The 57,671-nt window shown below is 61.2% G+C and carries 49 protein-coding genes and 3 pseudogenes (1 of these 52 running past the window's edge); 22 read left to right on the top strand and 30 right to left on the bottom strand.

All coding sequences use genetic code 11. The annotated features are described in order from the left end of the window. The 13 genes from GBO37_RS19765 to GBO37_RS19710 all read right to left on the bottom strand — a co-directional run. Positions 1-431 carry the 5' end (the start) of a type IV secretion system protein gene (locus tag GBO37_RS19765; RefSeq protein WP_252930557.1) on the bottom strand. Its footprint begins 667 nt before the window's first position, so only the first 431 of its 1,098 coding nucleotides appear in the window; it begins with the start codon at positions 429-431; its stop codon lies off the left edge, out of view. 470 nt (positions 432-901) lie between these two features. After that, on the bottom strand, positions 902-1,894 hold the full coding sequence (locus tag GBO37_RS19760) for an ATPase, T2SS/T4P/T4SS family (protein ID WP_045984243.1): 993 nt from the start codon (positions 1,892-1,894) through the stop codon (positions 902-904). Beyond that, positions 1,894-3,474 (bottom strand): TrbI/VirB10 family protein, encoded by a 1,581-nt coding sequence (locus GBO37_RS19755; RefSeq protein ID WP_162198089.1) that lies wholly within the window; start codon positions 3,472-3,474, stop codon positions 1,894-1,896. The genes GBO37_RS19760 and GBO37_RS19755 overlap by 1 nt, the downstream gene beginning before the upstream one ends. Then, positions 3,471-4,151 carry a TrbG/VirB9 family P-type conjugative transfer protein gene (locus tag GBO37_RS19750; RefSeq protein WP_045984242.1) on the bottom strand — a complete coding sequence of 227 codons (681 nt, stop codon included), beginning with the start codon at positions 4,149-4,151 and terminating at the stop codon, positions 3,471-3,473. The genes GBO37_RS19755 and GBO37_RS19750 overlap by 4 nt, the downstream gene beginning before the upstream one ends. Continuing rightward, positions 4,151-4,804, bottom strand: a complete 654-nt coding sequence (locus GBO37_RS19745) for a type IV secretion system protein (protein ID WP_045984241.1) — start codon at positions 4,802-4,804, stop codon at positions 4,151-4,153. Before GBO37_RS19745 ends, GBO37_RS19750 begins: the two co-directional genes overlap by 1 nt. Beyond that, on the bottom strand, positions 4,804-5,610 hold the full coding sequence (locus tag GBO37_RS19740; protein ID WP_084697710.1) for a type IV secretion system protein: 807 nt from the start codon (positions 5,608-5,610) through the stop codon (positions 4,804-4,806). Before GBO37_RS19740 ends, GBO37_RS19745 begins: the two co-directional genes overlap by 1 nt. A gap of 21 nt (positions 5,611-5,631) precedes the next feature. Then, the gene (locus tag GBO37_RS21750; protein WP_052714981.1) at positions 5,632-6,777 is read right to left on the bottom strand and encodes a lytic transglycosylase domain-containing protein; all 1,146 of its coding nucleotides are present in this window, start codon (positions 6,775-6,777) and stop codon (positions 5,632-5,634) included. Positions 6,778-7,011: 234 nt separating this feature from the next. Then, positions 7,012-9,372, bottom strand: a complete 2,361-nt coding sequence (locus GBO37_RS19730; protein ID WP_052714980.1) for a helicase HerA domain-containing protein — start codon at positions 9,370-9,372, stop codon at positions 7,012-7,014. Continuing rightward, positions 9,362-9,637, bottom strand: coding sequence for a VirB3 family type IV secretion system protein (locus GBO37_RS21745; protein WP_371927651.1), 276 nt, complete (start codon positions 9,635-9,637; stop codon positions 9,362-9,364). The genes GBO37_RS19730 and GBO37_RS21745 overlap by 11 nt, the downstream gene beginning before the upstream one ends. Positions 9,638-9,639: 2 nt before the next feature. Next, entirely contained in the window at positions 9,640-9,930 is a 291-nt protein-coding gene (locus GBO37_RS19725) for a TrbC/VirB2 family protein (protein WP_084697705.1), read from the bottom strand. Positions 9,931-9,946: 16 nt separating this feature from the next. Next, on the bottom strand, positions 9,947-10,765 hold the full coding sequence (locus GBO37_RS21740) for a lytic transglycosylase domain-containing protein (RefSeq protein WP_371927649.1): 819 nt from the start codon (positions 10,763-10,765) through the stop codon (positions 9,947-9,949). A 437-nt stretch (positions 10,766-11,202) separates the two neighbouring features. Next, positions 11,203-11,832, bottom strand: a complete 630-nt coding sequence (locus GBO37_RS19715) for an acyl-homoserine-lactone synthase (RefSeq protein ID WP_084697704.1) — start codon at positions 11,830-11,832, stop codon at positions 11,203-11,205. Then, complete coding sequence (locus GBO37_RS19710) at positions 11,798-12,052, bottom strand: hypothetical protein (protein ID WP_148923758.1); 255 nt, start codon at positions 12,050-12,052, stop codon at positions 11,798-11,800. Before GBO37_RS19710 ends, GBO37_RS19715 begins: the two co-directional genes overlap by 35 nt. A gap of 130 nt (positions 12,053-12,182) precedes the next feature. On the opposite strand from GBO37_RS19710, the gene GBO37_RS19705 reads away from it, so the two are divergent. Further along, entirely contained in the window at positions 12,183-12,809 is a 627-nt protein-coding gene (locus GBO37_RS19705) for an autoinducer binding domain-containing protein (protein ID WP_052714978.1), read from the top strand. Positions 12,810-12,868: 59 nt separating this feature from the next. Here GBO37_RS19705 and GBO37_RS19700 read toward each other — a convergent pair whose 3' ends face one another. Then, complete coding sequence (locus GBO37_RS19700) at positions 12,869-14,527, bottom strand: DUF4123 domain-containing protein (RefSeq protein WP_252930556.1); 1,659 nt, start codon at positions 14,525-14,527, stop codon at positions 12,869-12,871. 200 nt (positions 14,528-14,727) lie between these two features. Between GBO37_RS19700 and GBO37_RS19695 the strand changes: the two genes are divergently transcribed. Continuing rightward, positions 14,728-16,782 (top strand): 4Fe-4S binding protein, encoded by a 2,055-nt coding sequence (locus GBO37_RS19695; RefSeq protein ID WP_252930555.1) that lies wholly within the window; start codon positions 14,728-14,730, stop codon positions 16,780-16,782. Further along, positions 16,779-17,663, top strand: a complete 885-nt coding sequence (locus GBO37_RS19690) for an FAD:protein FMN transferase (RefSeq protein WP_252930554.1) — start codon at positions 16,779-16,781, stop codon at positions 17,661-17,663. The genes GBO37_RS19695 and GBO37_RS19690 overlap by 4 nt, the downstream gene beginning before the upstream one ends. 28 nt (positions 17,664-17,691) lie before the next feature. Here the strand turns inward: GBO37_RS19690 and GBO37_RS19685 are convergent, their stop codons facing one another. From GBO37_RS19685 to GBO37_RS19670, 4 genes are all read right to left on the bottom strand, one after another. Further along, positions 17,692-18,588, bottom strand: a complete 897-nt coding sequence (locus GBO37_RS19685; protein ID WP_209057847.1) for an ABC transporter substrate-binding protein — start codon at positions 18,586-18,588, stop codon at positions 17,692-17,694. Positions 18,589-18,596: 8 nt separating this feature from the next. Further along, positions 18,597-19,286, bottom strand: coding sequence for a cytochrome c-550 PedF (gene pedF / locus GBO37_RS19680; RefSeq protein ID WP_209057848.1), 690 nt, complete (start codon positions 19,284-19,286; stop codon positions 18,597-18,599). Positions 19,287-19,374: 88 nt separating this feature from the next. Continuing rightward, entirely contained in the window at positions 19,375-20,355 is a 981-nt protein-coding gene (locus tag GBO37_RS19675) for a YVTN family beta-propeller repeat protein (protein WP_252930553.1), read from the bottom strand. Next, positions 20,352-21,527 carry an ABC transporter substrate-binding protein gene (locus GBO37_RS19670; RefSeq protein ID WP_252930552.1) on the bottom strand — a complete coding sequence of 392 codons (1,176 nt, stop codon included), beginning with the start codon at positions 21,525-21,527 and terminating at the stop codon, positions 20,352-20,354. The genes GBO37_RS19675 and GBO37_RS19670 overlap by 4 nt, the downstream gene beginning before the upstream one ends. 126 nt (positions 21,528-21,653) lie before the next feature. Between GBO37_RS19670 and GBO37_RS19665 the strand changes: the two genes are divergently transcribed. The 5 genes from GBO37_RS19665 (at position 21,654) to GBO37_RS19645 (ending at position 28,387) form a co-directional block, all read left to right on the top strand. Next, complete coding sequence (locus tag GBO37_RS19665) at positions 21,654-22,199, top strand: tetratricopeptide repeat protein (RefSeq protein WP_252930551.1); 546 nt, start codon at positions 21,654-21,656, stop codon at positions 22,197-22,199. A 138-nt stretch (positions 22,200-22,337) separates the two neighbouring features. After that, positions 22,338-24,104: a PQQ-dependent methanol/ethanol family dehydrogenase gene (locus GBO37_RS19660; RefSeq protein WP_252930550.1), complete on the top strand. Its 1,767-nt coding sequence runs from the start codon at positions 22,338-22,340 to the stop codon at positions 24,102-24,104. Positions 24,105-24,271: 167 nt separating this feature from the next. Then, entirely contained in the window at positions 24,272-24,985 is a 714-nt protein-coding gene (locus GBO37_RS19655; RefSeq protein WP_252930549.1) for a response regulator transcription factor, read from the top strand. Beyond that, complete coding sequence (locus tag GBO37_RS19650; protein WP_252930548.1) at positions 24,963-26,150, top strand: FIST N-terminal domain-containing protein; 1,188 nt, start codon at positions 24,963-24,965, stop codon at positions 26,148-26,150. The genes GBO37_RS19655 and GBO37_RS19650 overlap by 23 nt, the downstream gene beginning before the upstream one ends. Further along, the gene (locus GBO37_RS19645; protein ID WP_252930547.1) at positions 26,147-28,387 is read left to right on the top strand and encodes a PAS-domain containing protein; all 2,241 of its coding nucleotides are present in this window, start codon (positions 26,147-26,149) and stop codon (positions 28,385-28,387) included. The genes GBO37_RS19650 and GBO37_RS19645 overlap by 4 nt, the downstream gene beginning before the upstream one ends. Positions 28,388-28,563: 176 nt before the next feature. Here GBO37_RS19645 and GBO37_RS21735 read toward each other — a convergent pair whose 3' ends face one another. Next, on the bottom strand, positions 28,564-29,007 hold the full coding sequence (locus GBO37_RS21735) for a transposase (protein WP_371927646.1): 444 nt from the start codon (positions 29,005-29,007) through the stop codon (positions 28,564-28,566). On the opposite strand from GBO37_RS21735, the pseudogene GBO37_RS19635 reads away from it, so the two are divergent. Further along, positions 28,890-29,396 (top strand): annotated as a pseudogene (locus GBO37_RS19635) (IS5 family transposase); the annotation flags it as partial. The gene GBO37_RS21735 and the pseudogene GBO37_RS19635 overlap by 118 nt on opposite strands. A 167-nt stretch (positions 29,397-29,563) precedes the next feature. Here the strand turns inward: GBO37_RS19635 and GBO37_RS19630 are convergent. The 5 genes from GBO37_RS19630 to GBO37_RS19610 all read right to left on the bottom strand — a co-directional run bounded on the left by GBO37_RS19630 (position 29,564) and on the right by GBO37_RS19610 (position 32,276). Then, positions 29,564-29,905 (bottom strand): hypothetical protein, encoded by a 342-nt coding sequence (locus tag GBO37_RS19630; RefSeq protein ID WP_252930546.1) that lies wholly within the window; start codon positions 29,903-29,905, stop codon positions 29,564-29,566. A gap of 135 nt (positions 29,906-30,040) precedes the next feature. Next, entirely contained in the window at positions 30,041-30,316 is a 276-nt protein-coding gene (locus GBO37_RS19625) for a type II toxin-antitoxin system mRNA interferase toxin, RelE/StbE family (protein ID WP_252930545.1), read from the bottom strand. After that, the gene (locus GBO37_RS19620) at positions 30,309-30,602 is read right to left on the bottom strand and encodes a type II toxin-antitoxin system RelB/DinJ family antitoxin (RefSeq protein ID WP_252930544.1); all 294 of its coding nucleotides are present in this window, start codon (positions 30,600-30,602) and stop codon (positions 30,309-30,311) included. Before GBO37_RS19620 ends, GBO37_RS19625 begins: the two co-directional genes overlap by 8 nt. 487 nt (positions 30,603-31,089) lie before the next feature. Next, complete coding sequence (gene qatD / locus GBO37_RS19615; protein WP_252930543.1) at positions 31,090-31,845, bottom strand: Qat anti-phage system TatD family nuclease QatD; 756 nt, start codon at positions 31,843-31,845, stop codon at positions 31,090-31,092. Beyond that, positions 31,842-32,276 carry a hypothetical protein gene (locus tag GBO37_RS19610; RefSeq protein WP_252930542.1) on the bottom strand — a complete coding sequence of 145 codons (435 nt, stop codon included), beginning with the start codon at positions 32,274-32,276 and terminating at the stop codon, positions 31,842-31,844. Before GBO37_RS19610 ends, qatD begins: the two co-directional genes overlap by 4 nt. 75 nt (positions 32,277-32,351) lie before the next feature. Here GBO37_RS19610 and GBO37_RS19605 point away from each other — a divergent pair. Continuing rightward, positions 32,352-33,588, top strand: a pseudogene (locus GBO37_RS19605) (IS3 family transposase). Positions 33,589-34,248: 660 nt separating this feature from the next. Here GBO37_RS19605 and GBO37_RS19600 read toward each other — a convergent pair. Further along, positions 34,249-35,685, bottom strand: coding sequence for an IS1182 family transposase (locus GBO37_RS19600; RefSeq protein ID WP_252930541.1), 1,437 nt, complete (start codon positions 35,683-35,685; stop codon positions 34,249-34,251). Here GBO37_RS19600 and GBO37_RS19595 point away from each other — a divergent pair. The 11 genes and pseudogenes from GBO37_RS19595 (at position 35,684) to GBO37_RS19545 (ending at position 44,277) form a co-directional block, all read left to right on the top strand. Then, positions 35,684-36,424, top strand: coding sequence for a recombinase family protein (locus tag GBO37_RS19595; RefSeq protein WP_252930540.1), 741 nt, complete (start codon positions 35,684-35,686; stop codon positions 36,422-36,424). The genes GBO37_RS19600 and GBO37_RS19595 overlap by 2 nt on opposite strands. After that, on the top strand, positions 36,421-36,708 hold the full coding sequence (locus GBO37_RS19590; protein ID WP_157001293.1) for a hypothetical protein: 288 nt from the start codon (positions 36,421-36,423) through the stop codon (positions 36,706-36,708). Before GBO37_RS19595 ends, GBO37_RS19590 begins: the two co-directional genes overlap by 4 nt. 64 nt (positions 36,709-36,772) lie before the next feature. Further along, entirely contained in the window at positions 36,773-37,327 is a 555-nt protein-coding gene (locus tag GBO37_RS19585) for a hypothetical protein (protein WP_084697171.1), read from the top strand. Positions 37,328-37,645: 318 nt separating this feature from the next. After that, complete coding sequence (locus tag GBO37_RS19580; protein WP_204245703.1) at positions 37,646-38,398, top strand: helix-turn-helix domain-containing protein; 753 nt, start codon at positions 37,646-37,648, stop codon at positions 38,396-38,398. A 120-nt stretch (positions 38,399-38,518) separates the two neighbouring features. Beyond that, positions 38,519-39,058: a thermonuclease family protein gene (locus GBO37_RS19575; RefSeq protein ID WP_084697173.1), complete on the top strand. Its 540-nt coding sequence runs from the start codon at positions 38,519-38,521 to the stop codon at positions 39,056-39,058. 68 nt (positions 39,059-39,126) lie between these two features. After that, the gene (locus GBO37_RS19570) at positions 39,127-39,453 is read left to right on the top strand and encodes a hypothetical protein (protein WP_045980914.1); all 327 of its coding nucleotides are present in this window, start codon (positions 39,127-39,129) and stop codon (positions 39,451-39,453) included. 161 nt (positions 39,454-39,614) lie between these two features. Beyond that, a complete protein-coding gene (locus tag GBO37_RS19565; protein WP_239441259.1) occupies positions 39,615-39,986 on the top strand; it encodes a LexA family transcriptional regulator in 372 nt (123 codons plus the stop codon). 11 nt (positions 39,987-39,997) lie between these two features. Then, positions 39,998-40,240: pseudogene (locus GBO37_RS19560) on the top strand (Y-family DNA polymerase); the annotation flags it as partial. A gap of 57 nt (positions 40,241-40,297) precedes the next feature. After that, positions 40,298-41,311, top strand: coding sequence for a site-specific integrase (locus GBO37_RS19555; RefSeq protein WP_252930539.1), 1,014 nt, complete (start codon positions 40,298-40,300; stop codon positions 41,309-41,311). Next, on the top strand, positions 41,304-43,487 hold the full coding sequence (locus tag GBO37_RS19550) for a hypothetical protein (RefSeq protein WP_252930538.1): 2,184 nt from the start codon (positions 41,304-41,306) through the stop codon (positions 43,485-43,487). The genes GBO37_RS19555 and GBO37_RS19550 overlap by 8 nt, the downstream gene beginning before the upstream one ends. A 211-nt stretch (positions 43,488-43,698) precedes the next feature. Then, on the top strand, positions 43,699-44,277 hold the full coding sequence (locus GBO37_RS19545) for a recombinase family protein (protein ID WP_371927650.1): 579 nt from the start codon (positions 43,699-43,701) through the stop codon (positions 44,275-44,277). Positions 44,278-44,598: 321 nt separating this feature from the next. Here the strand turns inward: GBO37_RS19545 and GBO37_RS19540 are convergent, their stop codons facing one another. The 5 genes from GBO37_RS19540 to GBO37_RS19520 are packed head-to-tail and all read right to left on the bottom strand — an operon-like array spanning position 44,599 to position 55,732. After that, positions 44,599-48,444, bottom strand: a complete 3,846-nt coding sequence (locus tag GBO37_RS19540; RefSeq protein ID WP_252930536.1) for a helicase-related protein — start codon at positions 48,442-48,444, stop codon at positions 44,599-44,601. 14 nt (positions 48,445-48,458) lie between these two features. Then, positions 48,459-51,677 carry a DUF1156 domain-containing protein gene (locus tag GBO37_RS19535; protein WP_252930535.1) on the bottom strand — a complete coding sequence of 1,073 codons (3,219 nt, stop codon included), beginning with the start codon at positions 51,675-51,677 and terminating at the stop codon, positions 48,459-48,461. 19 nt (positions 51,678-51,696) lie between these two features. Next, positions 51,697-52,305, bottom strand: a complete 609-nt coding sequence (locus tag GBO37_RS19530; RefSeq protein WP_252930534.1) for a hypothetical protein — start codon at positions 52,303-52,305, stop codon at positions 51,697-51,699. Next, positions 52,302-55,559, bottom strand: a complete 3,258-nt coding sequence (locus tag GBO37_RS19525; RefSeq protein WP_252930533.1) for an ATP-binding protein — start codon at positions 55,557-55,559, stop codon at positions 52,302-52,304. The genes GBO37_RS19530 and GBO37_RS19525 overlap by 4 nt, the downstream gene beginning before the upstream one ends. After that, on the bottom strand, positions 55,559-55,732 hold the full coding sequence (locus GBO37_RS19520) for a hypothetical protein (protein WP_252930532.1): 174 nt from the start codon (positions 55,730-55,732) through the stop codon (positions 55,559-55,561). The genes GBO37_RS19525 and GBO37_RS19520 overlap by 1 nt, the downstream gene beginning before the upstream one ends. A 432-nt stretch (positions 55,733-56,164) precedes the next feature. Here GBO37_RS19520 and GBO37_RS19515 point away from each other — a divergent pair, with 432 nt between their 5' ends. Beyond that, positions 56,165-57,508: an IS1380 family transposase gene (locus GBO37_RS19515; RefSeq protein ID WP_252930561.1), complete on the top strand. Its 1,344-nt coding sequence runs from the start codon at positions 56,165-56,167 to the stop codon at positions 57,506-57,508. The last annotated feature ends 163 nt before the right edge of the window (positions 57,509-57,671 follow it).

Below are 57,671 nucleotides of genomic sequence, written 5' to 3'. Positions count from 1 at the left end.
GCGTTAATCATCCCGCCCAGAATGTTCAAACGACCAGCAGTGACATTGGCGTAGTTCCCCATGTTTTCTGCAAGGTTGTCCAATTCCCTAGGAAAACTTGTCTCTGTTTCCCCAACGCCAAGGCCCCCGGCCAACATGGCGTTTCCAATTGCTCCAAAGCCGCCCTCAATGGCTGAAAAGACGCCATTAAAGTCCGCCCAGCTCTGCATGAACAGTGCGACCAGAACGAGCTTGAAAATCAGCCATACCGAAGTTCCAACTTCAATATGTCTGACTTGCAGAGCCATGTTCAGAAGAACCAGAACCGCGATAAGAGCCGAAACCAACTGAGCTGTCCCGGCAATTTCTGATGCGACCGCTTCGAATTGCGATTGGCCCAGTGACGCCAACAATTCCATGGTGTTCAAGTAGGTTCGCTCGATGAATCCCATGATCTTACTCCACGCTTGCGCATAGCCTTGTGACCATAGGCAGTAACGGTCTGCTATAATCGGCCAGTTTGTCTCGCGCAGCCTCAAACCTGCCGCGTTCAGCCTCACCCCACACAAATTTAGAGTCGGGGCTGACCTCTGCCCAGATCGCCTCAACTAGTGGCCGGGACTCGTTCCAGTCAGGATAGAGCTGATCGCAAGAGCATGTCTCATTCGATGAGACTGCCCTTGCTCTTTCAGCACTGCGAAATTCCCGGCCGAGTTCAAGCCGCCACTCAAATCCGAGTGGCTGGTCAATCATCCATTGCGGACGGCCAGGGTGGTTCAGGCATCGCTTACGATCACGCAATTCTGGGTCAACGTGCGCGCTTTCCACGCTCGCGTCAGTCCCCGCGCCTTCATTGGTCTGGGCGACCGCGGGATGGCCCGCGAGGGCGATAGTAAGAGCTAGGGAAAGCCCAACAACGTTGTCATGATTCATCGACCGTCTCCGTTTGCGCGTCGTATCGGCTTGGCAGGAATACCTCTAGCACACCGCGCTTTCCGTCGCGCTTTCCGACATGAATAACCACGTCGATAGAGCGTACCACATAGGAAATCATGTCCTGATAGGTCATCTTTCCATCGGCCTCCAACGCTGTCTGCGCCATGCGCTCCACAGCTAGCTCCGCCGTTTCAGCATGTATGGTCGTGATCGAGCCGCCATGCCCCGTGTTGATCGCTTTCAGGAATGTATAGGCATCAGCCCCTGTGACTTCGGATAGGATGATCCGGTCAGGTCGCATTCTCAATGACGACTGAAGTAGCACGTCAGGACTACGGAAGGGATCGTTGCGGTTTGATACCATCATCACCTTGTTGGGCTGGCGTGGCATCAGGTCAGGCACGTCCTCGATAGTGAGGATGCGTTCGCTGTTATCGACTTGGCCCACGAGCCAGCGTGCTATCGACGTTTTCCCCGAGCTGGTCCCGCCGCTGACAACAACATTCAGCTTTTCCCTGACGCACATTGTCAGCGCGTCGATCAAGTTGCCTTCGGCCAGGCCCCAGACACGGTTTGTCAGCTCTCGCCTTGCCGCACTTGCGCTTTCCGGCCCGTCGCCAAGATAGGCAGGCTCAAACATTTCAGTATCCGATTTGAAGAAACGCATCGCCAGTGCGTCCCCGCCGCGAACAACGGGGTGCTGGATCATCTGCGCCCGGATAAGCCAATCGCGGTAGTTGATCGAAACACTGCCCACGGGATGCTTTTCAGAGATGCGAATATCGCCTTCGGCTGCAATCTGCATCCCAGCATCCCTGACTTCTTCATTTGACAGTTTGATGGGGGACAGCTTCATCGAGGCATCCCCACGGTTCTCATACCAAACCTGACCGTCAGGATTTACGCAAACTTCAACAAGATCGTCGTTCAGAAGATCACGCAGCCGACCGAATGCCTTATCGACATAGCTTTCATCCATCAGAAGATCTCCAAATCGCGATCAACGATGATCGTTACCGATGTCCCTTGGCGAACATGGATGGTCGGCGGCAGATTGATGTACGATCCGATTGCCGTGTCCGTTGCAGACGAGAAATCGTCGCCCACGCCTTGAACCACCGTGGAAACGTCATCGTCCTCTAGTTTGTTAGCGGCAATCGCTGGACCTGCCCCGATAATCGAGATCGCAGCGGCGCCGCCAAAGCGTTTTCCGAAACGTGTATCAACTGCACCGCCCGTACCGCTCCGGCCCAACTGGTCGGCGCCGTAGGAGGCAATGTTGACCGAACGGTTGCTAGGCGTAAGAATCCGCGTCCACACGATCAGAATGCGTTCCTGCCCTAGCTCGATGCCGCTGCTGTACTCGCCAAAGACCTTTGATCCGCCCGGTATAAGGACCGCCGATCCATCCATGCTGTGAACGTCCTCGGACACCACACCCCGGATTGGTCCGGGCAGGGTGCTGTCCACTGCCGTTTCAAGAGACGCCTGAATAATCGTACCTTGCGGGACTGTGGCTTGTGGCGCTGTAATCTGTGTTGCCCGCGCTACCGGGACCGGTTCGACAATCCGCTGAACGAAGGACTCGTTTGCGCTAAGTTGACGGCCCTCAGCCGCGCCGGCTTCCGACGCGCCGCTGTTGTTCACGGCCACAAGGGCCGATTGCGCGCGCTCGCGCTCCAACGCTGCCCGTTCAGCCCGAAGTTCCTCAAGCCGTGCCCGGTTGTCTAGCTCTAGCTGCGCCTGTCTGTCGCGCTCACGCGCCTCCTCCTCAAGCCGCAGGGTTTCAGCTCGAAGGCGCTCTTGCTCCAAGGGGTCAACTGCCCGCGCCTCGTTTAGCTGCTGCTGAAAGTTCTCCGACTGCTCCAGAAGATCTTGCTGTGCCTTGGTCTGCGCAGCAGCCAGGTCGCGTTGGTTCGCGGCAATTTGCTCGCGCATCCCGGCCAATGAGGCTTGAAGCTGTTCCTCAATGGCACGGGCGCGTTCCTGGTCATTCTCAGCCGTGCTGCGGAGGGTCGCAATGTCGGACGCGAACCGGTCCCGCTCACGTTCGAGTTCTTCACGAAGAACCCTTTCTTGCTCCGTTTCATTTTCTCGCTCAGCAACCAAAGCCCGAGCCGCCGCCAGCTCTGTCTCCAGGTCGGCCAGACGGGCCAGCGTCGCGCTGTCCGTCTGTGTCGTAACGACAGGTCGATCAATGAAAATCGGGTCGGGTGCATCTGGCAGTCCAAGACTGTCAGATGCCGATCTGTCCTCAGGAAATTCCTGAACATTGCTCGTAGGGATCGCGAAGGCTGGCTGTGACGGTGGGGAGACGGAATTATAGACAGCATATCCACCAATGCCCAAAACCAACGCCGCCGCAGCCAGTCCGGCAGACTTTGCGGCCGATCCTCGCCTTCCGGATGATGTTGCCTTACCTTCGATGTCAGCCATCCTGCTGCGTAGATTGCCTTCATCCTTAGCTTCAGGTTCGGCAGGCTTATCGGAGGGCGCGGTCGCGCCTTTACCTTCGATTTCGGCCATTCTGCTGCGCAGATCGTTGCTTTCATCGGTCATTGGAAAAGCTCCACGATGCAGATTTCCTGATTGCCGAGGCGCAGTGCCCATTGCTGCGATGTGCCGCTGACGCGAACAATCCGGCCATCCATGCTTTGAGAGTTGACGCTGCGCTCACGCCCGCCCGTCACCTTGAAGACAGCGGGAACAGGCGAATTTTCTCGGAATCTGAAATACGTGAATGCACCATCATCCCAGATTGCGGTTGGGGTGATTTCGCTGCTGGCGCTGACGCCATAGTTGGTATTCGCGGCTGTCCGAACCGGCGTCGTCCCGGCCTGCTGACGTGCCCGTGCAGGATAGGAGAAGCGGACAACATAGAACGGGGTGGCAGTCTCTTTGACGCTGAAATAGTAACTCCGCCGATCCGTGTAGACCGTCACGTTGGTTTCAACATCACTTGCCGTTGGCTTAATCGCGAAAACCCGGTCCCCCGGTATCGACTGAAACTGGAACGCAGACGTATCACCTGCCACAATCGACACGATCCGTTCCCCTTCCTCAAACTCGACCGTGGTGGCACGGGTCAGGGTCACGTTGATGGAATAGACCTGACCATCGACGTGCGGTGTGACGCGGACACGTCCATCATGAGACCCACGCGGCGGCGTGGCTTCACCGAAAGCTGCCGTACCAAGGCAGGCAATCAGCGCGCAGCAAAGTATCCCGGTACGCATCAATCTCTCCTGTCCTGATAAAGCTGGTAGTCGGTCACCGTGAAGCCCAATGGATTTTGCCATACGGCTTCGAGTGTCTTTTCCTGCTCAGTTGCGAAGTCGAAGCCGATGACTGCTGTGAAATTGCCTGTGTTGGACCCATCAGGGTTCGTCAGCCGCTTTCGCATACGAACCTGGACACGATCATCGCCAAGAAGGTTGATGCCGGTTACGACCACATCGACCTGCGTTCTGTCGCCGTACCGGGTCGGCAGATAGCGGTCACTGCCAGAATCCCAGAGTTCGACCAGACCAGTCCGCGCCGCGCCCAATGTCCTCGAAAGCGCACGATTGATCCGAACATCGTTGTCGATCTGGTTATAGGACTCGCGGTCGATCACGTACTGATAGACGAGCGACTGTACGACCGCAGAACGTTCATTGAGGCTGACGGACCCGATCGCTGCATTGGGCACCGCCATTCCAGTTTCAGGATCAAACGGTACGACGATTGGCGCGGGGGGCTGATGCCAGATCATGACCGCAGCCGAAGAACAGACGGAAACAATGGCGGCGGCGGTCATTCCTGCGAAAGCGATCTTCCACAGTCTTTCGCGCTGCATTGCGCCGTAGATGACTTCTGCCTCAAGGATGCTTTTATCGTTATCGGCCATTAGTCGAAATCCGGTTGTGTGAAGTCGGTGAATTTTTCAATGTCGGCAAGCGTTGCTGCATCCAGCACCCCGGTCATTCCGACATTCATGGTCTGGACTGATTCAAGCTGCCACATCGCTGCCATGGCGATTGCCAGTTCAGCGGTGACGCGGGTGTTGTGATCGACCGAAGCCTTGAGGCTGTCCAGGTTCTGAATTTCTGCGACGAGAACACCGACGCGCTGGACGGACTGTCCGGCCTCGGCGTAGGCGACTTCTGCTGCCGCCGATGTAGCGGCCCCTGTCGTCGTTGCAGCCGCGTTGCGTTCAGCCTCAGGGACACCCGAGGTTGCCATTGCCGTAATTTGCTCTTGCGAGGTGCCGCCGCCAGATAGTGCCGCCGCTACGCGCTCCTGAAACGCCTCTGCGCCCGCACCTTGTAGACCAGACCAGTCGCCTCTTGCACCCTGCATGAGTGTGCCGAGCATATCCGCGTCAAATTCGCCTTCGAGAATGCCGTCCAGGTCAGTGCCCAAGGCAAGTTCAAGAATATCCGTTGGGTTGCTGAGAAGGTTTTCAATGTCACCCAGTTTCGACAAATGCTGATCCATCAGCTCGATCTGCTCAACGAGCATGGCGATTTGTTCTTCCTGCAAACCCATATCCACAAGCATTTGTTGGAACGTTTCCAACTGCTGCAACAGATTGCGCGAGTCGATAACAGGAACACCCTGCGCATTGGCGACCGTGGGTGTGAAAGCGCCGATGCCGGGAATAAAGACCAAAGACAGCGATGCCGAGGTAAATGCCGCTTTCAGGAGTTTCATCGTATTCATCACGCTATCCAATCAGAGGTCAGGTTGGGTGAAATCAAAGAAGGACATGGCTTCTCTTTGCTGAGCGAGGCGCGATGCCTGTTGGGCATATTCGGATTGCGTTCGAGCAGCTTTGTTTTCGATCCGTGCATTGAGAATTAGGGTAAGTTCAGCCCGCATCATCGTATTCAAATCGTAGGCGTCTTTTGGGTCGGTCGTGTTTCTGATTTGCGCAACGAGATTGCGAATGCGGATTAGCGCCATCTGCGCGTTGTTCATCGAATACTCTGCATGATGCAAAGACCCGGCAGACATGAGACTTGCGCCAGAAACCGCATATAGAGCGGGATCAATTGTGCCTTGAGCCTCGACACCGCCAATAGTGCGCAAGTAGCTATTATATTTTTCAGGGATCACTTGAACATAGTGCTGTGTCTCTGCGAAAGGCGGGACGCCTCCGTATTCTTCGATCCGTCCTGGGCCAGCGTTGTAGGCACCCAATGCGAAGATGATATTGCCATCGAAGCGTTGGAGCTGCGCCGCAAGATACCGACCCCCACCAACGACCTGAATGTACGGATCGTCGTAATAGGCAGGATAGATACCCAAATCGCGGGCAGTGCCGGGGATGATTTGGGTCAGTCCGAAAGCAGCGGCAGGCGATCTTGCACCTACCTGAAAACGGCTTTCCTGCCATATCAGGGCTTGCATCAGACACCGCCATTGCAGGGGGGTTAGACCCGCAGCGGCAACACCGGGGAGGTTGTAGGTATCCTGCGATCCGCGAATGATGATTTCTTCAATGTTCTCTCGCGCATCACCAAAAACAAAGCGGCCCGCAGGGTTCGCAAGAGGTCCATAGACTTCTTCAACACCTGCCATGTCCGAGTTCCCGCCCATGAACGTGGTCTGGAAAGTGGACACCGAGCTAAACGCCTCAATCATGCGGTCGAGGCTTTCGAGCTGCTGATTTTCGAAGTCCCGAATTTCAGCGCGGTTAGTCGCTTTTTCGACTTGGGTATCTTCATCATGTTCAAGATGAAGATACCCGCGCAGGCGCTCTGCAAAGCTCTGCCCATCGACAACAGGGACACCCTGAGCCATGGCGGACGATCCAAGCAGGACAGCTACGATTGCCGCACCGATCCCGCATGCAGGGGATTTAATGCGCCTGGTCACCGCACAGCTCCTCTTTGATACCTTCAGCCATCGCCCGCGTTTGGGCGTTGGTTGCTGCATCCGGCGACGTGGCAGCAAAAGAGAACACCGCCGTTTGCCCAGGCAGCGGTTGAAAGTCGCACCTTCCGCTAGGGGCACCGCTGCTTGTGAAGCACTTGCACCGCGCTTCACGCTCCTGCGTCGAAGTGCAGCCAGCGATAGTCAGAATACCGACGACCAAAAACACGGATTTCATCATTTCGCTTTTCTCCAAAAATCAGGGGTTTCACGGAAGTCTGGGCCTGCTACCGAAAGTCCGGCCGAGCCACCGCCGAGGATGTGAAGGTAGTCGCCAAGGGACGACAGGTCGGCATCGAGGACGACCGAGTTTTCATCATCGCGGAGCAGGAAATTACGCCCGGCGGAACGCGATGTGACAATATCCAGCTCAGCAGCATTGAGCCGCAAAGCCTGATAATCCTCGTAAGAAGACTTCCCATCAGGAAACAGAATTTGCGTTGGGAAGAATGAGAAGACGCGATCACCGACCTTAGAACGCGCCAACTGCGATGCGTTCTGAGTCAGCATGACGACAACCGCATTCTGCTTGCGAAGCGTGGCAAGCCACCCCTCGATCACCGTTGCAAAATAGGGGTTGTCGATTGCCTTCCACGCTTCATCAATGAGAACGATTGTGCGAGTACGGTCGCGCATCTGGCGTTCGATCCTGCGGAAGATATAGCTCAGGACAGCGGTACGCTCACGGTCAGACTGCGCATCCAAGATCTGCGTGAGATCGAAGCCGACGACATTCCCATCCAGCGAAAATGTATCCTCAAGGGTTTCACCGAACACCCAACCGAACCGGCCACCCTTTGCCCATTCCGCAACGCGGGCTTGCACGTGCCCGTCATCATCAGTGGAGGCAAACTGCTTTGCGAAAATGTCCCATTTCCGCAACGAAGGGGCGGCGGCAGCATTGCGGCGGACGTTTTCGAGGATTGCGCGGGTTTGAAGGGACGACAGTTCTTCATTCGGCGACAGGATATTAGCCAGCCAATCAGTCAGCCATGCCGTTCCTTCTTCGTCAGTTTCGACCCACAGCGGGTTCAGGCCAGTCGGCATACCGCTTTCGATGGTCGAATATCTGCCCCCCATCGCCCGCGTGACCATTTCAAGGCCGTGGCGATAATCGAAAACAAAAATCCGCGTGTCGGCGCGTTGCGCTTGCGACAAGAGGAAGGATGCCAGAACGGTTTTACCGGAGCCGGTTTCCCCCAGGACGAGCGTATGACCTGCAGGCGGCTCACCTTGGCCCGATCCGCGCCGATGGAAGCTGAACCTATAGGACGACCCATGCGCAGTCGGAAAGACGGCTACGGGTGTTTTCCACGGAAGCACATCGCCGGTTTTTCCGAGCGGCGTCCGATGAAGGGACGAGTAGTCGGCAAAATGAACATTTGTGATGACGTTCAGCCGGGACCGAGCCACCATGTTTCCCGGAAACTGAGCGAAATAGTGGGCGCGTTTGACAAAGCTATCCTTGACCAGCCTTGCCCCCGCATTGGTTGCAACGCCTTCCAGTTCGGACATTACTTCGCGAACGCGCGCCTCGCTGCGATCCACGATGGAAATTGATAGCTGATGATGACCTAAAGAGACGTCCTGAACCAAGACGCTTTCATGCAATGCGCCGAGGGCTTCACTGGCATTGGCCCGAACGTCTGCCGTAGACGACATGATCCGCCGCTTGCGCTCGATCAGGTCTGCCGCAGCATTGTTACCCATAGGCGAGAAGCTTTGGCTGATGACGTAATCGCACGGCAGTGCGAAATCATCGAAGATCGTGACCCATGATTGAGGCGGATAGGTTTTAAGCGCACGGATTTGTCCATACCGATCACCCAAAGAACCATCGGTCAGCTCGAAGCCGTCTTTGGTGAACGTGACACGATCAGACAGCACATCGTCGGCAACGACTGTCAGTGCGCCGCTTGGATAGATGGGGCGTTCATCCGCAGTCTGGACCGACCCCAGGAAGCCAAGCAGTTCCCCGGACGAGGCAGTCAGAATACGGGTCGCGTTGCCGCCGATAGCCGACCGCATGAACCGGCATACTTCTTCAAGAAGCTCCAAATCTTTTGCATCGCCAGCACCTTCGATAAGGCTGCTGGCACGGCTAAACAGGCCAGCCGTTTTCTTGAGACGACCTGTCCGGACAATCGAAATGGTAAGCCTGCTATCGCGCAGCTCGCTAGACGCCAGACCATCCCGCCACCGCTTGTCTACAGCAGAGGAAAAATCATTGCCCTTGAGGGGTTCAAGACCCTCGGTCAGATCAACCTTACGGCTAATTTTGTGAGTATAAACCGTGAAATTCGGGCCCATTTGCGCCAGGACACCGGCGAAGGCCCGCTTCATGCTGTCCAGATCTTTATCCGGTGTCGTAGCTGCATTCAGCCCCTCGACACGAATGCAGGTCATAAACGAGTTGTCGCGGAGACGAACCGTATGGTCATTCACCAACGTCACGTAGGGGACGTGCATGAAGCCATTTTTAATCAGGTTTCGTTGGGCAACGATATTTGCGGCAATCGCAGATAGATCAAGCGCCATAGCTGTCACCCCCGAACATCTTGCGGGTTCTGGTTCCCGGAACGACACGCGATCCGATCAAAAGAACATCGACCACTTTTTCATCCTTCTCCGCTGCCCAACGGCAAAGCCCGTAAACAAGAATGCACCAAACGATTGTGAATACGCTCACAGACCAAATTAGCGGGAGAACGGTCCCCCCCATAAAAGGTAACGCGAAGCCATAGGGTAATCCGAACAGCTTTGAAGATTGCGTCAGCGCAATATAAAAGGGGGTCCGTTCCATCATTATGCGGTGCCGCCCCAGATCGACTGAATCACAGTCGGAACAACGCCGATCACGACGATGATAAGGAGCAGGGTGAAAACACGCCCCCAATCAATGAAATTGAACGCGCCGCCGATAAGGACGAATACCGCAACGATTGTCATGACAGTTCGACCTGTCACACCGGTAAGCGCAGTGAGGATCGAGTTGAGCAGTGAATCGACTGCACTTAAATCAATCTCTTGAGCAAAGGCAGGTTGCGACCATAGCACAGCCGTAACCGCAGCCAGTGCGATTAAATTCCGGTTCATAGTTAGCTTCTCCTAATTAGGGGAGGGTTTCGTTAAACACAGCCATCACTTTGCGCACGTGACCCTGTGTTTCTCGATACGGCGGGATACCCCCATGCCGTTCGACTGCATCCGGACCCGCGTTATATGCAGCTAGTGCAAGTTCGCTGGAGCCGAATTGGCGGAGCATCGCTAATAGATAGCGTGCCGATCCGTCCAAATTCTGGTGTATATCGTGGGGATCAACGCCCAAATCTGCGGCAGTTCCCGGCATGAGCTGGCCCAGCCCAATTGCCCCGACATGAGAACGGGCATTAGGATTGAACGCACTTTCAATTTGAATGTTTGAGCGGAACAACGCAACCCATTCGGTTGCCGACAATCCCGCTTGAGCTACTGCCCGATCACTAGCGTACTTAAAACCAGTCTGGTGAATGGCATCAAGAATGTCTGCCCGTGGGAGGAGAACGCGGGGGGCGACGAAAGACATGCTTTCAGCCGGAACATCCGCAACAGGTTCCAAAGGCTTTTGACCGAAGACAACGAGGCCGTTGCCCTGGTCATAGTTTACAAAGCCGCCCTCGCCTATAACCAACACGTCGGCAGAGGCGCTGAAAGCATGAGAGAGGATTATCGACGATACAAGGACACCAATGGCGCGATTAGGGCGGTGCTGGTCCGTCCTCGCTTTGGAAAATGTCTCTTTTGCCGCAGGCTGGAACAGACAGGCATTAGGGGCTGTACTGCTAAAAGAGGGAATTGAGGCCATACGAAGAATGGCCTGTCCAAGAGACGCATTCGCCTTAAGTGTCGGACCTCCAATCTGCCGTATAGCGGCCATCTTTAAATAGTTCAAAAGCCTGCCCCTTTTGCATTGGCATTATCAATCCGGGGAAACCCCAGAGCATAAGTTTTGACGCAACGCCCGACACAGTGAGCGATGTTTCTGGTTTGTTTCTGACTTTATAGACCAATAACCGGCGGGATTTTTTGTCGGCCGATAAGACCTCGTATATCCACTTGCCAACTACCGCTGTTCCCTTCTTGGAAACGCTTTCTTGGCATATGACGATTACCGATCCGCCCTCGTCTACGACTTGCGTAACTTCCTCGCTGAGTATCACTGGCGGTATGACTAGACTCATTGGTGGCTCCTGCTCATCGACAGGTGCCTTACTGCACTATGTTGGGTTGCTCGCACTAGCTGGTTTTAACTAGATCACCATCTGAGTACCAAACCATTCAACAGACGTCAACAATAAATGAATTGTTTGTTTAACATTGTTGAATTGTTTAGGTCAGTTCGCGCACCGGGCACTCAAAGACTTGGAACGATCCTTCGGAGTTGCTGGCGACGGGGCCCAGTTGCTTGACGGGCCACGACAGCGAGTTTGCCATTCGCTGAAATGCGGGCGATCCAAGGAACAGGACCGTCTCAGCGCCTTCCTCGCCCAAGAACGTGTTGATCTTAGCAAGGATCATCCTGGACACGTCGCGCGACCCGGTGACTACCATGCGGGTAATCTCCCAGACTTTCTCATTCATCGGCGGGATCGCGTGGCACAGCTCCTGCGGCAAACCGGGCAGCACGCCCAAGCAGGCGTCGCGGATCATATAGCTATATTGGATTTGTCCGGTCCCGCTAATCTGGTCAGTACGGCGAAGCCGTGCCCCTCCGACTACAAGGCCGTTCAACGTTGCAACAACATAGATCGTATTGAAGGAGTCGTACTGTTCGAACTCAAGATCTTCAGCATGGAACAGCGGCCATTCCAAACGATCTACGAAAATCTGCTTACGCAGCTTCAGGTATTCGTTGACCAGGTGCCACCTGTCCAGGTCCTCCGGGCAACGGATAACCTCGACCTGATAGCCGTCGCGTGATGCGTCACTGAACATGCGGCTTGGCTGCATCTTGACCATTGGTACCTACCTCGAAAACTTCCGTTGAGCCGATGAATAGGCGGATGCCTTCGGGTGTGACGGCCCACACGCCCTTGTTCGAAAACTTCACGGTGATCTCTTGGCCTTCCTGCATATGGTCAAACATCGACAGCAGGTTTTGGGCCATATCGACGGTGAAGTTTGCCTCGGCGGAGATAACCACGCCCCTCGGGCGCACCTTGGCGGTTAAGTCGGTCATCTGTCCCTCCCATGGCATTTCGCCGATTTGCTTGAACATCACTTACGGCGGGAAATTAACCATTGACACTAACATGTCCTTTTGGTCAGTTGATTAGTGCAAAACGCATTTTTTTCTTGACAGGCTTGAAATGATTGAACTCGTGATCCCGAATCATGAAGATGAACTTGCTGTCCTCGAACGGATCGGCAACGGAGGTTTCATCCTCGGCCTTGGCCTGAAATTTGGAAAACCTGATTTCTGCCTCAACCGCTATCCTGATGCCTGGACAAAAAAGTACGAACAGGAGAACTACTTTTTCGGCGATCCCATGACCGTTTGGACCATGGCCCGCACAGGAATGATCCGCTGGTCGGAGTCCAGCCTTCCCGATCTACGAGGCGTGATGGCTGACGCAGCCACCCATGGTCTTGTCTACGGAGCTACATTTGTCGAAGTGGTGAAAGGCAAACGGTCATTCCTATCCATCGCCCGAAATGACCGAGAGCTGACTGACGGAGAAATGGAACTGCTCATGGGCCGCGTGAAGGCGTGGGCAAACCTTTTCACAAGCTATTGGAAAACTATCGGGCTGACCCAAGGCGAGATCGACGCTTTGGCCTCGATCAAGGGTGGTGCCAACCAAGATGACGCCGCTGAGACGTTGAACATCAGCCGGTCGGCATTGAGACAGCGACTATCTACGGCGCAAGTCAAACTCCGGGCACCAAATTCCGTCAGTGCAGTCGCACGGGCCGCTCAGATGGGAATTATCTGAAATCCAGTAGAATTAGTCATGTGTGATGGGAAGGGTAGGGGGGAGGCATTGCGCTAGCCTCAGCTCAGAAAGTGATGTGGAGGCGCACTATGGGTCTCCATACACATCCAATAGTCGTCATACCCGCGAACCACGAAGTTTGGCAGATCGCAATGGTGTAGGCTCGGCACTTGGTGATCCGGCACATTGCGGCTGCGATTGGCAATTGATGCCTGTGCGATAGCGGCTGAAAGCTGACCCCATACCTTTGCCTTGTCCGGGGTCGGCACTACCTTCGTGGGACTTTTCCAGAAGCCGCGGCGGTGTGGATCGTAGATGACGTACTGCATGGCAAAGGTCGGCGCTGTGATGAACGATGCCAATCCGCAGCTGCGCCAAACGGTTCCCGATGCATAAATCTGATTATTAGTCCACATATCCCTCCTGAATCTTCCCGTTCTCAGGATAGTGCGCCACACAGATTGAGGCAGAGCCCTTTTAAGGGCTACGCGACAGTCGGCCATAATCCCCTGCGCCCCGCCGTCGCTGCGCGCCGGGTCCGGCCCGGTCTGGCCGATGGCAGCCAGTTGTTGCGCCAGATCGCCGACCAGCCCCTGCTTGTTACGCCATTCGGCGATACCCTCGATCATCCGGGTGACCGACGCGAGATCCGACAGCGGCGCGCGCACCGGCAGCCAGGGCGCGCAAAGCCGTGCCAGCCGCGGATCATACAGCATCCGATAGCCCAGAAAGGCCGATGCGGCGGCCAGCTTGCCGATCGCTGCCCGCCCAGTGACGCCAAAGCCGCGCGCATCGGCCGCGACCTGCACGACCAGCCGTTCGACCTCGGCGCGCCGGACATCCAGCATCCGCAGATGCCGCGGGATCGACCGCATCAGCCCGTCGGTGACCACCTGCACACAGGTCGTCTGCGCCGATGCCCGCACCGCGCGCAGCACCGCCGGCAGCGTCAGATCCGCGCGGCTGGCGGTGGCCGCTGCTGCCGGCGCCGCCNTGCCGGCATCCCCGCCATTCTGGCGTGCAATGATGGCGAAATTGCCCTCGCCCAGATCGCGGGCCAGCGCGTCGATGCGCAGATCGCGGCCATCGAACAGCGCCCGCAGGATATCGGCAGAATCGCCCTGCAACCGAGCCAGTTCCGCGATCAGCCGCCTGTCCCAGAAGCGCAGATAATAGGCCTTGCCCGATGCGTCCTGCACCCGCAGCCGCCGCCGCAGATGGGCCCGCAGATCGCCCAGCCCGGCATCGGTCCGCAGATACAGGCCACCAAACCGCCCCCACATGCTGGCCGGCGACCGCCCGCGCGTCAGCAGCATCCGGGCAAAGCTGCTGCCGGGCTCCAGCCGCACCAGCCAGGGCGCGACCTCGCCCAGCTCATACAGGGCGGCGCCTTGATACAGACAGACATGGTCCAGCCCGGAGCCGTCCAGCAGCTCGGTCAGCCCGTCACCCTCGGCCGCATCGAGCAACACATAGCAATGCCGCCCGCGATCCGACGCGAAAAACGGGTCGAGCGCCGCCGGCCAGCCGCGCTTCGGGTCGATGCCAAGCTGATCGTCGAGCGGGGTGACAGCGTCGATCCGCGTCACCGCGAACCGGGTCTGCGGCGCAGCCGCCACCATCGGCAGGGGGCCGGAAACCGGGCGCGCGCCCTGCCCCGGTTCGGCATCAACCCTGCCGGGCGGTAGAATCCAGAAATCTGACTGCGACTCGTTCACGACAACACCATCCCTATGCACAGCATTCACGCCTTCCCGCGCGCGCAACCCTTTCTGGCCACGGGCTTTTGGCCCTTGGTCCGGCTTTCGCGCGATGCTGATGCGGGGCTAGCGGTCGCGGCCGCCGGACCGCGCCCCGACCGGCACGCGGTCGACTTTGGTCGCATTTATGAGCGGCGCGGCGGCGCTAGTCTGCCCCCATGCGCTGGCTGATGTTGCTGATCCTGTTCTGGGCCGCCCCCCTGCACGCCGAACCGCTGACGCGCGCGGCGCTTGGCGACATGATCGCGGCGCCCTATGCGCTGGGCGAGCCGTTGAACGACAAGGGCGTCTGGGGGCTGACGAATTCGGGCGGCGGCGATGCGGGCTATGTGTTTGAAACCGGCCCGCTGGCGCCCCTGCCCGGCTTTTCCGGACAGCCGATCAACATGCTGGTGCTGCTGGATCTTGAGGGCACGTTCATCGACGTGCGGCTGCTGGCCCATAACGAGCCGATCTTCGTGTCCGGTCTGGGCGAGGCACCGCTGCGCCAGTTCCTGTCGCAATATCGCGGCCATTCGATCAATCAGGCGCTGGTCGTCGGCAGCCCCTATGGCGATCAGGCGGGGGGCGATCTGGTCTACCTCGACGGCGTCACCAAGGCCACGGCCAGCGTCCGGATCGCGCATGAATCGATCCTCGCCTCCGCCCTAGCCGTGGCGCGCGAAAAGATGAAGGGGATCAGCGCCGGCCCCCCGCCGCGCCCCGATCCCGATCACGCCGAAGCGCTGGACTGGAATGCGATGCTGGCGCAGGGGCTGGCGCGGCACCTGCTGGTCAGCAATGCCGATGCCGATGCCGCCTTTGCCGGCACGCAATGGGCCGATGACGACCCGGATGCCGCGGCCGACCCGGACGGCGCCTATCTGGACCTGTTCGCCGTCGATATCGGCCCGCCGGCGATTGCCGCCGCCGTCCTTGCCCCCGCCACCCTGGCCGAGGTCCGGCGGCTTACCACGCTGGCCCCGGATGATGAGATGATCCTGCTGATCGAGGCCGGGCGGCACGGGCTGGTCGGCCCCGATTTCATCCGCAATACCGCCCCCGACCGGATCGGCGCGGTGCAGGACGGGCTGCCGCTGGCACTGCGCGATGCCGATATCCTGGCCGAGCTGCACCCGGACCTGCCTGATGCGTTGCAGGATGCGACGATCATGGTGGTGCGGCTGGACCGGCGACTGGGCTTTGACCCGAGCCGCGACTGGTCGCTGGTGCTGCATGCGCAGCGCGAACATGGCATGTTCCAACCCGAAACCGGCATCCGCGATTTCGATCTGGCCATGGGCCTGCCGGAACGCTTCTTTCTGGCGGCCGCCGCGCCGGTGCAGACCGCGCCCTGGGTCGATGCGCTGCGCAACCGGCGGCTGGACCTGATCCTGCTGGCGGCGGGGCTGCTGGGGCTGGGCGCCGCGCTGATGCGGCAAAGCTGGCTGGCGCGGCAGCGGCGTTTCACCGCCATCCGGCTGACAATTCTGGCGGCCGTGATCGGCTTTGTCGGGTTCTGGGGTCAGGGGCAATTGTCGATCGTCACGCCGCTTGCGGTGATCCGCGGGGTGACGCAGGGCGGCGGGCTGGCGGTGCTGCTCTATGATCCGTTCTCGCTGATGGTCTGGGCGGCGGCGATCATTGGTTTCGTCCTGTGGGGGCGCGGGCTGTTCTGCGGCTGGCTGTGCCCCTTTGGGGCGATGCAGGAATTCGCCCATCACGCCGGGCGGCGGCTGGGGCTGCCGGAATGGGAACCGCCGCGCAGCCTCGGCCGCGCCTTGCTGTGGACCGGGCCGGTGGCGCTGGCCGGTCTGATCGCGGTCGCCTTTATCGCCCCCGACCACGCCGAAACCGTGGCCGAGATCGAGCCGTTCAAGACCGCCATCACCATGCATTTCGACCGCCCCTGGCCCTATGTGCTGTGGGCGGGCGGCTGGCTGGCGGTGTCGATGGTCTGGTTCAAGGGGTTCTGCCGGTCGATCTGCCCGCTTGGCGCCCTGATGCGGATCGGCGGGGTGCTGCGCCTGCGCCGCTGGATCCCGCGCCGCGCGGCCTGCGGCAGCCCCTGCCAGCTGTGCCGCGTGCGCTGCAAATATGACGCCATCGCGCCCAAGGGCGAAATCCGCTATTCCGAATGTTTCCAGTGCCTTGACTGCGTCAAGATCCATCACGACCCGGGCCAGTGCGTGCCCTTGATCCTGAAGGCGCGCGGCCGGAGGATGGCGGCATGATCGGGCGCAGGCGCTTTCTGACGATCACCGCCGGGGCGCTGGTCGCCGGCCCGGCGGCGGCGACGGTGGCGGCGAAGGCGGCGGCGGCCGAATGGCGCGGCCAGGCGCTGGGCGCGGATGCGCGCATCGTGATCCGGGGCGGCGCCGCGCCGGACAGGGTGCTGGCCGATCTGCGCGCCATGATCGGGCGCATCGAGGCGGTGTTTTCGCTGTTCCGCGATTCCGAGGTGACGCGCCTGAACCGCAACGGCCGCGTCACCGCGTCGGATGATCTGCTGGATGCCGTGACGCTGGCCCGGCGGGTGCATGGCGCGACCGGCGGCGTCTTTGACCCCGGGGTCCAGGTCCTGTGGCAGGCGCTGGCCGGTGGCGCGGCGCCCGGGCCCCTGACGCCGCTTGGCGGGCTGGTGCGCGACGGGCGCGACCTGCGGCTGGCGCAGGGTCAGGCCGTGACGCTGAACGGCATCGCCCAGGGGATCGCGACCGACCGCGCCGCCGCGCTGCTGGCGGACCGCGGCCTTGGCGATATTCTGGTCGATCTGGGCGAAACCCGCGCCATTGGCGGCGATTTCGCGCTGGAACTGGCCGATCCCGACGCCGGGGTTCTGGGGCGGCTGACGCTGCGCGCGGGGCGGGCCATCGCGACATCATCGCCCGGCGCGCTGGTCTTTCCGGGCGGGCAGAGCCATATCATCGGCCCGGCAGGCCAGCGCCCGCGCTGGTCCACGGTGTCGGTCGAGACAGGAACAGCCGCGCTGGCCGATGCGGCATCGACGGCCTTTGTGCTGATGGATCGCCCGGCCATCGCCGCCGCCGCCCGGCGGCTGGACACCGGCCCGGTGCGGCTGGTCGATTTCGATGGCAACCTGACGACGCTCTGACGCGCCCCGCCCCCGGCCTGCCCCCGTTTCAGCGCACCGCCGGCAGATAGGTCACGCCATGATCGGCAAAGATCCGTTCCATCCGCCCGTCGGCAATGGCCGCGCCGATGATGTCATCCACCGCATAGCCCAGCGGCCGGTGCTGGGTCGACAGGGCCAGCCCCAGCGTCCATTTCGACCGTTCCAGCCCCAGAAAGGGCGGCTCATGGATGCCGATGGCGTCCGTCGCGCCGGCTTCCAGCTGGGCGCGCGGGCCCATCACCGCCATCACGTCCCCCGCCACCAGGGCCGCCATCGCCTGCGCGACATTGGGATAGCGATGCACCTTGTCGCCCGCCGCCCCGACCAGCCCGGTCAGGAAGAAATCCGAGATGGAATCGTTTTCGACCCCCACCGTGTCGTAACGGAAAAAGGCCGGAACAGGCGGCTTTTCGGGGTATTCGGCGCGTGCATAGGCGATCGCCAGATGTTCCTCGGCATAGATGCCGGTGAAGACGACCTGATCGAAACGGCAGGCATAATCCACGTCATAGGGCGCATGCAGGAACAGGTTCGACACATGCCCGCCCACCGCCGCGCCCTTGTAGACATAGTTCAGCAGGTCCTGGTCCAGCGTCTCGCCCGCCTGGACCATGCGGATCCGGGTCTCGACGCCCAGATCGCCGCCGATCAGCCGCGCCAGATCGACATCGATCCCGGCCGGCTGGCCATTGGCCAGATAGGACCAGGGCGGGAAATCTTCATAGACCGCGATCTCGATCCAGCCCTCGTCGGTGATCCGGTCCAGCGTGCGGCCGATATCCTGCGGAAAGCTGTTCTGCTGGCGCTGATCGGGCGCCACGCCGGCGCAGGATGCAAAACCGGGCGCGGCCCCGGCCAGAAAGACCAGCAGGGCCGCGCCCGCAATCGGAAAACCTGATCCCATCACATCCCTCAGTTCGATGCGGAAAGCCCGATCGTCAGCAATTCGGCGGCATGTTTCCCGGATGCCGGATCATCGGTCAGCGCGGCAGCGGCGCGCGACACGGCGCTGTCGGCCTTGGGCGCACCGGATGCGGTGGCGACGGCACCAGCGATCTCGGCCAGCTCGGCCTTCAGCGCCATCGGGTCGCCCTCGCCCGCGGCCAGCTGATCGCGGATTTCGCGCAGCCGGTCGGCGCTGGCATCCAGCGCGCCATCCTCGGGGCGGGTCTCGATATAGGTGCGGATCGCCCAGGCGGCCTTCTGGCCCAGAACCTCGCCAAAGGCGGGCATCTTGGTGGTTCCGTCCTGCGTATAGCCGTCGCGGAACCGTTCCGCATACCATTCATCGCCATATTCCTCGGCCTCGAGGAAGCGCAGATCGGGGGCCAGGCCGCCCGACACGGCGCCAAGCCCATGGCAGCGCGCGCAGTTCTGGTTATAGCCCGAATCCCCGATCTTGACGGCGGCGAGCCAGACATCTTCGCCCGCCGCCTCGGCCCGATAGGGGTTTTCGGTCAGCCATTCCTCGCCCACCTCGGGCAGCGCATCGGTGTTCATCGGCTGCGGCGCGACATCGCCATGGGCCATGATCTGAACCGGCACGGCGATGCACCCGGCGGCGATGGCGGCCAGCAGGGATTTGTGAAACTTGGTCGTCATGGGCGGTTCCTCCTGTCCCGTTCGCGGCGTGGTTCAGTGTCGATCCGTGCTGCATGCGCGGCAATTCGACCTTGGTCGATGCGACTTTTCAGTCGGTCGGCCGGGCCGAGGCGCCCCAGGGAAAACGCCCCACCTTGATCGTCTTGACCGGGGTCAGCGAAGCGACGTCGATCACCGTAACATCGCCCGATACGCCATTGGTCGTGAACAGTTTCGTGTTGTCGGGCGAAAACGCCAGATGCCAGACCCGGCGCCCGACGAGGATGTAATCCGTCACCGCGCGCGTCGCGACATCGACCACCGCGATATGGTCGGCCGGCCCCAGCGCGACAAAGACCCGCGCCCCGTCGGGCGAAAAGCGCATCCCCACGGGCTGCAGCTTTTCGGGGCGGATATTGGGCAGTGCAAAGCTGATCTTGGCCAGTTCGGCCTGGGTCGCGACATCAAAGATGCTGACCGTGCCGCCGACCTCGGCGCTGACCCATAATTCCTTGCCATCGGGGCTGAATTCCGCGTGGCGCGGCCGCGAATCGACCAGCGTATTGGCGATGATCTGCTGGGTTTCGGTGTCGATCCAATGCGCCATGTTCGTCGTCTCGGACGTGGTGATCTGGATCTTGCCATCGGGGGATATCCCCATCCCTTCGGGTTCGATCCCGACATCGATCTGGGCGACGACCTTGCGGCTTTCGGTATCGACGACGGTGGTGATCGCGTCGTCTTCATTCGCGATGTAAAGCAGCCGGTCATCGGGCGAGATGACGAATTGTTCGGGATCGGCGCCCGATGGCAGATCATGCAGGATCTCGCCGGTTTCCGGATCCATCACCTGCACCGCATTCGAATCCGACGCGCAGATATAGAGCCTGCTGAAATCGCGCGAAAAGGTGACGCCGCGCGGGCGCTGGCCGGTCGGATAGGTCGCGGTGACCGCCAGCGTGTCGACATCGATGACGCTGATCGTGTCGTCCAGTTCATTGGTGACCCAGATTTCATCGGCAAGGGCCGGGCCGGCCAGGGTCAGGGCCAGCGACGTGGACAGCGCAAGCAGGCAGCGGCGGGGCGTCATCGGGCAACTCCGAATTTGGTGCAGGTGGTGGTGGGCAGGTCGGTGCCCAGCGTGTCGAGTTCGGACCGCTGGTGCAGGAAACCTTCCAGCGGCGCGACATTGACGACGGCGCGTTCCGTGACCAGCGGGATCGGCTGGCGCATCTGGCCGTCCCATCCGCGGAACGACAGGGGCGTGCCGAGGAACCCGGCCAGCCGGAACTGATCCGACAGGATATAGTCGCGCAAGGCGCCAGGATCGGCGGTCCCGGCGCGGGTCACGGCCTCGCCAATCGCGGCGACGGCGGCCCAGGCGCCGAAATCCTGCACCAGCATGTCGCGATGCGCGGCGTCCCGGAACCGGCCTTGCAACTGCGCCGCGCCCCAGTTTTCGACCACCGGCGACCAGCCGCGCGGCATGATCCCTTCGGACCCGGCAAGGGGCCGCGCCTGCCAGGTGTTATAGGCGATATAGCGGCCGAAATCGCCGCGTTCATCGGCCACGATCAGCATGTCATGTTCGGGCAGGTCCTGGGTGAACAGCGGCACCTCGGCCGAGGCGACACGGCGCATGTCGGCATCGAATTTCCAGTCCGCCTCGCCCTTCAGCCCGATCCCGAATTTCGTCAGCGAGGCGCGGATCGCATCGGCAAAGGCGGCGTCTTCGGGGTTCGGTCCATGGACCATCGCCAGATCGGTCCATTGCTTTTTCAACGCGAATTGCGACAGCGCATCGGCCCGCATCGACAGGCTGGGCGTGGTGTGCAGGACATTCGCGCGGCAATCATCCCCGCGCAGGCTGTCATCGGGGGCCGCGGTGTTGAAGATCACCGCACCGGCGGCATCGGGCAGATCGGCCAGCGCCAGCAGATCGGCCGGCGGCGCCTTGACCACCAGCAGCCGCGCCCCATCCGCCAGGGCGGCGCGTGCCGCCGCCAGAAAATCGTCATCCGGCGCGACGATGGTTTCGTTCAGCCGGTATTCATGGCCCAGAAAGCGGCCCGTCGTGGCGATATCGGACAGCGCGACACGGGCGCCGGCCACGCCCAGATCGGGCGGCGGCGCGATCAGGTTCGACAGGATCGGCGGCGGCGTCACCTGCCGCTCGATCAGGTCGATGCGCACCTGTTCGGCACTCGCCGCGTTGCCTGCGACGGCAATGCAGGCAAGCGGCGCGGACAGCCATCGAAACATGCAAAGTCCCCCTTTCGCCGAAGTCTGGGAAAATTGGCCGGCCGCGAAAATACGACCATGGTCCAAGCCCGGACCGCGGGGCGCGGTGCTATCTTCAGCCGTCTGGCAACCGGCGGAGGATGGGAAATGATTCGGATCATCTGCGGGGCTGCGCTTGCGGCCCTTTGCGCGCTGCCCGCCGCCGCGCAGGACGCCGATCAGCTTGGCGACCTGAACCCCGACGAGATGACCTGGCAGCGCGTCATGCGCGACATCGAACGCGGGCAAACCACGATGACGAATTGCGCCGCCGGCTATTACATCACCAAAAGCGGCCGCCACGGCCCGGCCCGGACCCTGTTCGAACGCTGCGCCGATGATGGCTGGACCGGGGCGATGACCTGGATGGGGCAGATGGATGAAAACGGGCTGGGCGGGCCGCAGGATTCGGCCCGCGCCGCCGAATGGGATCGCCGCGCGGCCGATGCCGGCGATCCGGTCGGGATGCTGAACCGGGGGCTGGACCTGCTGCGCGGCCACGGCGTCGCGCGCGATCCCGAGGCCGGCCGGCGCATGATCGACGGCGCGGCGCAGCAGGGCCTGACAACGGCGCGCGATCTGCAGGCCGCCGATTACGACCCCCGCGCGGTCACGCCCGACGCGGATGAATGGCGCTATCAGAACCTGTTCTGACGCCGCCCGCCCCCACCACGCCGACCCATTCGACCAATGGACAATATACCGCGCGGCGGGGCGATCCGCATACTCACCGCCAGACGCCTCGGGCCGGTTCGGCACAAAGAGAGGCCGACACCAAGCGGAGGAGAGAACATGAACAGATTCGTGCTGGCGACGGTCCTGGCAATGACCGGCATCGCCACGGCGGCCGGCGCCGCCGTCACCGAGGAAGACCTGGCCAATGACCAGGCATCGACGGGCGACGTGCTGACCAACGGCATGGGCCGCGACCTTCAGCGTTTCAGCCCGCTGACCACCCTGAACAAGGACAATGTCCAGAACCTCGTGCCCGCCTGGGCCTTTTCCTTTGGCGGCGAAAAGCAGCGCGGCCAGGAAAGCCAGCCGCTGATCCATGACGGGATGATGTATGTCACCGGGTCCTATTCCCGCGTCTATGCGGTCGACCTGAAGACCGGCAAGGAAGTCTGGCAATATGACGCCCGCCTGCCCGAAGGGATCCTGCCCTGCTGTGACGTGGTCAATCGCGGCGGCGCGATCTTTGGCGACAATTTCTATTTCGGCACGCTGGACGCGCGGATCGTCGCGCTGGACCTGAAGACCGGCGACGTGAAATGGAACAAGAAGATCGCCGATTACAAGGAAGGCTATTCCTATACCGCCGCACCGCTGATCGTGAACGGGCTGGTGATCACCGGCAATTCCGGCGGTGAATTCGGCGTCGTCGGCGAGGTTCAGGCCCGCGATGCCGAAACCGGCGAAACGGTCTGGACGCGCCCGGTGATCGAAGGGCACATGGGCACGCTGAACGGCGCGGAAAGCACCATGACCGGCGAATTGAACGCCACCTGGCCGGGCGACATGTGGAAGACCGGCGGCGGGGCGACCTGGCTGGGCGGGTCCTATGACAAGGACACCAACACGCTGGTCTTTGGCACCGGCAACCCGTCGCCCTGGAACAGCCACCTGCGCGGCGCCGGCGAACCCGTTGAAGGCAACAAGGGCGACAACCTCTATGCCGCGTCGCGTCTGGGGATCGACCCCGCCACTGGCGAGATCAAGTGGCATTTCCAGTCCACCCCGCGCGAAGGCTGGGATTTCGACGGCGTGAACGAGGTCGTGCCCTTTGTCGACAAGGACGGCAACCAGCGTTTCGCCACCGCCGACCGGAACGGCTATTTCTATGTCCTGAACCGTCAGGATGGCGCCTATGTCAACGCCTGGCCCTTTGTTCAGAACATCAGCTGGGCATCCGGCATCGATGACACGGGCCGGCCGATCTATAACGAAGACAGCCGCCCCGGCGCCGCCAATGAGGCCGCCGAAGGCGGCAAGGGCCAGCAGGTCTTTGCGGTGCCGTCCTTCCTCGGCGGCAAGAACTGGATGCCGATGGCCTATAGCCAGTCGACCGAACTGTTCTATGTGCCCTCGAACGAATGGGGCATGGACATCTGGAACGAACCGATCAGCTTCAAGAAGGGCGCGGCCTATCTGGGCGCGGGCTTTACCATCAAGCCGATCTTCGACGACCATATCGGCAGCCTGAAGGCGATCGACCCCAATACCGGCGAAGTGAAATGGGAATACAAGAACGACGCACCCCTGTGGGGCGGCGTGATGACCACCGCCGGCGGCCTGGTCTTCATGGGCAACCCCGAGGGTGACTTCATGGCGCTGGATGACGCCACGGGCGAAATCCTGTGGTCGTTCCAGACCGGGTCGGGCATCGTCGGCCAGCCGATCACCTGGGAACAGGATGGCGAGCAATATGTCTCGATCGTCTCGGGCTGGGGCGGCGCCGTGCCGCTGTGGGGCGGCGAGGTCGCCAAGAAGGTCAACTATCTGAACCAGGGCGGCACCGTCTGGACCTTCAAGCTGCCCAAGCAGCTGGCGGCCAACTGACAGGCACTTGCCAGTGGTATCGTCAGGGGCGCGGGCCGGCGGTTCGCGTCCCTTTCGTCATCGCGCCCCATCCCGAGGCCGCATGTTCGACCAATTTACGGCTCGGCGCAGCGCGCGACACAACTTAGACTAAACGTCACCCATCCCTCCAACCCAAAGGGCCCGCCATGGCGACCAGCGCAATTCCGACACCCGAGGCCGATGCCGCCTTTCGCACCGCGCTGATCATCGAGGATCACCCGCTGTTCGGTGACGCGCTTGCCATGACGCTGCAATCGGTGTCGGGGATCGAAACCGTCATGCATGCCGAAAACCTGACGCAGGCGGCCGGCATGCTGACCGATGGCGGCAGTTTCGATGTCGTGCTGCTGGACCTGAACCTGCCCGATGTGGACGGGCTGGAAGGGTTGATCACGCTGCGCCGGATCGCGCCGCAGACGCCGATCCTGCTGGTCACATCGGTCAATGAAACGCGGGTCGTGCGGGCGTCGCTGGCCGCCGGGGCGGCGGGTTTCGTGCCGAAACATTCCCGGCGCGAGGTGTTCAAGGCCGCCTTTCAGGCGCTGGCGGCGGGGGAAATCTATGCCCCCGACCTGCCCACTGACGAAGAACTGGACGCGATGCCGCCATCCGGGCGCGACACCGCGATCCGCCGGCTGTCGCAACTGACCAATCAGCAGGCGCGGATTCTTGACCTGATCTGCGAGGGCAAGATGAACAAGCAGATTGCGCATGAGCTCGCCATAGCGGAAACAACCGTCAAGGCGCATGTCACCGCGATCATGCGCAAGATGGGCGTCACCTCGCGAACGCAGGCGGTGCTGATGGCGCGGGACGCGAAGATGACGGGGCTGTTGAATGATGCCGGAGGAAACACTTAACCCGCCACCCCCCGGCAGCGAGGGCGCGAAAGACGTGCTGGCCCCGTGCCGCGCATCCGTGCCGATGGATGATCCCGACCCGGTGGCGCGGCTGGCCGCCGCGCTTGGGCCCGGCCCCTTTGCGCTGATCATCCTGTTTGCCGCCCGCGCCGCTGACATGGACGCGATCCTGGCCCGCGCGACCGAGACCTTCCCGCGCAGCGAAATCGCCGGCTGCACCACGGCAGGCGAAATCTGCGAAACCGGCTATGCCGACGGGCATCTGGTCGCGGTCGGCTTTCCCGCCGCCGGCTTTGCCGCCGAAACCGTGCTGATCGACCCGGTCGATGCGGTCGACAGCCGCGACGTCATCGCCCGGCTGCGCCGTGCGCGGCAGGCGCTGCACCGCCGCCGCGGGGATTTCGCGCATGAGCTGGCGATCCTGATGGTTGACGGGCTGTCGGGCCATGAAGAACAGCTGATCGCCGCACTGGCCGGTGGGCTGGGGCCGATGCCGACGGTGGGCGGATCGGCCGGCGACGACCGCCAGCTGGTGCACACCCATGTCTTTGCCGATGGCAAGATCCGCACCCGCGCGGCGGTCCTTTGCCTGCTGCGTGCGCGGGCGCCGTTCCGGGTGTTTTCCTTTGACGCGACCTGCCCGTCGCGCACCCAGATGGTGGTGACCAGCGCCGATCCGGTCAACCGCGCCGTGCTGCGCATCAATGACGAACCGGCGGCGCGCGAATATGCGCGGCTGCTGGACCGCCCGGTCGACAGCCTCGGGCCCGAAATCTTCGCCACCCGCCCGGTTCTGGTCCGCGCCGGCGGTCGCCACCATGTCCGCGCCATCCGCCATGTCGGGCCGGAAGATTCGCTGGTCTTCTTTGGCGCCGTGGCCGAGGGCATGGTCCTGACCCTGTCGGCCGAGAGCGATCTGGCCGCGCATCTGGGCGGCGTCATGCGTGATCTGCGGCGCGACCGCACGCCCCGGATGGTGCTGGGCTTTGACTGTATCCTTCGCCGGATCGCTGCCGAAAGCATGCAGCAGACGACCGAGGTCAGCCGCATCCTGGCCGAAAACCGCGTCACGGGCTTTTCCACCTATGGCGAACAGATCGGCACTATGCATGTCAACCAGACGCTGACCGGGATCGCCTTTTACGGGCCGGACGGCACCCCATGACCGGCGCGCGCACGGATCTGCCGACCGATGTCGAACGGATGATGGCGCCCGGCGACAGCCCGGATCGGCGCCATGAAAAGCTGGTGCGCATCACCCAGGCGCTGATCCGCCATGTCGAGGACCTGCCCGAGGACAGCGGCGCCGGCTATGCCCAGTTTCAACGCGCCGCCGTGCTGGAGGACAAGGTCCGCGCCCGCACCCGCGATCTGGAACGCGCGCTCGACCTGCTGAACGCGTCGAATGCGCAACTGGCCGATGCATTCCGCGAAAAGGAACTGGCGCGGCAGAACCTGTCGGCGGCGATCGAAACCATTCAGGAAGGCTTTGCCCTGTTCGATCCGCAGGACCGGCTGATCCTGTGCAATGCCCGTTTCAACGCGCTGCTGCCCGATATCGTCGACCGGCTGCGGCCGGGTCTTGGCTTTGACGACTATCTGCACCTCGTCGCCAGTTCGCGCCATCTCGTCATCCCGCCGGGCATGACGCGCGACGGCTGGATCGAGATGCGCAAGAAGCGCCACAGCGAACGCCATTTCATCCTGACCCAGGGCATGGCCGACGGCCGCTGGGTGCAGGTGTCCGAACAGCGCACCAGCGACGGCAGCACCGCGATCCTGCAAACCGACGTGACCGACCTGATCCTCAGCGAGCGGGCCGAGCGCGGACGGCTGCTGGATGACCAGACCGCCGTGTTGCAGGCAACGCTGGACCATGTGCCGCTGGGGGTGTGCATCTTTGACGCGCGGCTGCGGCTGATCGGCTGGAATGCCCGTCTGGGCGAGATGCTGGCGATCCCGCGTGCCCGGCTGCGCGCCGGTCTGCTGGTCGATGACCTGTTGCATCACTTGCGCGCGCAACTGTCATTCCCGACCCATCAGGGGGTCAACCGGCTGGTCGACTGGGTGCGCTCGGTCCGCCGCAAGGACAGTTTCAAGGTCGAGGTGACCCGCGATGGCGGCGGCCGCGCGCTGGCCATCTATGCGCAGGAAATTCCCGATGGTGGCTTCGTGATGTCGATCGACGACATCACCGAAGAACGCAATACGATGCTGGCCATCCGCCGCGCCAATGAAACGCTGGAAGCGCGGGTCATCGAACGCACGCTGGAACTGCAAGACGCGCTTGCCAGCGCCGAACGGGCCAATGCGTCCCGCATCCGTTTCGTCGCGGCGGTGGGCCATGACCTGATGCAGCCGCTGTCGGCGGCCACGCTCTATGTCGGGTCGCTGATCGAGGACGTGGCCCCGCCGCAGCAGCGGGCCAAGCTGGAAAACGTGCAGCGCTCGCTCGATTCGGTCAGCGGCCTGCTGGGCGCCCTGCTGGATATCTCGCGGCTCGAGGTCGGTCAGGCGGCGCTGACGATCGAGCCGATCTCGCTGCGGCCACTGTTCGACCAGTTGCGCGACGAATTCACCCCGGTCGCCGAGGCAAAGGGGATCGAGCTGATCATCCGCCCGGCCCATGCGACGGTGGTGTCCGACCGCATCTATCTGCGGCGGATTCTGGCGAACCTGATCTCGAATGCGATCCGCTATACCGATCGGGGCCGGGTTCTGGTCACCGCCCGCCGCCGGCCCGACCGCCAGCTGATCCAGGTGCGCGATACCGGGCGCGGCATCGCCGCCGGCGACCAGCAGGATATCTTCAAGGAATTCAAACGTCTGGATGCCAAGGCCAGCGCCGCCGAGGGGCTGGGGCTGGGGCTGGCCATCGTCGAACGCGCCGCATCGCTGCTGGGCCACCGGCTGGACCTGCGATCAGCGCCGGGCTGTGGCTCGACCTTTTCGGTCGAGCTGGCCTCGACCCGGCAGGGCGATCACCGGCTGCACCGCAGCGCCCCCGCCCCCGCAGCGCCCGACGAGATCATCGACATGACCGCGCTGATCGTCGAGAACGATGCCGAGGTCACGCTGGCCCTGTCGCAATTGCTGGAACAATGGGGCATCAACGTGCTGGACGTGCCCTCGGGCGAGGATGCGCTGGCGCTGTTGCGGGATACCGGGGTCGAACCCGATCTGTGCCTTGTCGATTACCGGCTGGGCGCGGGGATGGACGGGCTGGCCTGTCTGGCCGCGATGGAACCGCTGTTGCCGGGCCGGCCGGCGAAATGCCTGATGACGGCGGAACGATCCGAGGCGCTGGCCCAGCAGGCGGCGCGGCAATCCGTCGAATTGCTTTACAAGCCCATCACCCCCGAAACGCTGGCGCGGGTGGCCTATAAGTTTCTGAACATCTGAACGTCGGGCGACCGGCCATGGCCGCTGAAAGGACGCCGCCCCCGGCCATGGGGGTCAATTTACGCGGCGCAAACCGGGGCGAAAACCCGAACTTTTACTACCGCTTGCGTCTGGAAACCCGGCAGATTCCAATGCTAGATATACATATGTCGCGTTGCCTTTAAATCGGCTCTGCCTCAATCTGTGTGGCGGAGGGGCAGCATTCTTGCCCTCAACAGTTCTGGCCCGGCTCGGCCGTACATGGCACGTTTGAGGGTCTTCAGACGATTAATCTGACCTTCTGCTTGGCCGTTGCTCCAGGGCATCTCGATAGCGTTTTTTACCGCATCGAAATCCCGGTTCAATGTGCGTGCGAAGCGCACGATGGGCGCCAGGTCGGTTTCGATCGCGTCGTCGATCCATGCAGGGAGCGGGTCTGCCTCGCGGCCACGCAGGAGGCGTTGTTGCAGAACTCTCGCCGTGAAGGATTCACACCACGGATGCATGCGGTTAGACGGGCAGCATGAGAAAGCCCAAGCCCGCCCGCTACCGCACGACGAACTGGTTCGCCTACAACGACGCGCTCCGAAAGCGTGGGTCTCTGCTGATCTGGCTGGACAAGGAGATGGCTTGGCACGCACCGCATGAGGGTCGCCCGGGGCGCCCGCCGGTCTTCTCGAATGCGGCGATCCAGTTCTGCCTGTCGATCAAAGTTCTGTTCAAGCTTCCGCTCAGGCAGACTGCCGGGATGGTCTCCAGTCTCCTGCAGCTGTCCGGGCTGGACTGGCCCGTTCCGGACTATTCGACCCTGTGCCGCAGGCAGAAGACCCTGAAGGTGCGGATCCCATATCGCCGCGCTGCCGGGCCGCTGAACCTGCTGGTGGACAGCACAGGGATCAAGTTCCTCGGCGACGGTGAATGGCAGGCGCGCAAGCATGGTGTTCAGGGCCGTCGCCAATGGCGCAAGGTCCATCTGGCCATGGACACGGCCACATCCGACATCCGCGCGGTCGAGTTCACCCCCGGGAAAATGACGACTTTGGAGAGTTGCATGAAAAATTTTCTGCATAGGACACCTGACTATCTGGATTTGAAACGGGACTGCTGACCGAAGGGGACGCAGCAGTCCTGGCAGGGAGCCAGCACAACGGGGCAAAACCTTGTGCGCAAGCTTTGCCTGCCACAGAGGAAATCAAATCAGATGAGTGGGCGTGGGGGGCTTCGTAGCGGCAGCCAATGCAGATCACTGAACATGACATCGGCAGCCTGCCGCCTCAGGAGGCGCCGAGCCTGTCTGAGATCAGAGGTCTGGAATTCAGGAACCGGGACGAAGCCCCCCGCCGCACAGATCAGATTACAGGCCGCCGTTTCAACTTTACCCCTGTCGCTGCAATCCAGGCATTCGGACATGCCGAGATGTGCCATTGCCATCATGCCGTCATCGGGCGCTGAAGCGGCAGTCGCCGGCGCGGGCATCATCGATCCAACCGCAAAGACGGTGAAGGCGACAAGAAACAGGGCCCGAAGATAGGTCTTCATAACTTTCGAGTTAGCGGCATGGTGCAGAAAAATCCATGACAAGATGATCGCGTTGCCGTGACCGGAACAGGACGGATCTGACCGGGACACTGCCGCTAAGCCGGCGCCCGCCCTTGTCTTTCGACCGATCGCTTATCAGGGCCACATCTGCGCGGCATGAAGCACGCGAAGGATCGTCACGACAGACGGCGTCTCAGCATAGATGACAATGTAGTTCGGGCGAACGACCAACTCACGTGTTCCCTGAACGCGTCCCGGTCGGCAGCGCTTGGGATGCATTGGAAGTTGCGCAACCTTTCCTTGAATTTCCTCCGTCAGAGCAAGAGCAGCATCAGGATTGTCATCCGAAATATAGTCGACAATTGCCATGAGGTCGGCGACTGCGAAGGCTTTCCATTCGAGTTCAGGCACCCCGTTTGCCGTCGATCAATGCCCGGGCGTCACGCATGACCTGGTCATGTGGAACGCCAGGTCGGGTGTCTGTCAGCGCTTCCTGCACTTTCGCCCGGAACCATTTATCATAGCTTTCAGGATTTGCAGTCAGACCGGCCGGCAGACCCCCTTCAGCCGCCACACGGGTCAGCAGAATACGGACTGCGTCCGATAGGGTCAGGCCTACACCTGCCAGTGCGCTACTGGCCTGCGCCTTGAGATGATCGTCCACACGGACATGCAACATAGAGGTATGGGTGGGCATTCGAGCCTCCTGTGTATCTCAAATGAGATACACAATCCCATAAAAGGATCAAGACTTACTTGGCGTCGTCTGGCTCAGCAGTGTGGAATGCCGCTTCAAGAATGAGGCGCAGGGCACTGTAGCGTTTAATATTACTGCTTTTATCCCCGATATTACCCCCGAAAATTGTGGATAAGTTCTCAGCGTCCGGTGGCTGAAAGATGTTGATGGCCGAAATTTAGGTCAACCAAGGTGCGTAATCAGAACTAGTCAGGCCATTCGTGCCTTTGGCATTGAAAGCTGACCTTGGGATGGTGCGGGAGCATCGACGCTAAGAGCCCATAGACGACACTCATGCCGCCTGCAGCGGACGCAGGTGTAGCACGAGCACTCGGCCCTTACCGGACGGTCACCTTGTCACGATGCTACTTCGCTGCCCCTCCCAGTGCTCTCGTTCGTCTTGTCTCGCAGCCGCAACATCCTCCGGGATAGTAACAGTGACGTTTGGTCAGGCGAGTAATGAACGCAGATTCGACAATACAGCCTTTGCCGCGACATCCGCAGGCAAACCGATACTTGCTCCGATACCGGCAATTGCATCTAGGACATCTGAAGGTTCCGATGGTCGTCCCTCAACTTGGGTGAACGGGCCGTCCGTTTCGGTCAGGATGCGATCACGAGGCAAGCTGCGGATCAAGTCGCGGCCACGGTCGGTTCGTGTCATCTCGGCGTTGATAGAAAAATAGCAGCCGAGCGCCACCGCACGACGCGCGTCACTCTTGCTGCCGGTGAACCAATGAAGCACGACAGTACCCCGTTCGGGCGGAAGATGCGCTTCGATCATCTCGAGAACGGCGGGAGCGCTTCTGACGCTGTGAACCGTGAGGATCTTGCCTCCGGCCTCGGCGCAGCGTTCGAGGACACGCTGAAAGACCTGTCTCTGCACATCGAGGGACTTGTAGAAGCGCGGGCCGGCGTCGAGTCCGACCTCGCCGACATATCGTGTCTCGGGAAGATGGCGCTCCCATAGGGGCAGCTCGCCCGCGCGTTCCGCGACGAGCTGGGGATGCAGACCTAGCGCGGCGCGGACGTAGCGGGTGTTTCTCGTCAGTTCGTGGTTGCGCGACCACGCCTTGGGCGTTGTCGTCACGGTCAAGGTATAGATCCGCGCGGCTTCGGCTCTTGCAACGGCTGCCTGATGATCAGGATAGAGGTCGAGATGACAGTGAAAATCTACGCCGCCGATCGATGATAGCTCGCTCATCCGGGCCGTGTCCTTACGCCAGTCAGGAGCGCTCCCACTTCCTCAAGCCCTCGTTGATAAACCCCCGCGAGCGCGGCCTGACGCTGCGGGGATTCATCAAAGAGCGGTCCGGGCTTATGGATCAGGATTTGCGCCAGGGCTGGCCGCGCGCGCAGGCGCTCGATTGCAAGCTGGAATGAACGAACCTGAACCCCTTCCGATTGGCGGGTGTCGAGCGCATGTGCAGTGAGATCGGGCACGGTATAAACTGTAGTATCCGTGTCCGGTTGCAGCCCTTTTAGAAGCGCGGCGCGGCGGATCAGACAAGGCAGGCAGTAGCCGCAATGCTGCGTGCTGTGGCCCTGCCATCTGCCCTTCGTCGGCGAAGCGCAGGAGAGCGAGGACGGCGTGAGTTGCCGGAGAAGCGCAAGATTGGCGCAGTCCTTGACCATCTCGCCTTTTGGTCTGCCCCCTGAAAAGTGGTCCTTCCTGAGGTATGGCTTTTGAGCCATTTGGAGGATGCAGGAATGCCCCAGAAAAAGCACAAGCCGGAGGAGATCGTCGCCAAGCTCCGGCAGGTTGACGTGTTGGTGTCGCAAGGCCAGTCGGTGGCCGAAGCCGTGCGGTCGATCAGCGTGACGCAGTTCACCTACTATCGGTGGCGCAAGGAGTTCGGTGGGCTGAAAACCGACCAAGTGAAGCGATTGAAGGAGCTGGAGAAGGAGAATGAGCGGCTCCGGAAGGCCGTCTCTGACCTGACGCTCGAGAAGCTCATCCTTCGGGGTGAGGCCCATGGGCCGAACGCATCGGGAAACTTCTGAGCCCCGCCCGCCGCCGTGCTTGCATCGAGCATGTCAGGCAGAAGTTCCGGATCTCGGAACGGCTCGCCTGTCGCGTGCTCGGGCAGCATCGCTCGACACAGCGGAAAGTGCCGAGCGGACGGGCCGATGAAAACGTCCTGACGGCCGACATCATCGCGCTCGCCTCGCAATATGGGCGCTACGGATACCGCCGGAGTTGCCGGTGGTTGCGCCACTGGTCCGAGCGACCACCGGCGACGCCCTTCTGCGCGAGGCCGGTTGGGCGGTGAACGTGAAACGGGTCGAGGGGTCGGACGCATGCGTCCGACGGCGGCGGGAGGGGCTGAAGGTGCCACAAAAGCAACCAAAGAAGGGTCGGCTCTGGCTGAACGACGGGTCATGCATCCGTCTGCGGCCAGAGCGTTCGAACCATGTCTGGTCCTACGACTTCGTCGAAGCCCGGACCCACGATGGAAGGAAGTTCCGCATGCTCAATCTCATCGACGAGTTCAGCCGGGAGTGCCTGGCAATCCGGGTCGACCGGAGGCTCCGATCGACCGACGTCATCGACGTCTTGTCCGATCTCCTCATCCTGCACGGTGTGCCGGATCATATACGGTCCGACAATGGCCCGGAGTTCATCGCCAAGGCGGTGCGGGAATGGATCGTCGCCGTCGGCGCGAAGACCGCCTATATCGAGCCGGGGTCCCCCTGGGAGAACGGTTACTGTGAGAGCTTCAATTCCAAGCTCCGCGACGAGCTGCTGAACGGGGAGATCTTCTACAGCCTCGCTGAGGCGAAGATTATCATCGAGAGCTGGCGCCGCCATTACAACACCAAGCGCCCGCACTCATCACTGGGGTATCGCCCGCCAGCTCCCGAGGCCATCCAGTGGCCGGCTTCGCCATCCGGAGCCGCTTCGCCGGCCACCCCAGCTGTAGCGCCAAGACCCGTAATGCACTAAGACTGAAACCGGACCACCCGATAGGGGCAGGCCATCTCGACGGAACCGACTGCGATCTCGCTGCTGTTCATCGCAACGGCTGCTCTGAAGATTTGCTGCGGCTGCCACGCTGCACTGCCGTCAGGCGGCTCTCCGCCCTGCGCTTCGAGCCAATGGCCTGCAATCCTGCGCCAGGAGCGAATGGCCGCTTTTGCGTCCTCAGGCCTCTGGCTCCCCGCTCCGTCGAAAGGCCGCTCTCCGCCCTACGCGTCGATGCTGTCTGTCGGCCGTGAGGCTGCTTTCCAAAAAAGTGTGGTGATCACAGTAACCGCCGATCTCGATGGCAGCCCGCGAGTGTCAAGACAAAACGTCATTTTGACCTTTTGTCGGACCAAAAGGTCATACTGCTTTCCTAGGTAGGCAAACGCAGTGACATGCATCAGTTCCAAAGCCGCAACACGGATCAAAGAATGCCCGCCTCCCCTGCCCCTTCTTCAGAGTGTTCAAAAACGATCCAGACCGTGTGAAAACTTGCCGAGGTCTGATGGTGTGCAGGGTTTTTGGGTGGATCGGAGATTTTCCTTTAGGGGATCCGGATCAAACGCTTGATCGTGGGTTTTGGGGTCCTGTGGGGATCTCTGAAGGCGAATATGGGCTGATACTTAAGGAAATGGGGAGCCTTTACAGCCTGACTGCCGCAATCAACGCCGGAATGCCGACAAGGCTGATCGCTCGACGCAAATTGTAGGCGATGGCCGTCAGGCTGAACTCAGCGCGCACGTTCTCCAGCCTGCGCATCAGGAATGCACCCTGGCCCATCCATTGCTTCACGGAGCCGAACGGGTGCTCGACGCTCTCGCGCCGCTCATCGAGCACACCGGGCCGCGCGGCAAGCCGTTTTGCCATCCGGTCCAGCACGGCCTCGTTCTCATAGCGTGCAACCTTGCGATAGGCCGCGGTGGTGCAACGTGTCTTGAGTGCGCAGGACTTGCAGGCAGCGGCATTGGCATAATCGAACACCCGGATCTCGCCACGAACCGGGCGGCTGTGCACATGGCGCAAAGCCGCGCCGCCCGGGCATGTGTAGATGTCTGCCTTGGCGTCATAACGGAACTGGTCTTTGGGAAAAAATCCCTTGGCAACAGCAGATCCGCGCTGCGGTTTGGGAACGTAAGCCACGATGCCTGCCATCTCGCAGGCCTCGATATCTTCGATCTTGAAGTAGCCCCGGTCGGCCACGGCATCGATCTGCGCCACATCAAGGGTCTCACGCGCAGCCTTGGCCGTCTCGGTCAGCAGGCCCAGGTCGCTGACCTTGTTGTGGACCTGCTGCTCCGCAATCAGTTTGTGCTTGGTATCGACCGCGATCTGGACGTTATAACCGACCCCGACGCGGCTGCTGGAGTGCATCGCGCGTGCGTCCGGGTCGGTCAGCGAGATCTGGTCCGCGCCGCTCTCCGCAAGGGCTTTGCCATGATCATCAAGGCGTTCTCGCCGCTCCCGGAGCGCTGCGATCTTTTCCTGAAGCCTCTCGACGGTGCCCCTCTCTGGCGCGTCCTCACCGTCCTTATCGGCCTCATCAAGCTGCTTGAGATACCGCGCCAAGCGCTCATCGCTTTCCGCCATCGCTTTGGCCAGCTTGGCCTTAGTGAAATTCCGCTCCCGGCTGTTCACCGCCTTGATCCGGGTGCCGTCGACCGCGATCAACTCTCGTCCGAACAAGTCGAGTTCGCGACACAGCACCACGAACTCCCGGAACACCTGGCGGAACGCCGTCCGGTTGTCACGTCGGAAGTCTGCGATTGTCTTGAAGTCGGGCGTCAGGCGGCGGAGCAGCCAGATGACTTCAAGGTTGCGTCGCGTCTCGACCTCCAACCGGCGGCTGGACCGTACCCGGTTCAGGTATCCATAGATGTAGAGCTTCAAAAGATCGGCCGGATCATATCCCGGTCGACCGGTACTCTTCGCCTGGACCCGCTCGAAGCCAGCAGCCTTCAGATCGAGCCCGTCAACGAAAGCATCGATAAACCGGACAACGTTGTCCGACCCCACATATTCGTCCACAGAGTCCGGCAAAAGCAGGAGCTGGGACCGATCGCCGCCTGAAATATGTGCCATGCCCAAGAATACCACGGCCGCTCAATGCTGGGAATCCGGTTCGAGTTTTCACACGGTCTGGATCGTTTGCGCAACAGCGTCAAACGTGTTGCAAAAGCCGTCGCAAAGGCAAATTTTGCGACATGCCCATTATGGGCTGGCTTTTGCAACATCGGAGAGGCGGGCGATGGCGGTAGTGGGCTATTCTAGGGTATCGACCAGTGGTCAGGATCACCGTCTGCAACTTGATGCTCTCAAGGCGGCAGGGTGCGACTACGTTGTTTCTGAGGTCGGAAGCGGAGCGGACGAGAACGCCCGGCCACAGTTGCAGCGCCTTCTATCCAACCTTTCTGGCGAGGATACCCTCATTGTCTGGCGGCTGGACCGCTTGGCGCGGAGTGTCAAAGAGCTGATCGCAATCGCCAACGAGCTTTCCGAACGGAAGGTTCGCTTGCGGTCCCTGAATGAACAGATCGACACGACGACACCACAGGGCAGGATGATGTTTCATGTCTTTGCGATGATCGCACAATTTGAGCGTGACCTGATCGCAGACAGGACGCGGGCAGGACTAGAAGCCGCCCGTGCCAGTGGCAGGATCATAGGACGCCGGCGCCTTCTGGCGCCCGCGCAGATTGCCCAAGCCCAGGCATGGTTGGCAACCAAGCAGATGACGCAGGCTCAGGCAGCCAAGGCCCTTGGCGTCAGTCGCGCTACCCTCATACGGGCTATTTCTCCGGTTAAGGAGCATGGCGAATGATCGGTGCTATCGCAGTCGTGGCATTGACGCAGATGATCGGGTCAAGCGCGCTACCTGCTACGCCGCAAGCTTTGCATCTATGCCTATTCCCGGAAGATCCTGTCGTCGATGAAGGATTGGCCGCTGAGTACGGCATTTCACCAAAAGACGAATATGATAGATATTTCAGTGATCTAAATGCGTATCTTGTATGCCTTCAAGACTCTCATGCTGACACAATCGAACGAGGCACGGTTTGGTACGATCGCTACAAAGAAGCATTTCCGGTAAACAATGTTGAATGATGCAACATTTCATTTATTGTGTTAGCTGCTGTTTTCGTATGCTACAGCGTTCCGAAGGAGGTCGATGATGCGAATGAAGGTTCTTGGGGCTATCGCCTGTGCCGCAACGGCGATGGCATCAGCTCACAAAGCTGACGCGTACTCTATCGACTGTGCGATCCTGCTTTGTCTGGCAGGGGGCTTTCCTGCGTCGGTCGAATGTACCGCAGCCAGAGCTGAAATGATCCGCCGTGTCACGCCCTGGCCGGTCGAGCCGCCTTTGCAGCTTTGGAACTGCCCCCTACAGGCAAGTGGCATGCCACCGCTGCCTAACGTGGGGCGTGACGGACTGACTGACCAGATAAGGGGCTTTCGCGACGGCATCGAGGTCTATCATGTAGACTATCGCGCTCAGCGTAACAGTGGGGGTGTCGAAGTGTACGACTCCACACAACGCGGCTTTTACGACGATAACGGCGATTTTCATTGGACCAGTGTGCGCCTGCAGGACACCCCGTCATGGGTTCGCATTCGAGCTGGCTTTCAAGGTGGAGAACATACCGGCACCCGCAGAGGCATTGCCATGCGGACCACGGATCACACCGGCCAAGTTTCCGAAGTCACGTGGCAGACCTACTGATGCTGGTAGTTGGCCGCCGACCCGCACACAATCAATTGCCGCACCTCCCCCTCTGGCGTAGGCTGTGCGGCAAAATGCCCGAAAAGGGAGGGACGAGCAGAATCAGATAAAACCACCAGCCCAAAAGGAAACCCCCCGCGCGGGGGTCCGCACGAGGGGGCTTGGGTTTGGTAACACAGGTTTGGCGACCTGAATTAGCATCACATTTCACTTGCTATAGTTACCTCTCCACTCCCGAAAATCAAGAGCAAAAGCGCATCTGTGCGAACGGATACGGCTTGCCTGCGGACACCGCGCTTCTTGATCAAGGAGCAGCAGATGAATACCGGAGAGGCCGCAGAACGCGGCAGTTTTTTCAAACGCATAGGTGGCGTTGTTAATGGCGAGCAGGGCGATAGCTCTGCAATGGATCGCAGACCGATCCGTCGCAATTCACTTCGCAAAGGATCATGTGAGGGATCATTCTGGCGCGGTACGTCGCGTCAGGACGTGCAGAAATTCCTGATGGCAGCTCGACACTATGAGCGGGCCAACAAGGAGCCCGGCAAGCGGAACGGTCCCCTTGGAGGCGTGGCATTGGAGGTCCTGGCGCTGTTTGCCAATCTGGTCAACTTCAAGTCGGGCCGACTTGACCCGTCCCTTGATTACATCACTGACAAGCTGTGCCGGTCGCGTGACGCGGTTGTACGGGCGCTGAAGGCGCTGCGGGATCATGGCTTTCTGGACTGGCTGCGCCGCGTTGAGCCTGCCCCGAACGAGGGCCGGGGGCCGCAGGTCCGTCAGGTCAGTAATGCCTACCGACTGTCAGCCCCTAAGCGCGCCCTTGCGCTTCTCGGTCGGTGGGCTGGCCGTCCAGCTACGCCGGATGATGAACAAGCAGGTCGTGAGGATCGCGCCGCTATGGAAGCGGAGCATGTGAAGGCGCTCGACCTTGCTGGACTGGCGGCGTTCAAGATCGAGGACTCCGATCTTGCAAAGGCTTTGGCCGTGATGGGAAAGGCCATTGATTTACGCGAGTCTGCCAAGCGGACTGAATACCAATCTACCTCTTATTCTTATGCAGGATCATGACCCCGATAGGACCATCCGTACGTTTCATGCCTCTACGGCGCATCGAGGGAGCGGAAAAAGGATGGGACGGTGGCAACGCATGCGCGTTCAATCAACCCGAAGCTCTAGCAGCACTGTTGCATGGCTGTGAACAACAGCCTGTTGCGGCCGGTCAGCCCTACAGAAACGTCTCAAGGAAGGAAGCGCCGGATGAATCGGTTTTTCTTAGTCGCTGTCCTGTACTGCATCATGGCAGGACCAGGCTTAGCAAACAGCATTGCCGGGCAGGCCAGCGTAATCGACGGAGACACAATTGAAATTCATGGGGAGCGGATCAGACTGGTATCCATCGACGCGCCTGAATCACGGCAATCCTGTTTTGATCGCCAAGGCCGGGCATGGCGCTGCGGTCAGCAGGCGGCACTAGCTCTTTCAGACTTCATCGCCCGCAGACCCGTAACTTGCCAATCACAAGGCGAGGACCGCTATCGCCGCATTCTCGGAGACTGTGCCGTAGCCAATGTTAGCCTGTCGGGGTGGATGATCGAGAACGGTTGGGCGGTGCCCTACTATGACCAGGACGACAGGCACGAGGCAGGAGCTGATCGTGCTAAGGTAGCGCAGCGGGGGATCTGGGCAGGAACATTCGAGCTTCCGAAGGATTGGCGTAGAGGAAACTGACTAATTGACACTGGTAAGGTTTCCGTTACCTGCTGATCTCTGCACAACCTGCAAAACAGGAGAGGGTGATGAAGGAAAACCTTGAGTTGCTAATGCCTGTTCTGCCCCCTTCAGGGACAAAAGGCTTTTTGGTTCTAGAGCATCTGACGACTGCGGAGCTGCAGGATCGGGGACAGGAGGTAGCGTCTGACAGTGTGATCAGGCTCAGCCTTTGCGACACGAAGGACGGCGATAACCCGGTTGCGGTCTATGAACTTCTGCTATCCGAAGATGAAACCCATAACCCTATCGAAGCCCATAACCGCATTCGGACCTGGGCTGCGGGCTTCATGATGGGGGCGCGGTACGCGGGCGAAGTTATCGGCCTCAACATCATGCCGAGGCACGCGATCTAGAAGCCAGTCAGGATTATGAGCTAACTTTTATGATCCGTCCTTGACGCCGCAGGGGGGGTTCGGGTTATGGCTGGTGTTCCCGTATTGTTCTAACAGCCATGACCTTGCACTTAAGCTCTATCAAGATCACGCTCGTAGACCGGCATGTGCCCCTGGCATCCATGCCGGTTCCGGCCGGGTTTCCGTCACCCGCCGCGGATGATCTTGAGGATACGATCGACCCGATCAAGTGGGTGGTGCGGCATGAGCATGCGACCTTCTGGTGGCGCGTGTCCGGCGACAGTCTGGAGGCAGAGGGCATCCTGGACGGCGATCTGATTGCCGTGGATCGCGCTGGCAAGCGCCGCCATGGCCGCATCGTCGTCGCGGTGGTCGATGGCGCCATTACCGTCAAGAAGCTCGCCAAGCGCGATGGCGTCTGGTTTCTTGATCCGCGCGCCCGTGCGGATGGCTATGCCACAATCCCGGTCACGGAGACGACCGAGATATGGGGGGTTGTCGCCGGCGTCGTCCGCCGCCTGCCCATCGAATAGGGGCAGGTACGGTGGAGCAATCCGACCGACCCATTGCGCTGATCGACTGCAACAATTTCTATGTCAGCTGTGAACGTCTGTTTGATGTGTCGTTGCGCGGCATTCCCGTCATTGTTTTATCGAACAACGATGGTTGTGCAGTCGCCCGCAGCGAAGAAGCGAAGCAATTTATAAAAATGGGCGACCCTGTTTTCAAAATCAGAGATTTGATAAAGCGGCATGGAGTTGTAGCATTATCAAGTAATTACACGTTGTAGTTAGTTACGTGGAATGCCTGCACGCGTGGTACCCTCTGCAGGCGGAGAAACGTCATGCAGTATGCGCCGTCGCTACAGATCCCCTTGGTGAAATATCCACTGCTGGCCGAGTGGCTGGAGCTGCTTGGGAACCTCGGTCGCGCGCCCGCAACGCTCGATGCCTATGCTCGTGGTGTCAGCCATTTCCTCGCGCACTGCGAGGCCGCAAGTGTCGCCGCCGAGGCGGCGACACTTGCGGATTTGTCGGTTTATGTCCGAACCCTATCGGAGGGTACGGGCCGGATTGCGAATGCCTCGCTACATCAGCGCTTAAGTGCCATCCGTTTGTGGTATGATCACCTGATCTACGAAGGGGTGCGTTCGACAAATCCCTTGCCGCGCGGGCACATTCCTCTAGCCCGGCATATCCCTGGGCACTCAGGCTTTAGCCGTGGACTGGTCCCTCGCCTGGTCAAGCTCCCTCACGTGCCCTCTGATCCAGACTGGGAGCGCCTTCTCACGGTCGCCGCCCACGATACGGTGCGCAACAGGTTGATGCTGGCCCTCGGATATTATGGGGCATTGCGGCGTGAGGAACTGATCTCGCTACGTGTCAGCGATCTTGATTTCGCGCACAGGTTAGTGTCGCTGCGTGCCGAGACTACTAAAAGTAAACGGGCGCGCGTGGTGTCCTATAGCCCGGAGGTCGCTCCAACTCTTATCAGTCATCTCCATACGCTCGTGAGGAGCGGCGGACAGGCTGGCCCCATGTTTCGTTCGCAATCAGATCGAAATCGTGGCGCACCCCTGTCGATATGGTCGTGGAGCAAGATCGTCGCGCGGTGGGCCGCAGACGCCAAAGTCGATAGTTTTAGCACGCACACTCTACGACATCTACGCCTCACACACCTAGCCAGGGCAGGATGGCATCTTCACGAGCTCTCAGCTTACGCCGGGCATGCGGATCCAAAGACGACTATGGTCTATCTACATATAGCCGGAGCTGACCTGGCGCGGCGCATGGCGCAATCGGTTGCGCATATCGATGCTCGGGTGACTACTTCGTTGTTTGGTGAACACCATGGGTGACCGTGCAAAAACTTCGATTGGCGGGCACTACTCGCTCTTCGACCCGGCGTCCCTTAATTTGGCCGGAAAGCTCACGGTGGATGAGCTCATCGCTTTACGCGGCCGAGATGAGGCATTCGTTGAAGACCTCAAACTCTCCATCCCCCGCCTCCTTGATCCGTTGCTAGCGATCGCTGAATGGGGGGACGTCTCTGCTGCCAAGCGTGAAAACAGTATCATTGCCATAATGAACGCGATGGCATCGACGCAAACTCCCTATTGGCAGTGGGACAACGCGAGATGGCTTGCGCTGCAGAATCAGAAATCTACGTCACGTCCGTACCTGACCGCGATTGCTTATCATCTTGGCGGCCTGCGCGACGTTACGAGTCTCACAAAACATAGAAACATCGGTCGTTATGCTCGAGCGATCTATGGGTCTGACATTTTCTGGCGGGAACATGGGCGGCTTATGACGGCTCTGAGTTCTCTCGGCTACAGTGGACAGCATCTTGAGATTGTCCTCACAAGTGTCCTCGGTCACCTCATGCTCGAAAATGGGGATCCCCGGCTTGAAACCTTCACGGTCGAGTTGTTGCAGAAGGGTCAAGCCAGTCGCAATGACAGCATCGCAAGATCTATTGGCAAGGTTTCGAATGGCTTAGCTGCCATGGGCATCATCGAAACGCCCTTGCGGATGCGAAATTACGTTGGATGGAGGGACAAAAGCACCGATGGGGTATCGACCGAATGGGCTCAGTGGTGCGCCCGCTGGCGTGAGACATCGACTCTTCGGCCGCAAACCCGCGAAAGCAACTACAGCTTGATCCTACGCATCGGGCTTTGGCTGGCCAGAGAACATCCGCAGGTCAAGTCCCCTGCGGACTGGGACAAACCGACATGCGCGGCGTTCCTCGCTGCGGTGGACCGCATGACCGTTGGTGAATGGCGGCTTAAATCTGCGCCGTTGCGCGAGACCAAGAGACGTGGGGCGCAGATCGCAGCCAATTCGAAGCGAACATTCCTCCACGCTATGAGGCGCTTTTTCATCGATATCGAGCTTTGGGGGTGGGCATCCTTGCGCTTCAGCCCCCGCTATCATCTCGCGACACCGAGGGCAGTGACTTTCAACAGCGGCGTCAAGCCGCGGGTCATCGACGATGCCATGTGGCTAAGGCTGATCTGGGCCAGCCTCAATATCGAACAGGAGGATCTTCTATCTGATCGGTGGTACCCACTGGCTTTGATACAGGCGCTGGCAGTTATTTGGACGCATTGTGGCTTGCGGCAGAATGAGATTTTTCGGCTCCCAATGGGATGTGCCAAGGCGCAGTCCGAGGACATCGTCAACGAGGACGGAAGCATCGTGACGGCGGGCACGTTGTGCTATCTGGATGTCCCTGCGAGCAAAACTTTCCGTGCCTATGTGAAACCAGTCGCCGGCGTTGTGAAGGAGAGGATCGATGCCTGGGCGGCACAGCGGCCATCCCATCAGGCCCCACTAATTGATGAACGGACCGGCGAGCGTGTCGATTTCCTGTTCCAGTACCGCGGCCGGCGGGTGGGCACGGCGTTGATGAATAAGACGATCATCCCGATTCTGTGCGCGAAGGCGGGGCTGCCTGCAAATGATAGCATGGGAGCGATCACCAGCCACCGCGGCCGGGCATCGGCGGTGACAGCGCTTGCCAGCGTCCCGAAGGGCATGTCCTTGATGGAGCTCATGGAGTGGTCAGGGCACACATCTCCCAGGTCGACGATGCACTACATCCGCATTCGACCAACCCGCCTGGCAGCGTCGTTCGCGCAGGCTGATCACATGGCACATATGGTGGCGGTGCTTGTCGACCATGATGCCATCGCGCGTAAATCAGACGAGCCTTACGCTTTTTATGACTTAGGCGACTCGTATTGCTCAAATCCATTCTGGAGCGCATGCCCGCATCGGATGGCCTGTGCTGGATGTGATTTCAACGTGCCAAAGACCAGTGCTCGGGCGCATGCCTTGGAAAGTCAGGCCTCAATTCGGCGGTATCTTGAAGAGGTGCCCTTGAGCGCTGATGAGCGCTTGATCGTACAAGGTGACGCCGAAAAAATTGCCTTGTTCATCGATAAGCTAAGCGGAGTGGCTACCCCGGATGGGCGTACACCTACACAAATTAGCCAGTCTGAAAGCCCGCAGATGAAAAGCGTTTAGCAAGCTGGCCAGCTTTACGTAAGAGGGCAGCTGCAGAAGGATCGGACAGGCGCCTGTCTCATCGATGTCCGTAAGAGGATCGTTGAAGGGACGGACAGGTTGCCCCTGAACAGGCCCGTTGAAGGCCAGCAAACGCTGGCAGCGCGAAATCTCAGATGAATGGTCCGATATTTTTTGCAATGAAGGGGCGTCTACTGTTACAGATCAGAGCATGACACAGATTTTGATCGGCTACGCCCGCTGTTCCACCGACAAACAAGACCTTGCTGCGCAGAAGGGTATCCTTGCCAGTTTCGGGGTTGCCTCCGATCGCATCTACACCGACCACGGCTTTACCGGCACGAACCGCGCCCGCCCTGGTCTCGATCAGGCGCTTGCAGCTTTGCGGGAAGGTGACACGCTGGTTGTGCCGAAGCTGGATCGGCTGGCGCGTTCTGTCCCAGATGCCCGAGACATTGCCGACAACCTGGCCACGCGCGGGATCAAGCTTCAGCTTGGCACCTCAATCCATGATCCGACCGACCCAATGGGCAAGCTGTTTTTCAACATCCTGGCGACCTTTGCCGAGTTCGAGGCCGACCTGATCCGCATGCGGACCCGCGAGGGCATGGCCGTGGCACGCGCCAAGGGCAAGCTGCGGGGCAAGAAGCCCAAACTGTCCGAGCGCCAGCAACAGGAGCTGCGGCGCATGTATGACACCGGCGACTATTCCATCAGTGACTTGGCGGAGCTGTTCTCGATCTCGCGGCCAACCGTCTATCGCACCCTGGGCCGGCAGGCGGCGGCCTGATGGTGGATGACCCAAAGCCCCCACGGCCACCGTCGCTGAAAAGCGAGACCCGCCAGACGAACTGGCGCCGCACAAACCTGCTAAAGTATCAGGCTCATCTCGCGGTTCAGCGGGCGCTTGCCTCGGGCGCTCTGGAAAAGCAGGGTTGCGAGGTCTGCGGGGCTGCAAAGGTCGATGCCCATCACGACCGATACGATGAACCCCTAAGCGTGCGGTGGCTATGCCGCAGCCATCATGTCAAGCTGCACCACTACGGCGAAGATATGTTCCCCATCGGCCGCTGTCATCTTGATTAGAAAGCGGAAAGGATGCGTCATTGTGCTAGTATCGACTGATCTTACGCCTCAGCCGTGTCACGGCCTCCTCCCGGTACATCTCCTCCCCTTGGCGCCGCATCTCCCTGATCACCGCGTCAATTTTGATCTCGGCCCCTTTCAACTGCGGAAGGGAGATGTGGACGTTAGCCTCTTCCCCCAGAATGCCGCGAAAGGAAGTCTCCGACAGCATCGGGGTCCGGTGCGCGAGACGGGCCGGCCGCATGCGGACCAGGAGCCCGTGGGGCTTGTTCGGGATCAGTTCGTCCCGCAGACGCCGGTGCAGGTCATCAGCGTCATTCGCGCCGCTCGCGGTCTCCATGTAGGCGGCCGCGATTTCATGGGACAGGACCAGCTGCTCTGCAGAGGCCCTCTTGTTCGCGTCGACGTCCTCAACCCCTTTCGCGACAGCGTGGATCTCAGCTGTGAGGGCGGGGGCGAGCTTGGCCTCGACCCGATGCCCATCGGCGTCTCCGATGGCAGCGTCTGAGTCGATTTTGATCCCGCGCAGGTCCGACACGCGCACCACGCTCACCGGACCGGTTTGGGTGGCTACAGAGAAGCCGACCCGCTCGACCCGGTTATCTCCGATCAAGCCCGTGACACTGACGCGCCTCATCCAGGAGGCATCCAGATCCGGGATCAGCTCCAAAAGCCGGTCGAACGCGGGGGCGCCATAGGAGGCGAACTCTAGGCCGGTCCGGACCTCAAGGGGGGGGCGATCAAAGAGGTCCCGTGACGCGGTGAGGTAGGAGACCCGCCCGTCCTCGTACCGTAAGGCGAATATACCCGGATGCTCGGTCAGAGACAGGAGGTTTGGGGCCGCGTTTGCGAGGGAGGACAGCCCGGCCTCGAGGTCCGCCAATGTCACCGGGGTGGCGAAATCTCTGGACCGCTCCCAAGCCCGGTAAAACTCCTGCAACTCCTTCGACGGGATTTCTAGTGCTTCAGCAGCCGCCTTGGACTGCCGGAGGCGTTCGGCCGCCTCCGTTTCGATCCGCCGCAGCTCCTCCGCCGACACATTCGGGTTTTCGAGCGCCCGGAAATCCGCCTCGGTAACCGGGATGAGGGCGATCTGCTGAGGACCGACGATGAGGCCCGCTTCGGCGAGACGAGAGAGGAGACGCCCGTAAACCCGCTCCTCCGCTGAACCCGCATAAGCATAGTTCGCGACGAAAATCTCCTGAAATTTCTGGCCTATGCGGTCGATCCGGCCAATCCGCTGCTCCACCTTCGCCGGGTTCCAAGGGAGGTCGAAGTTTATCAGCAGGTCCGCCGTCTGGAGGTTCAGCCCCTCAGCCGCAGCGTCCGTGCAGAGCAAGACGTCAATGTCTCCCCGAACGAAACTCTGGGTTATCTCGAGGCGCGTAGTGGTGACCATTTTACCCGCGGCGGGGTCGTAACGGCTGCCACCGGCCCCGGAAAAGGTCCCTACCAATGCGCTCGGCATTCGAGACCTGAGTTCCTCAACCAAATGATCAAGGGTGTCCTTGAACCGGGTGAACACAACCGTCTGCCGGATCCGGCTCCCCTGCCGCCGTGCGTTTAGCTCAGCCAGGAGCCGGTCTAGCTTGGACGGGACCCCGACCAATTCGACCAGGCGATCCAGGAGACCCCGGAGCGCCTCTTGCTCCCAACGGAGGTCGGAGTCCGTGCGCCCGTCCAGAAGGGCCTCGACTGCGATCTCGTCTCCCTCCTCATCCCCCTCGAAAACCGCCTCTTCCAGCTCTTCGTCGGTCGGGTTGAACCCGGCGTGCTGATGGGCCCGGAGGGTCGCGGTTACCTTCTCCGTGCGCCGTTCCAGCGTCTTTCGGATCGCGTGGAGGCTGGAGGCAAACCGGAGCCGCAGGAAGCTCAGATAGAAGCCGACGGAGGCGACACGGCGCTGGTCCTCCTGTCGGGAAGAGGCACGCACCCGCGTGTCCAAGTCCCGGCAATACGCCTCGAGCGCGTCATAGACCCGCCGCTCTGTCGTGGAGAAGTTAATCGGGTCGAGAGGGCGCACGTGTCGTTCGGCTAGGTTCGCGTTCAGCTTGCCGCTGTCGCGATAGAGACGTAGCAGGTCACGGGTGTGACGCAGCATGACGCGCGAAAGGGGCGCGGCCGCGCGCAGCACCCGGGCGATAAGTCGCCAGTCCCCGGCTGGAAACGGGCGCGCATCCTCCACCCAACGGGCCACGGTCCGCTGATCCGCTGGCGACCGGTAAGCGCTCATTATGAACGTCCAGTACTCCGGATCGAGCAGCTTGATCTCGAGAACGGCCCGGCGCAGGAACTCCAGCGTTGCCTCGGAGATCCGGCCCCGGACCCGTACGAACTCCTGAACCGCCTCGTAGTACTGCCGAGAGACGTCGTCATCGAGCCCGAAGCTGCCGACCCGCCCGGTCAGCCGCATCAGGTCAAATGCCTCCTGCATCGCGAGCTGCATCGGGGTCGCGGTTGCGAGGAGAAGGGCGCTGGTTTTCGGGCGGATCACCTCATCCACAAGGGCGTAGAGCTGGTTCTGACGGTTAACGGCGCGGGCGTAATGCGCCTCGTCCACGAGAGCGATATCCCACCCTTTGGCGCCCATGACCTCGCTGCGACGCGTTCGGTGCGTCAACAGGCCGGTCGAGGCTATGACTAGATCCGGGGCGAGAAGGCCACCCTCGGAAACCTGGTACGGGGTCAAATCCACGTTCAGGCGCTCATGGCTCACTCGGGCCCCCGGGGCGGTCCGAGCGAAATCGAGCAGGAACTTTGACTTCATCTCACGCTGCCACTGTCGTGTCAGCGAAGCGGGGGAGGCGATCAGCACCCGCGAGGCGATCCCGGATAGTGTCAGTGACCGGATCGCCAAGCCCGCCTCGATCGTCTTCCCGAGCCCCACCTCGTCGCACATAAGGAAGCTGTGGGGCCAGGAGGTGACGAGGCGGCGGGCGACGAAGGCCTGATGAGGCCAAGGAACGACCGGGGCGGTCTCGATCCCGACGAACCGACCACCAGGCAGACGCGGCCCATCCTTGATGAGACGCCACCGGAGATAGTCGACCGGAGCGAGCGCGGCGAACGGGCTCTCCGGGTCCTTGGTGGGCAGAGCCGGCTCCGTGCCGTCGATCTCCCTCGGCTCGATCACGTCCCGGCCCATCCGGACAAGTCGTGCCTGAACCGCCTCCGGAAGCGCCATCACCCGGATCCCTTCGCTCCCGTGATGCCACAGGTGTTCGAAATCCTTGAGCGCCTTTTCAGTCTGGCGGTGGCTCCGCTCACCCCACCAGGAGCAGTGGAGCAGGACGTTCTCGGCATTGATCGACAGGGCCGTCTTCGACTCGTTCAGGGACCCATCGATCCGGATCGCGTTTCCTTCGGCGTCAACGAACACGGCCCATTTCTCATGGACGTACCCGTCAGCGGTCGACTCAACAGAGAGCGGGTCCCCGGTCTCCTTATGGACCCGGAAGGCAACCTTGACCTGCAGCCCCCCAACTGACACCAGATAGGCAAAGAGGTCGACGCCTCGAACCGTCTCCGCGCTCCAAGTCCCGTTGTTCTCAAGGGCGGCCGTTAGATGTGCGACGAGCGCTTCATCCGCCCCCCTCAGCGCCGCCTTCACGTCCTCCGCGTCAAGGTCGCAGCCGACAAGGAACCGCGCTTTTGCCCCTTTTCGGGCAAAGGCCGTAAACCCCTGAGATGCGGCTGCCAAGGACGAAGATCGAAAATACCCGGCTACCCGGTCATACCGGACCGACCGCTCCAGGGCCGGGATGTAGAACTCCCTCAGAATGTCGGTCGCGGGCTCGCCGGGCCGGATCTCGGAGGTCCGATACTCGTCCCGCCAATCAACGTCCCGAAAGGACGCCGACGTCTCGTTCACGCCGGCCGTTTCTGTCACTGCGCGCTCCCGAAGCTCTCAAGGGCGAAGCGCACCCAGTCAACTTCCTTCTGGAGCCGCTCATCCCCGATCTCGGCCCGGTACACCTCAAGCAGGTCACGCAGGAGCTGCGCCTGCGGCAGACAGTGTTTCTCGAAATACGCCCGGACCAGAACATCCTCCCCCTGCCGATAGGCGGCGATTAGCCCGTGGAGCCGGTCCCATGCGGTCTGGGGCTTTTCAAGGCGCGCCGCGGCACGCTCCTCGGGGGTCGCGAGGCGCACCTTCGAGCCGGACTTCACGAGGGGGGCGGCATAGACCGACCCAGGCTGTTGGGTCGCAAGACCTACCCGGCGATCGGCGACAGTATAGTTCCCGCTCTTTCCCTCGATTGCGACGTTCAGGGCGTTCGCGAGGTTACGCGCGTCATCGAAGGCGAATTCGCCCGTGCCAAAAGCGCCGAGGATGGTGAGCGCCACGCCTGTCTCCGTGTCCAGCTCCTCGACCGTGAGGCGCCCCTCGGTGATCCGGGTGATCTGGTGGGCGGCCACGACGGCGCTGGCGGCGGTCATCGCCTGAACGGGCGAGACCACCTCATCCCCGTCATACACAGGCCAGCGTTCGGAAAGGACCTGAAGCGCCCGCCCGAAGCTGGCGATCATCTCATCAACCGGGCTGAGCTTCAGACGGTCGAATTCGGCTAAGCCGTCCCGGACTGCCGTGCGGATCCGCGCCGCGACCCCTGTTCCGCCGATCCCCTGCCAGGCGGCTGGTTCCGCGTCCTCATCGATCCGCTTGCGGCAGGTGATGAAGATGGTCGATGCGGCAGCGGCTAAGTTCATTTGATGTGTGGAGTAGCCGAACTCGGATTCCACCGGCATGCAGGCGGTGATGACCCAGCCGGACTCGATCAGCGACCGAGTTAGGGTCTCCCACGCCTCCTGCTTCTTGTGAGTGAACATCAGTGTCATGACGCCGTCATCACTGAGGACCCGGCGGCACTCGGCGAAAATCTCACCCATCATCCGCTCATAAGCTGCTTTAGCGTTCGCGGCCGACCCGTCACGGGATGGGTTGGCGACCGCCTCTTCCGTCTTGTTCACGTGACGGCGGGAGAACAGGCCCGGGAAGATGTCGCGGAGCCCGCGCTTTTGCCAAACGTAGTAGAAGTCAGACAGCTCCCCGTACTGGACGTTATCGTAATAGGGTGGGTCAAAGCAGACCAGATCAACGGATCCGACTTTGACTTGGGGCATGTTGCCCGCGGACCCATTCAGGATCGTAAGCGGAAGGTTCTGGCCCGTCGCCTGATGGACCGACAGCGCGAGTTCTGCGATTCCCTTGTACGCGTCCATCACCTGAGACAGCGCCCATCGCAAACCGCTGGCTGGTCCGGCATAGGGCATCTCCCCAAAAGTCCACTTGAGCGAAAAGTCATGTCGGCTGAAAGTTCCAGAAACCGATGTTCTCTGGGGAATCCACCGGGTCTGGCGGCTGTTATAGTCGACGAACTTGTCCACCATGAACTGGAGGTAGGTAATGACGGCGTTCCCGCGCGCCTCCCCGAGCGCGGCCCGGATCTCCGGCTGCAGCTCTCGGAACAGCTCCACCAGCGTCAGGTGGCCGAGAAGCTGGCGCGATGTGAACATGTCACACCACCTCGGCATCCCGTAGGTCACCGGGCGCATGTCATTTCCCTCAGGAAATGCTTCTGTTGGGATTAGGTCATCACGCTCCCAACGAGCCCAGTTCTCATCAAGGCGGCGTTTGGCTTCGATCAAGGCTGTCTGATCTTCGGCAGTCGGAGCCCGGAAAAACTTCACCTTCCCCGTTTTGATCTCGCCTTTTCGTTCACCCGACGCGTATCTTTGTAGCCGTCCCCGGGCGTCCATTTTAGGCTCGATACGGGCTGCGTGAACTGCATAAACGTGATCCCACCAGGTTCCGTGGCGACTTTCGCCACGCGCTTGCGCCTTGATCTCATCCCCGGAGATTGCCTGGCGACAATGAGCGCACTGCCCAACCCCTCGGGATACTGTTGCGTCATCTGGGTTCTCACCGTTGGGGCCGCGTCCACCCGGCGCTTCGTAGACCTCGAAGGTGACGGTCTTATCTGTCTGAGGAACGACTTTCACGCCCCACATGTCCCCCGCCGCCTTCGACAGCCAAAGGCTGTTCAGGAGGGGGGCGTCTCCCCCACAGGACGGGCATTTAACCATCCGGCAGTAGAGGATACCGTTCTGGTCATGCTCCTTCTGGCCGTAGACGCGCATCAGCTCCTGATCACCGTGCACGACCCGTTCCAGCTTCTGACGCTCCGCCTCCGGCAACGGGGAGCGGGGGGTGATGTCGCGCATCTCCGCCTCGACCTCGGAAACGAGCCGGTCACCCCACTGCTGAATGTCTTCCAGCAGCTCTGGGCCAAACCGCGCCGGGAAGTCGAGGGTCGCATGCAGGATCGTCGTCGCCACCGGGTTCAGTTCGTTGGCGATCACGGTGTGGCCGAGGCGCAGCGCCTCGAACGGGATGCTGCCTCCCCCGGCAGTCGCGTCCAGAACCGTCAATCCGGTCGGCCGATACTCGGGGGAGTTCGCGTAAGCCCGGTCGTAAGCGTAGAGGTCCTCCGGGTCCCACCGGATGGTCTCCCCAAGAGCCTGCTTCACCCGGTCGAGCTTGGCGAAGGCGACGCGGTCATTGACATGCGCCGGGTCGGCCGCGCGCTCCTCGACGCGGAGCCGGGTGCCTTTCGCCGGGAGCGGGAGCCGAAACGCGGTGGAATCCCTTTCCCAGCGGGTCACGACCGGGTCGCGGGAGAAGGACGGGTCGTAGGAGGTCAGGCGGTCGATGGTGTCCCGATTGCGCGCGCGCCGATCTACCTCCGCCTCAAGGAACTTCATCCCCTTCTCGTCGAGGAGAAGGGACTCGCCTGAAGCGGTCCGGCGCACATGCGCGAGTGGCTTCCCGACGAGGGTCCACTCCTGATCGCCGGCGATTGCGACCTTCTTCAAGATCCCGAGGTCCCGGACAAATGCATCCGGATCGGCATTAGACCCGAGGAGGGACGCCTGAATGGCGGCCCGGGACGGGATCAGGGGACGGCGCGCCCACCAAACGTGGAGGAAGTAGAGTGGCGGAAGGGCCGAGCTGGACCCGCGTTCCCGCTGGGTTTCCGCGCCCACCTGGTGGCACGGAAATCCGCTCTCCATGAGACGCAGATCGTTCGAAAGATCCTTCATACCATTCCCTCTTTCCCTATTATTGGCGCGCGCGCAGGCTGGTGAGCATGGATTCGACCTCAGCGTCCGGTCCCTTCCCCTGCCCACACAGCATTACCCGCAGTCCGGACACGGCCCACCGGTTGGCGACCGGCCCATAGTGTGTGATGCGGGAGAACCAATAGACGGCCTCCTCCCGCGAAAAGGTCGCGACTCGCCGTGACAAGAGTTCCCCTCGATCAAGATCGATCAGCCGCTCCTGAAGCTTGAAAATGATCCCGAGCTTCGCCCCGGCCTCTTCATCGAGAACGAGGGTGCGCTGCGTGCGCATCCCCTCCTCGGAAAGGAAGGCGTCGACCTCCAGGGGGACGTCATGTTCGTTGCGGGCCCGCGATGCGATCGCCCGGACAACCGGCATGAGGCGGCGAAGGCTGTCCCCGTGCAGGCGCCCCCGGTCCTGGAGCTGTCCGGTCCGCGCATCCCCATCATCCCCGTCACGGGCCCGGCGCTCCTTGATTACGAGGACCGGGGGCGGCACGTCGTTGTGCCGCGTGATCCGCAACGCGAAGGGTGCCGCGGAGAGAGCCCCTTCGTGGAGCGCCTTATAGAGTTCCGCATGCCGGTGCGGACGACCCTTCTTGGCGGTCATTCAGCGCCTTTCTTGAGTTCCGCCACCAGGGCGCACTCCTCATCCGGATGTTCGATCTCGATGGACGCGAAGGTGTCCTCCGTGACTCGGCCGACCGTCATGAGCGTCTCGAACAGCTCATCGAGCGCTTTCAGGCCCTCCGGGGTGGCCCCGGAGATCTTGACATCGATCGAGGCGCCGCCCGGGACCGTCAGGGCCTGGATCCGGAGGTCATCCACCGTGGATTTGGTCCCTGCGGATGCGATGCGGCCGAGCCGCTTCACCAGCGGGAGCAGGACATTCTGTGCATTCCCCTCCTCCTCGATCAGGAGGCTTTTCGGCGCGGTCGCGAGCCACCCGCGCCGCGCGGCCTCCGCCCGTGCGATCAGGACGTCATGGGGACGGGGCGGGCGAATGGTCGCCTCGACCCCCTCGCGGAGGTCGTCAGGCTTTGCCTGCTGCTCCGGCTCTCCACCGTGAACGAGGTAGCGGTCCTGCGCGATCACCTTCGGGATCACGTTCAGGACGTCAGCATCCGACACGGCCTCTGACTTCTCCCGAACCTTCGCGATAATGTCAGAAACGCGGGCTTCCGCCGACTGGCGCGCCACCTCGGCGGACCATTCGCGGATTTTGTCCTCTGACGGCTTCTCCCCCTTGATCCAGCCCCGCGCCCGAGCTTTCGGGACTTGGATGATGGACCAGCCGTCTGCAGAGAGGTCTGCATTCAGCGGGACTTGGTTCTGCGCGTCATAGATCTGGTCGGGCCGGTCGCTCTTCGCGTCTGTGAACCGGAACAGGCACCAGACCCCCCGCTCCACCCCCGCCGAGATGACCCGGTTCAAAACGTTCGGATTCTCCAGGATCGGCCAACGCCGCTGCTGCGCGAAGGAGTTCCGGATCTCATCCACTGTCGGCGTGTGGCTCCCCAGACCAAAAAAGAGTTGCGACAGGCCGCGGGTGATTTCCATGGTGGCGGCGCGATCCGTCTCGATCACCTCCCCGTCCTTGCGCAGGATCTCCTTGACCTGCTCGGCGACCGGGGCACCTCCTTCCCCGCCCGCCACTCGGATCTCCCGAACCGCGATCCCGTCAGACCCGGGATAAACCAGGCGGGTGTAGCTCCTGCTAACAGCGACATTCAGGTCGTTACGGGCCCGAGCTCGCCGACCCTGAAAATCGTCATCAAGCTGCTTGAGCGTCAGCCCATATGCGCCGGGATCCGCCGCGAGCTTCTCCATCGCCCGAACGTCCCGTGCCAATTCGATGAGCCGGTCCAGGCTCTGTTGCGCCCTCTGGTCGGCGAACATCCCGTCACTGTCCCGGTCCGTCGCTACCGTGTTCGGGATCAGGAGCGCTACATGGTTCTGCGAGATCCGGGGCTGCCCGTTCCCGACCGTCTGGATGAAATCGTCGATCATGATGCGCGGGGCGTCGACCCGCACGATCCCAATAGAGGGGCGCCGGGGCGAATCCGCCATGTCCTGAGGTGCCGTCACGTCCTCCCGAACTTCGAATATCCCGTTCTGGTTCGTGATCACCTTGCGGGATGCCTCCAGAATGAGCCGCAATGCGTCATCCCGTTTCACCCCCTCCCGGATGTCGCTGAGGGCCCGGTTGATGGTCGGGTCCGTGTTCGCGAAGAACTTCCCCCCGTCCTCCCGGAGGTAATAGGCGTGCTTCTGGACCGCCTCGAGGGCAGTCTTCACGGCGGTGGCCGGGAGGCCAGGCATCAGAACCGACAGGAGGGCATCGGCCTCGTTAATCCCAAACAGGTTGCTGGACACCCCGCCGGCCCGGCCGACCAAGCTGTTCACCAGCACGACGCGCCAGGTCATCTCGTGGTACGGGACCCCGGACGGGAGCGGGTTGGCGGCGTCTCGCATCTGAGCGCGGCTCCGGTTCGACGCGAGCGCATCCGACTGCGGCCCGCCCACGTCCGTGTTCAGGACGATCTGCATATCCCCGGCCTTCAGGCGGCTTCCCACGATCTCGTCCGCCATCAGCCGGTCCGAGAAATCCAGGTGCCCGACATGGATCATCGGCGCATAGGGACGCTTCTCCCAGAGGAGACGGATTGCGAGGGTCATGACCCGCAGGACCCCGCGAGTCCCTTGGAATGTCTCGATCGAGGCGAGCTTCTCGTTCAGGAAGCGCAGGAAGGTCGGGTGAAACGGGTAGCTTGCCCGGATCCGGTCGGCATAGTCGGTCTGCTTCGCCTCCGATGGGAGGTCAGCCGGGGAGCTGGCGTAAAGCGCTGTATAGGCCTCCGCCGCCCGTTTCGCGGTTTCCGGGTCAATCCGGGAAAAAAGGCGGCGGGCAAGGACGCGGGCGAGTTCGCTCTGCGGCACCGGCTTGATCGGGAGGGCATCGCGGGCGACCACGCTTTCCGTCTCCCCAACGGCGCGTGCGGCACGCTGAGCGGCCTCCTCCGGGGCAACTTCCGACCCGGTGATCCGGGTGAGTTCGGAACCCAGGCTCTCGCTCTGTCGAGCGAACGCGTCCGACGAACTGGCAAGGGAGATGACGACCGCGATCCCAGATGCGGACCGGGCGAAGGTCGACAGGGACATCAGGAAGGCGGCGACCTGTGTCGCCCCCTTCCCCGGGTGTGCCGCCTCGAACCGGGCAACATACTGCGCAAGTTCGTCTATGAGGATGACCACTTTGCGCCCGTCAAGGACCCGCTTGAAAAAGTCTTTCCCCGGTGCCGCCACCGATGTGACGTCCCCCTCCAAGGTCCGATAGAGCGCTTCCCCGCCGACCTGCATCGCCAACTCTCCCCAGAGCGTGTGGGGGATGAGTGCGGCGCCGGAGGGCTTGTTCACGGACAAGACGTCCCCAGCGATCGCGACGACGTCCACCGTTCCGGGCGCGGGGAGCGGGAGACCAGGGAACAGGGAATTGACCAGGTCACGAATATCGGTGCCGCGCTTGGCACAATGAACAAGGCCGATTAGAGAGTGGGTCTTTCCGCCTCCGAAACCTGTCTCGAGGCGCGTGATTGCGCTTGCCGTCGTGTCCCCTGAAATCCGTAGCAGGACGGTTGACAGGAGGTCGCGCATTCCGCTCGTGGGATAGGTCGCCTCCCCGAAGAAGACGCCCGCGTCTGTGTACGGGGTCTCAGCGACCTTCTGCCCCGCATAGCTGTCCATCACCTGGTTCAGGCTTGCGGTGAACAGCTCCGGGTTGAAGGTCCCCTTGATGATGTCTGCGCGAGGAGTGCAACTGTCGTAAAGAGACGCAATCTGTGTTGTGGTCGGTCCGGTATTCATCAGCGCGCCTCTCCCTTTTCTTTCAATAACTTAAAGCCCTGCTTGAAGGATTCTACCTGCGTCAGCCCCTTTGAGGCACACCAGACCTTAAAGGCACGACGCTCTCGCTCTGTGATCTTGAAGTTCAAACTCACAAGCGCGTCGAGGTCATCGTCACTCGCATCCTCAGCCATAGCAGCTTGCCCTCACCCGCCTGTATGTCTTGATAAACAGATTTCTTTATTTATGGATAGATGCCCCTGGATGGTTTTCCCATTTGCATAAGCGCTTATCCCCACCTTTCTGCCGAAACTTGGTCGGGAGTCCTCGACGACCAGGGGGGTGCAGGAACTATGCCATATGTTCACGTATTGTTCCTTGAGCTATGTCACTTGATCTTCATCCTCTCAGCGTCACGCTGATCGACCGCGACATGCCGCTGGCCGCCATCCGGGGGCCAGCCGGTTTTCCCTCCCCTGTGGCCGATGATTTTGAGGACACAGGTTAATCCGTTTAACCCGGATTATTCGTGAGGGGTTGGTGAGGCTGGCTTAACCACTTGAAGAACTGTAGTTTTATGGTTCCTACGCCAAAAACCGCAGTTTATCAGGATGCCGCGCCTCACCATGGATGTTTCTACACCCTCTCGTCTGTGTTTGTCACCGGTCGATGGCAAGCAGGTCCTGCTCGGATTTGACGGTGCCAGGATGAGTTCGGATGCCGGGCTGATGCTGTTGCGAGAGATCGAGCGCCGTGAAGGTCTGGCAGGTTGGCTTGCTTCCTGTATGGAAGACCCGCGTGCTCCGGGCAAGGTGCAGCACAGTCTCGAAGACATCATCCGGTTCCGGATCCTGATGATTGCGGCGGGCTATGAGGATGCCAATGATGCCGCCGATCTGCGCCATGATCCGAGCTTCAAGCTTGCCCTGGAACGCGCTCCGGAAAGCGGGGCGGCTCTGTGCTCGCAGCCCACCATCTCGCGGATGGAAAACCTCCCCGACCTCCGGACCCTGCTCCGCATGGGTCGGGAGATGGTCCGGTTCTACTGCCAGTCCTTCCCCCGGGCGCCCCGGCAGATCGTGCTGGACATCGACGACACCTTCGATGCTGCCTACGGCCATCAGCAGCTTCGCCTGTTCAATTCCTATTACGATGAATATGGCTTCCAGCCCATTGTCGTGTTTGACGGCGATGGACGGCTGGTCGGGGCCCTGCTGCGTCCCGCCCGACGCCCAAAAGGAGCCGAAATCGCGGCCCATATCCGTCGGCTGATCCGGCAGATCCGGCGCTTCTGGCCCGAAACCGAGATCCTGCTGCGAGCCGACAGCCATTACTGCACCCCGCAGGTTCTCGATCTCTGTGACCGGATCGGCCTGCTCTATGTCTTCGGACTTTCGAAGAATACACGGCTGGCGGCACAGGTCCTGCCGCTCGAGGCGTCCACGGCCGAGCGCTACGCCCGCAGTCCCGGACAAAAGCTGCGCCGGTTCAAGACCTTCTCCTATGCGGCCAGGTCCTGGTCGAAGCCACGCCGCGTCATCGCCCGGGTCGAGGTCAGCTTCCGCGGACGGGACACCCGCTATATCGTGACCAATCTCGAGGGCGGGCGCGGCAAGCATCTTTACGAGAAGCTCTATTCTGCGCGCGGCCAGGCCGAGAACCACATCAAGGCCTGGAAGACCCATCTCGCCGCGGACCGGACCTCATGCTCGAAGGCGAATGCCAATCAGATGCGGCTGATGCTGCACGGGTGTGCCTACTGGATCTGGTGGAGGCTCCGCGCGGCTTGCCCGAAGCGCTCCCCGTGGCGGCACGCCCAGTTCGACACATTACGCCTGCATCTGCTCAAGCTGGCCGCGACAATCGTCGAAAAGAAGACCCGGATCGTCATCACGCTTCCGACCTGCTGTCCGCGCAGGAAGCTTCTCACTCTGCTATTCCGCGCCCTCGAACCACCGTGTCCCGCCTGACGCCAAGCGCCCCGCTCACCCGGAAACATCAACCCGCACAACCTTACTCACATCAACGCCAGGGACAAAAAACCGGGCGTCAAAGTCCGTTGTGCGGGTCAAACCAGAATGGGCGACGTCATGCCAATACGGTGCGAAACGACGGCTTCATGAATTGTTCCGG

This window comes from Paracoccus sp. 08 (genome assembly GCF_024105395.1).
Lineage (GTDB): Bacteria > Pseudomonadota > Alphaproteobacteria > Rhodobacterales > Rhodobacteraceae > Paracoccus > Paracoccus marcusii.
The sequence above is the reverse complement of the archived record's forward strand: the minus strand, read 5'-3'. Positions and strand labels throughout refer to the sequence as shown.

Excerpts from the sequence above, each read along its gene's own strand:
- GBO37_RS19610 (WP_252930542.1), bottom strand. The coding sequence starts at position 32,276 with ATGGTCAAGGACTGCGCCAATCTTGCGCTTCTCCGGCAACTCACGCCG.
- GBO37_RS19740 (WP_084697710.1), bottom strand. The coding sequence starts at position 5,610 with ATGAAACTCCTGAAAGCGGCATTTACCTCGGCATCGCTGTCTTTGGTC.
- GBO37_RS19730 (WP_052714980.1), bottom strand. The coding sequence starts at position 9,372 with ATGGCGCTTGATCTATCTGCGATTGCCGCAAATATCGTTGCCCAACGA.
- GBO37_RS19660 (WP_252930550.1), top strand. The coding sequence starts at position 22,338 with ATGAACAGATTCGTGCTGGCGACGGTCCTGGCAATGACCGGCATCGCC.
- GBO37_RS19620 (WP_252930544.1), bottom strand. The coding sequence starts at position 30,602 with ATGCCCACCCATACCTCTATGTTGCATGTCCGTGTGGACGATCATCTC.
- GBO37_RS19565 (WP_239441259.1), top strand. The coding sequence starts at position 39,615 with ATGCCGGTTCCGGCCGGGTTTCCGTCACCCGCCGCGGATGATCTTGAG.
- GBO37_RS19675 (WP_252930553.1), bottom strand. The coding sequence starts at position 20,355 with ATGACGCCCCGCCGCTGCCTGCTTGCGCTGTCCACGTCGCTGGCCCTG.
- GBO37_RS19695 (WP_252930555.1), top strand. The coding sequence starts at position 14,728 with ATGCGCTGGCTGATGTTGCTGATCCTGTTCTGGGCCGCCCCCCTGCAC.
- GBO37_RS19520 (WP_252930532.1), bottom strand. The coding sequence starts at position 55,732 with ATGGCTGAGGATGCGAGTGACGATGACCTCGACGCGCTTGTGAGTTTG.
- GBO37_RS19705 (WP_052714978.1), top strand. The coding sequence starts at position 12,183 with ATGATTGAACTCGTGATCCCGAATCATGAAGATGAACTTGCTGTCCTC.
- GBO37_RS19690 (WP_252930554.1), top strand. The coding sequence starts at position 16,779 with ATGATCGGGCGCAGGCGCTTTCTGACGATCACCGCCGGGGCGCTGGTC.
- GBO37_RS19585 (WP_084697171.1), top strand. The coding sequence starts at position 36,773 with ATGATGCGAATGAAGGTTCTTGGGGCTATCGCCTGTGCCGCAACGGCG.
- pedF (WP_209057848.1), bottom strand. The coding sequence starts at position 19,286 with ATGACGACCAAGTTTCACAAATCCCTGCTGGCCGCCATCGCCGCCGGG.
- GBO37_RS19595 (WP_252930540.1), top strand. The coding sequence starts at position 35,684 with ATGCCCAAGAATACCACGGCCGCTCAATGCTGGGAATCCGGTTCGAGT.
- GBO37_RS19685 (WP_209057847.1), bottom strand. The coding sequence starts at position 18,588 with ATGGGATCAGGTTTTCCGATTGCGGGCGCGGCCCTGCTGGTCTTTCTG.
- GBO37_RS19725 (WP_084697705.1), bottom strand. The coding sequence starts at position 9,930 with ATGAACCGGAATTTAATCGCACTGGCTGCGGTTACGGCTGTGCTATGG.
- GBO37_RS19575 (WP_084697173.1), top strand. The coding sequence starts at position 38,519 with ATGGCTGTGAACAACAGCCTGTTGCGGCCGGTCAGCCCTACAGAAACG.
- GBO37_RS19670 (WP_252930552.1), bottom strand. The coding sequence starts at position 21,527 with ATGTTTCGATGGCTGTCCGCGCCGCTTGCCTGCATTGCCGTCGCAGGC.
- GBO37_RS19555 (WP_252930539.1), top strand. The coding sequence starts at position 40,298 with ATGCAGTATGCGCCGTCGCTACAGATCCCCTTGGTGAAATATCCACTG.
- GBO37_RS19715 (WP_084697704.1), bottom strand. The coding sequence starts at position 11,832 with ATGGTCAAGATGCAGCCAAGCCGCATGTTCAGTGACGCATCACGCGAC.
- GBO37_RS19745 (WP_045984241.1), bottom strand. The coding sequence starts at position 4,804 with ATGGCCGATAACGATAAAAGCATCCTTGAGGCAGAAGTCATCTACGGC.
- GBO37_RS19545 (WP_371927650.1), top strand. The coding sequence starts at position 43,699 with ATGACACAGATTTTGATCGGCTACGCCCGCTGTTCCACCGACAAACAA.
- GBO37_RS19525 (WP_252930533.1), bottom strand. The coding sequence starts at position 55,559 with ATGAATACCGGACCGACCACAACACAGATTGCGTCTCTTTACGACAGT.
- qatD (WP_252930543.1), bottom strand. The coding sequence starts at position 31,845 with ATGAGCGAGCTATCATCGATCGGCGGCGTAGATTTTCACTGTCATCTC.
- GBO37_RS19650 (WP_252930548.1), top strand. The coding sequence starts at position 24,963 with ATGATGCCGGAGGAAACACTTAACCCGCCACCCCCCGGCAGCGAGGGC.
- GBO37_RS19645 (WP_252930547.1), top strand. The coding sequence starts at position 26,147 with ATGACCGGCGCGCGCACGGATCTGCCGACCGATGTCGAACGGATGATG.
- GBO37_RS19750 (WP_045984242.1), bottom strand. The coding sequence starts at position 4,151 with ATGCGTACCGGGATACTTTGCTGCGCGCTGATTGCCTGCCTTGGTACG.
- GBO37_RS19550 (WP_252930538.1), top strand. The coding sequence starts at position 41,304 with ATGGGTGACCGTGCAAAAACTTCGATTGGCGGGCACTACTCGCTCTTC.
- GBO37_RS19630 (WP_252930546.1), bottom strand. The coding sequence starts at position 29,905 with ATGAAGACCTATCTTCGGGCCCTGTTTCTTGTCGCCTTCACCGTCTTT.
- GBO37_RS19515 (WP_252930561.1), top strand. The coding sequence starts at position 56,165 with ATGGATGTTTCTACACCCTCTCGTCTGTGTTTGTCACCGGTCGATGGC.
- GBO37_RS19755 (WP_162198089.1), bottom strand. The coding sequence starts at position 3,474 with ATGACCGATGAAAGCAACGATCTGCGCAGCAGAATGGCCGAAATCGAA.
- GBO37_RS19665 (WP_252930551.1), top strand. The coding sequence starts at position 21,654 with ATGATTCGGATCATCTGCGGGGCTGCGCTTGCGGCCCTTTGCGCGCTG.
- GBO37_RS19535 (WP_252930535.1), bottom strand. The coding sequence starts at position 51,677 with ATGAAGGATCTTTCGAACGATCTGCGTCTCATGGAGAGCGGATTTCCG.
- GBO37_RS19760 (WP_045984243.1), bottom strand. The coding sequence starts at position 1,894 with ATGGATGAAAGCTATGTCGATAAGGCATTCGGTCGGCTGCGTGATCTT.
- GBO37_RS19710 (WP_148923758.1), bottom strand. The coding sequence starts at position 12,052 with ATGACCGACTTAACCGCCAAGGTGCGCCCGAGGGGCGTGGTTATCTCC.
- GBO37_RS19580 (WP_204245703.1), top strand. The coding sequence starts at position 37,646 with ATGAATACCGGAGAGGCCGCAGAACGCGGCAGTTTTTTCAAACGCATA.
- GBO37_RS21745 (WP_371927651.1), bottom strand. The coding sequence starts at position 9,637 with ATGGAACGGACCCCCTTTTATATTGCGCTGACGCAATCTTCAAAGCTG.
- GBO37_RS19600 (WP_252930541.1), bottom strand. The coding sequence starts at position 35,685 with ATGGCACATATTTCAGGCGGCGATCGGTCCCAGCTCCTGCTTTTGCCG.
- GBO37_RS19530 (WP_252930534.1), bottom strand. The coding sequence starts at position 52,305 with ATGACCGCCAAGAAGGGTCGTCCGCACCGGCATGCGGAACTCTATAAG.
- GBO37_RS19655 (WP_252930549.1), top strand. The coding sequence starts at position 24,272 with ATGGCGACCAGCGCAATTCCGACACCCGAGGCCGATGCCGCCTTTCGC.
- GBO37_RS19590 (WP_157001293.1), top strand. The coding sequence starts at position 36,421 with ATGATCGGTGCTATCGCAGTCGTGGCATTGACGCAGATGATCGGGTCA.
- GBO37_RS19570 (WP_045980914.1), top strand. The coding sequence starts at position 39,127 with ATGAAGGAAAACCTTGAGTTGCTAATGCCTGTTCTGCCCCCTTCAGGG.